Annotated in this window: 59 protein-coding genes and 1 tRNA gene (1 of these 60 only partly in view); 29 read left to right on the top strand and 31 right to left on the bottom strand. The window is 68.0% G+C overall.

Features of this window, described 5'->3' with window-relative positions; all coding sequences use genetic code 11:
• The first annotated feature begins 45 nt into the window (after positions 1 to 45).
• Positions 46 to 408 (top strand): hypothetical protein, encoded by a 363-nt coding sequence (locus G6N64_RS14995; RefSeq protein ID WP_163797772.1) that lies wholly within the window; start codon positions 46 to 48, stop codon positions 406 to 408.
• Between the two features lie 37 nt (positions 409 to 445).
• On the opposite strand, the gene G6N64_RS14990 is transcribed toward G6N64_RS14995, so the two are convergent.
• Positions 446 to 664 carry a hypothetical protein gene (locus G6N64_RS14990; protein WP_197748269.1) on the bottom strand — a complete coding sequence of 73 codons (219 nt, stop codon included), beginning with the start codon at positions 662 to 664 and terminating at the stop codon, positions 446 to 448.
• Between the two features lie 278 nt (positions 665 to 942).
• Between G6N64_RS14990 and G6N64_RS14985 the strand changes: the two genes are divergently transcribed.
• From G6N64_RS14985 to G6N64_RS14965, 5 genes are all read left to right on the top strand, one after another.
• Complete coding sequence (locus tag G6N64_RS14985) at positions 943 to 1,383, top strand: hypothetical protein (RefSeq protein WP_246230657.1); 441 nt, start codon at positions 943 to 945, stop codon at positions 1,381 to 1,383.
• An 89-nt stretch (positions 1,384 to 1,472) separates the two neighbouring features.
• Positions 1,473 to 2,228, top strand: a complete 756-nt coding sequence (locus G6N64_RS14980) for an SDR family oxidoreductase (protein WP_163797769.1) — start codon at positions 1,473 to 1,475, stop codon at positions 2,226 to 2,228.
• A gap of 407 nt (positions 2,229 to 2,635) precedes the next feature.
• Positions 2,636 to 2,800 carry a hypothetical protein gene (locus tag G6N64_RS14975; protein WP_163797768.1) on the top strand — a complete coding sequence of 55 codons (165 nt, stop codon included), beginning with the start codon at positions 2,636 to 2,638 and terminating at the stop codon, positions 2,798 to 2,800.
• Positions 2,801 to 3,111: 311 nt separating this feature from the next.
• Positions 3,112 to 4,314, top strand: a complete 1,203-nt coding sequence (locus G6N64_RS14970) for an NAD(P)/FAD-dependent oxidoreductase (protein ID WP_163797767.1) — start codon at positions 3,112 to 3,114, stop codon at positions 4,312 to 4,314.
• Positions 4,315 to 4,532: 218 nt separating this feature from the next.
• Positions 4,533 to 5,135, top strand: coding sequence for a sigma-70 family RNA polymerase sigma factor (locus G6N64_RS14965; RefSeq protein ID WP_163797766.1), 603 nt, complete (start codon positions 4,533 to 4,535; stop codon positions 5,133 to 5,135).
• A gap of 45 nt (positions 5,136 to 5,180) precedes the next feature.
• On the opposite strand, the gene G6N64_RS14960 is transcribed toward G6N64_RS14965, so the two are convergent.
• The 3 genes from G6N64_RS14960 to pgm all read right to left on the bottom strand — a co-directional run bounded on the left by G6N64_RS14960 (position 5,181) and on the right by pgm (position 8,201).
• Positions 5,181 to 5,253, bottom strand: a tRNA-Ala gene (locus tag G6N64_RS14960).
• A 54-nt stretch (positions 5,254 to 5,307) separates the two neighbouring features.
• Positions 5,308 to 6,573: an MFS transporter gene (locus G6N64_RS14955; protein WP_163797765.1), complete on the bottom strand. Its 1,266-nt coding sequence runs from the start codon at positions 6,571 to 6,573 to the stop codon at positions 5,308 to 5,310.
• A complete protein-coding gene (gene pgm, locus G6N64_RS14950; RefSeq protein ID WP_163797764.1) occupies positions 6,570 to 8,201 on the bottom strand; it encodes a phosphoglucomutase (alpha-D-glucose-1,6-bisphosphate-dependent) in 1,632 nt (543 codons plus the stop codon). Before pgm ends, G6N64_RS14955 begins: the two co-directional genes overlap by 4 nt.
• A 186-nt stretch (positions 8,202 to 8,387) precedes the next feature.
• Between pgm and G6N64_RS14945 the strand changes: the two genes are divergently transcribed.
• On the top strand, positions 8,388 to 9,635 hold the full coding sequence (locus G6N64_RS14945; RefSeq protein ID WP_163797763.1) for a flavin monoamine oxidase family protein: 1,248 nt from the start codon (positions 8,388 to 8,390) through the stop codon (positions 9,633 to 9,635).
• 3 nt (positions 9,636 to 9,638) lie between these two features.
• On the opposite strand, the gene crcB (G6N64_RS14940) is transcribed toward G6N64_RS14945, so the two are convergent.
• The gene (crcB, locus tag G6N64_RS14940; RefSeq protein WP_163797762.1) at positions 9,639 to 10,007 is read right to left on the bottom strand and encodes a fluoride efflux transporter CrcB; all 369 of its coding nucleotides are present in this window, start codon (positions 10,005 to 10,007) and stop codon (positions 9,639 to 9,641) included.
• Positions 10,004 to 10,501, bottom strand: coding sequence for a fluoride efflux transporter CrcB (gene crcB, locus G6N64_RS14935; protein ID WP_409370812.1), 498 nt, complete (start codon positions 10,499 to 10,501; stop codon positions 10,004 to 10,006). The genes crcB (G6N64_RS14940) and crcB (G6N64_RS14935) overlap by 4 nt, the downstream gene beginning before the upstream one ends.
• 134 nt (positions 10,502 to 10,635) lie before the next feature.
• Here crcB (G6N64_RS14935) and G6N64_RS14930 point away from each other — a divergent pair, with 134 nt between their 5' ends.
• From G6N64_RS14930 to mbtN, 3 genes are read left to right on the top strand one after another with little or no spacing between them, the layout of a single operon-like run.
• A complete protein-coding gene (locus tag G6N64_RS14930; protein WP_163797761.1) occupies positions 10,636 to 10,905 on the top strand; it encodes an acyl carrier protein in 270 nt (89 codons plus the stop codon).
• Complete coding sequence (gene mbtM / locus G6N64_RS14925) at positions 10,902 to 12,485, top strand: long-chain-fatty acid--ACP ligase MbtM (RefSeq protein ID WP_163797760.1); 1,584 nt, start codon at positions 10,902 to 10,904, stop codon at positions 12,483 to 12,485. Before G6N64_RS14930 ends, mbtM begins: the two co-directional genes overlap by 4 nt.
• A complete protein-coding gene (mbtN, locus tag G6N64_RS14920; RefSeq protein ID WP_163797759.1) occupies positions 12,482 to 13,630 on the top strand; it encodes a mycobactin biosynthesis acyl-ACP dehydrogenase MbtN in 1,149 nt (382 codons plus the stop codon). The genes mbtM and mbtN overlap by 4 nt, the downstream gene beginning before the upstream one ends.
• 99 nt (positions 13,631 to 13,729) lie before the next feature.
• Here mbtN and G6N64_RS14915 read toward each other — a convergent pair whose 3' ends face one another.
• The 4 genes from G6N64_RS14915 to G6N64_RS14900 form a co-directional block, all read right to left on the bottom strand.
• On the bottom strand, positions 13,730 to 14,362 hold the full coding sequence (locus tag G6N64_RS14915) for a GNAT family N-acetyltransferase (protein ID WP_163797758.1): 633 nt from the start codon (positions 14,360 to 14,362) through the stop codon (positions 13,730 to 13,732).
• 48 nt (positions 14,363 to 14,410) lie between these two features.
• Positions 14,411 to 16,099: an alpha-glucosidase gene (locus G6N64_RS14910; protein WP_163797757.1), complete on the bottom strand. Its 1,689-nt coding sequence runs from the start codon at positions 16,097 to 16,099 to the stop codon at positions 14,411 to 14,413.
• Positions 16,096 to 17,016 (bottom strand): glycosyltransferase family 4 protein, encoded by a 921-nt coding sequence (locus G6N64_RS14905; protein ID WP_246231170.1) that lies wholly within the window; start codon positions 17,014 to 17,016, stop codon positions 16,096 to 16,098. The genes G6N64_RS14910 and G6N64_RS14905 overlap by 4 nt, the downstream gene beginning before the upstream one ends.
• 154 nt (positions 17,017 to 17,170) lie before the next feature.
• The gene (locus G6N64_RS14900) at positions 17,171 to 17,596 is read right to left on the bottom strand and encodes a hypothetical protein (RefSeq protein WP_409370809.1); all 426 of its coding nucleotides are present in this window, start codon (positions 17,594 to 17,596) and stop codon (positions 17,171 to 17,173) included.
• Between the two features lie 52 nt (positions 17,597 to 17,648).
• Between G6N64_RS14900 and G6N64_RS14895 the strand changes: the two genes are divergently transcribed.
• Positions 17,649 to 17,837, top strand: coding sequence for a hypothetical protein (locus tag G6N64_RS14895; protein ID WP_163797756.1), 189 nt, complete (start codon positions 17,649 to 17,651; stop codon positions 17,835 to 17,837).
• Positions 17,838 to 17,841: 4 nt separating this feature from the next.
• On the opposite strand, the gene G6N64_RS14890 is transcribed toward G6N64_RS14895, so the two are convergent.
• On the bottom strand, positions 17,842 to 19,104 hold the full coding sequence (locus G6N64_RS14890; RefSeq protein ID WP_163797755.1) for an NADH:flavin oxidoreductase/NADH oxidase family protein: 1,263 nt from the start codon (positions 19,102 to 19,104) through the stop codon (positions 17,842 to 17,844).
• Between the two features lie 101 nt (positions 19,105 to 19,205).
• Between G6N64_RS14890 and G6N64_RS14885 the strand changes: the two genes are divergently transcribed.
• From G6N64_RS14885 to G6N64_RS14875, 3 genes are read left to right on the top strand one after another with little or no spacing between them, the layout of a single operon-like run.
• Positions 19,206 to 19,766, top strand: coding sequence for a TetR/AcrR family transcriptional regulator (locus tag G6N64_RS14885; RefSeq protein ID WP_163797754.1), 561 nt, complete (start codon positions 19,206 to 19,208; stop codon positions 19,764 to 19,766).
• 55 nt (positions 19,767 to 19,821) lie between these two features.
• Positions 19,822 to 20,652, top strand: coding sequence for an SDR family oxidoreductase (locus tag G6N64_RS14880; protein ID WP_163797753.1), 831 nt, complete (start codon positions 19,822 to 19,824; stop codon positions 20,650 to 20,652).
• A gap of 26 nt (positions 20,653 to 20,678) precedes the next feature.
• Positions 20,679 to 20,978 (top strand): thiamine-binding protein, encoded by a 300-nt coding sequence (locus G6N64_RS14875; protein ID WP_163797752.1) that lies wholly within the window; start codon positions 20,679 to 20,681, stop codon positions 20,976 to 20,978.
• A 6-nt stretch (positions 20,979 to 20,984) separates the two neighbouring features.
• On the opposite strand, the gene G6N64_RS14870 is transcribed toward G6N64_RS14875, so the two are convergent.
• From G6N64_RS14870 to G6N64_RS14855, 4 genes are read right to left on the bottom strand one after another with little or no spacing between them, the layout of a single operon-like run.
• Positions 20,985 to 22,073, bottom strand: coding sequence for a P1 family peptidase (locus G6N64_RS14870; RefSeq protein ID WP_163797751.1), 1,089 nt, complete (start codon positions 22,071 to 22,073; stop codon positions 20,985 to 20,987).
• A gap of 33 nt (positions 22,074 to 22,106) precedes the next feature.
• On the bottom strand, positions 22,107 to 23,237 hold the full coding sequence (gene nagA, locus G6N64_RS14865) for an N-acetylglucosamine-6-phosphate deacetylase (protein WP_163797750.1): 1,131 nt from the start codon (positions 23,235 to 23,237) through the stop codon (positions 22,107 to 22,109).
• The gene (nagB, locus tag G6N64_RS14860; protein ID WP_163797749.1) at positions 23,238 to 24,023 is read right to left on the bottom strand and encodes a glucosamine-6-phosphate deaminase; all 786 of its coding nucleotides are present in this window, start codon (positions 24,021 to 24,023) and stop codon (positions 23,238 to 23,240) included.
• Positions 24,023 to 24,493 carry a PTS sugar transporter subunit IIA gene (locus G6N64_RS14855; protein ID WP_163797748.1) on the bottom strand — a complete coding sequence of 157 codons (471 nt, stop codon included), beginning with the start codon at positions 24,491 to 24,493 and terminating at the stop codon, positions 24,023 to 24,025. Before G6N64_RS14855 ends, nagB begins: the two co-directional genes overlap by 1 nt.
• 178 nt (positions 24,494 to 24,671) lie before the next feature.
• On the opposite strand from G6N64_RS14855, the gene G6N64_RS14850 reads away from it, so the two are divergent.
• Positions 24,672 to 26,204: a PTS transporter subunit EIIC gene (locus G6N64_RS14850; protein WP_163801811.1), complete on the top strand. Its 1,533-nt coding sequence runs from the start codon at positions 24,672 to 24,674 to the stop codon at positions 26,202 to 26,204.
• Between the two features lie 79 nt (positions 26,205 to 26,283).
• Positions 26,284 to 26,826: a TrbL/VirB6 family protein gene (locus G6N64_RS14845; RefSeq protein WP_163797747.1), complete on the top strand. Its 543-nt coding sequence runs from the start codon at positions 26,284 to 26,286 to the stop codon at positions 26,824 to 26,826.
• Positions 26,827 to 26,887: 61 nt separating this feature from the next.
• Here G6N64_RS14845 and G6N64_RS14840 read toward each other — a convergent pair whose 3' ends face one another.
• Complete coding sequence (locus G6N64_RS14840) at positions 26,888 to 27,769, bottom strand: extracellular catalytic domain type 1 short-chain-length polyhydroxyalkanoate depolymerase (RefSeq protein WP_163797746.1); 882 nt, start codon at positions 27,767 to 27,769, stop codon at positions 26,888 to 26,890.
• 164 nt (positions 27,770 to 27,933) lie between these two features.
• Between G6N64_RS14840 and G6N64_RS14835 the strand changes: the two genes are divergently transcribed.
• The 3 genes from G6N64_RS14835 to G6N64_RS14825 all read left to right on the top strand — a co-directional run bounded on the left by G6N64_RS14835 (position 27,934) and on the right by G6N64_RS14825 (position 29,478).
• The gene (locus G6N64_RS14835; protein WP_163797745.1) at positions 27,934 to 28,734 is read left to right on the top strand and encodes an SDR family NAD(P)-dependent oxidoreductase; all 801 of its coding nucleotides are present in this window, start codon (positions 27,934 to 27,936) and stop codon (positions 28,732 to 28,734) included.
• A gap of 197 nt (positions 28,735 to 28,931) precedes the next feature.
• The gene (locus tag G6N64_RS14830) at positions 28,932 to 29,123 is read left to right on the top strand and encodes a hypothetical protein (protein WP_163797744.1); all 192 of its coding nucleotides are present in this window, start codon (positions 28,932 to 28,934) and stop codon (positions 29,121 to 29,123) included.
• Between the two features lie 10 nt (positions 29,124 to 29,133).
• Positions 29,134 to 29,478, top strand: a complete 345-nt coding sequence (locus G6N64_RS14825) for a hypothetical protein (protein ID WP_163797743.1) — start codon at positions 29,134 to 29,136, stop codon at positions 29,476 to 29,478.
• A 5-nt stretch (positions 29,479 to 29,483) separates the two neighbouring features.
• Here the strand turns inward: G6N64_RS14825 and G6N64_RS14820 are convergent, their stop codons facing one another.
• From G6N64_RS14820 to G6N64_RS14805, 4 genes are all read right to left on the bottom strand, one after another.
• Positions 29,484 to 30,377: a DMT family transporter gene (locus G6N64_RS14820; RefSeq protein WP_163797742.1), complete on the bottom strand. Its 894-nt coding sequence runs from the start codon at positions 30,375 to 30,377 to the stop codon at positions 29,484 to 29,486.
• Positions 30,370 to 31,152: a bestrophin-like domain gene (locus G6N64_RS14815; RefSeq protein WP_163797741.1), complete on the bottom strand. Its 783-nt coding sequence runs from the start codon at positions 31,150 to 31,152 to the stop codon at positions 30,370 to 30,372. Before G6N64_RS14815 ends, G6N64_RS14820 begins: the two co-directional genes overlap by 8 nt.
• The gene (locus G6N64_RS14810) at positions 31,149 to 32,009 is read right to left on the bottom strand and encodes an SDR family oxidoreductase (RefSeq protein WP_409370813.1); all 861 of its coding nucleotides are present in this window, start codon (positions 32,007 to 32,009) and stop codon (positions 31,149 to 31,151) included. Before G6N64_RS14810 ends, G6N64_RS14815 begins: the two co-directional genes overlap by 4 nt.
• Before the next feature lie 107 nt (positions 32,010 to 32,116).
• A complete protein-coding gene (locus tag G6N64_RS14805) occupies positions 32,117 to 32,944 on the bottom strand; it encodes a YihY/virulence factor BrkB family protein (protein ID WP_163797739.1) in 828 nt (275 codons plus the stop codon).
• A gap of 27 nt (positions 32,945 to 32,971) precedes the next feature.
• On the opposite strand from G6N64_RS14805, the gene G6N64_RS14800 reads away from it, so the two are divergent.
• Positions 32,972 to 33,673, top strand: a complete 702-nt coding sequence (locus G6N64_RS14800) for a CDP-alcohol phosphatidyltransferase family protein (RefSeq protein WP_163797738.1) — start codon at positions 32,972 to 32,974, stop codon at positions 33,671 to 33,673.
• On the opposite strand, the gene G6N64_RS14795 is transcribed toward G6N64_RS14800, so the two are convergent.
• Together G6N64_RS14795 and G6N64_RS14790 are read right to left on the bottom strand one after the other, a co-directional pair.
• Entirely contained in the window at positions 33,567 to 35,126 is a 1,560-nt protein-coding gene (locus G6N64_RS14795; RefSeq protein WP_163797737.1) for a phytoene desaturase family protein, read from the bottom strand. The two genes, G6N64_RS14800 and G6N64_RS14795, sit on opposite strands and share 107 nt — an antisense overlap.
• Complete coding sequence (locus G6N64_RS14790) at positions 35,123 to 36,259, bottom strand: glycosyltransferase family 2 protein (protein ID WP_174266812.1); 1,137 nt, start codon at positions 36,257 to 36,259, stop codon at positions 35,123 to 35,125. The genes G6N64_RS14795 and G6N64_RS14790 overlap by 4 nt, the downstream gene beginning before the upstream one ends.
• Before the next feature lie 90 nt (positions 36,260 to 36,349).
• Between G6N64_RS14790 and G6N64_RS14785 the strand changes: the two genes are divergently transcribed.
• The 4 genes from G6N64_RS14785 (at position 36,350) to G6N64_RS14770 (ending at position 40,406) form a co-directional block, all read left to right on the top strand.
• Entirely contained in the window at positions 36,350 to 37,147 is a 798-nt protein-coding gene (locus G6N64_RS14785) for a carotenoid biosynthesis protein (protein ID WP_246231168.1), read from the top strand.
• Entirely contained in the window at positions 37,144 to 38,700 is a 1,557-nt protein-coding gene (locus G6N64_RS14780; RefSeq protein ID WP_197748358.1) for an FAD-dependent oxidoreductase, read from the top strand. The genes G6N64_RS14785 and G6N64_RS14780 overlap by 4 nt, the downstream gene beginning before the upstream one ends.
• A gap of 84 nt (positions 38,701 to 38,784) precedes the next feature.
• On the top strand, positions 38,785 to 39,663 hold the full coding sequence (locus G6N64_RS14775) for an LLM class F420-dependent oxidoreductase (RefSeq protein WP_163797736.1): 879 nt from the start codon (positions 38,785 to 38,787) through the stop codon (positions 39,661 to 39,663).
• Complete coding sequence (locus tag G6N64_RS14770; RefSeq protein WP_163797735.1) at positions 39,660 to 40,406, top strand: SDR family NAD(P)-dependent oxidoreductase; 747 nt, start codon at positions 39,660 to 39,662, stop codon at positions 40,404 to 40,406. The genes G6N64_RS14775 and G6N64_RS14770 overlap by 4 nt, the downstream gene beginning before the upstream one ends.
• 37 nt (positions 40,407 to 40,443) lie before the next feature.
• Here G6N64_RS14770 and G6N64_RS14765 read toward each other — a convergent pair whose 3' ends face one another.
• Complete coding sequence (locus tag G6N64_RS14765; protein ID WP_163797734.1) at positions 40,444 to 41,373, bottom strand: manganese catalase family protein; 930 nt, start codon at positions 41,371 to 41,373, stop codon at positions 40,444 to 40,446.
• Between the two features lie 292 nt (positions 41,374 to 41,665).
• On the opposite strand from G6N64_RS14765, the gene G6N64_RS14760 reads away from it, so the two are divergent.
• Positions 41,666 to 42,229 (top strand): hypothetical protein, encoded by a 564-nt coding sequence (locus G6N64_RS14760; protein ID WP_163797733.1) that lies wholly within the window; start codon positions 41,666 to 41,668, stop codon positions 42,227 to 42,229.
• A gap of 45 nt (positions 42,230 to 42,274) precedes the next feature.
• Positions 42,275 to 43,318 (top strand): zinc-binding dehydrogenase, encoded by a 1,044-nt coding sequence (locus G6N64_RS14755; protein ID WP_174266811.1) that lies wholly within the window; start codon positions 42,275 to 42,277, stop codon positions 43,316 to 43,318.
• Between the two features lie 9 nt (positions 43,319 to 43,327).
• On the opposite strand, the gene G6N64_RS14750 is transcribed toward G6N64_RS14755, so the two are convergent.
• Positions 43,328 to 44,011, bottom strand: a complete 684-nt coding sequence (locus G6N64_RS14750) for a sensor domain-containing protein (protein WP_163797732.1) — start codon at positions 44,009 to 44,011, stop codon at positions 43,328 to 43,330.
• Positions 44,012 to 44,153: 142 nt separating this feature from the next.
• Complete coding sequence (locus tag G6N64_RS14745) at positions 44,154 to 44,387, bottom strand: hypothetical protein (RefSeq protein WP_163797731.1); 234 nt, start codon at positions 44,385 to 44,387, stop codon at positions 44,154 to 44,156.
• A gap of 195 nt (positions 44,388 to 44,582) precedes the next feature.
• Between G6N64_RS14745 and G6N64_RS14740 the strand changes: the two genes are divergently transcribed.
• Positions 44,583 to 44,978 (top strand): hypothetical protein, encoded by a 396-nt coding sequence (locus G6N64_RS14740; RefSeq protein WP_197748357.1) that lies wholly within the window; start codon positions 44,583 to 44,585, stop codon positions 44,976 to 44,978.
• A 210-nt stretch (positions 44,979 to 45,188) separates the two neighbouring features.
• Here the strand turns inward: G6N64_RS14740 and G6N64_RS14735 are convergent, their stop codons facing one another.
• Positions 45,189 to 46,013, bottom strand: coding sequence for a GIY-YIG nuclease family protein (locus G6N64_RS14735; protein WP_163797730.1), 825 nt, complete (start codon positions 46,011 to 46,013; stop codon positions 45,189 to 45,191).
• 131 nt (positions 46,014 to 46,144) lie between these two features.
• On the opposite strand from G6N64_RS14735, the gene G6N64_RS30705 reads away from it, so the two are divergent.
• Positions 46,145 to 46,522, top strand: coding sequence for an 8-oxoguanine DNA glycosylase OGG fold protein (locus G6N64_RS30705; protein ID WP_409370810.1), 378 nt, complete (start codon positions 46,145 to 46,147; stop codon positions 46,520 to 46,522).
• 306 nt (positions 46,523 to 46,828) lie between these two features.
• On the opposite strand, the gene G6N64_RS14730 is transcribed toward G6N64_RS30705, so the two are convergent.
• From G6N64_RS14730 to G6N64_RS14715, 4 genes are all read right to left on the bottom strand, one after another.
• Positions 46,829 to 49,933, bottom strand: coding sequence for a type I restriction endonuclease subunit R (locus tag G6N64_RS14730; RefSeq protein ID WP_163797729.1), 3,105 nt, complete (start codon positions 49,931 to 49,933; stop codon positions 46,829 to 46,831).
• Entirely contained in the window at positions 49,930 to 50,676 is a 747-nt protein-coding gene (locus G6N64_RS14725) for a GIY-YIG nuclease family protein (RefSeq protein ID WP_246231167.1), read from the bottom strand. The genes G6N64_RS14730 and G6N64_RS14725 overlap by 4 nt, the downstream gene beginning before the upstream one ends.
• Positions 50,677 to 50,828: 152 nt before the next feature.
• The gene (locus G6N64_RS14720) at positions 50,829 to 51,959 is read right to left on the bottom strand and encodes a restriction endonuclease subunit S (protein ID WP_163797727.1); all 1,131 of its coding nucleotides are present in this window, start codon (positions 51,957 to 51,959) and stop codon (positions 50,829 to 50,831) included.
• Between the two features lie 182 nt (positions 51,960 to 52,141).
• Entirely contained in the window at positions 52,142 to 54,118 is a 1,977-nt protein-coding gene (locus G6N64_RS14715; protein ID WP_163797726.1) for a type I restriction-modification system subunit M, read from the bottom strand.
• A gap of 181 nt (positions 54,119 to 54,299) precedes the next feature.
• Between G6N64_RS14715 and G6N64_RS14710 the strand changes: the two genes are divergently transcribed.
• Positions 54,300 to 54,950 carry a DUF7255 family protein gene (locus tag G6N64_RS14710; RefSeq protein WP_246231165.1) on the top strand — a complete coding sequence of 217 codons (651 nt, stop codon included), beginning with the start codon at positions 54,300 to 54,302 and terminating at the stop codon, positions 54,948 to 54,950.
• Here the strand turns inward: G6N64_RS14710 and G6N64_RS14705 are convergent, their stop codons facing one another.
• Positions 54,951 to 55,053, bottom strand: partial view of a recombinase family protein gene (locus tag G6N64_RS14705; protein ID WP_163797725.1) — the end only. It continues 476 nt past the right edge of the window; only the last 103 of its 579 coding nucleotides appear in the window; its start codon lies beyond the right edge, outside the window — the gene reads right to left on this strand; it ends in the stop codon at positions 54,951 to 54,953.

Below are 55,053 nucleotides of genomic sequence, written 5' to 3'. Positions count from 1 at the left end.
GGCATTGCTACCGTCGCTCTCGGACTGCTCACTGCGCCGTCGGCCATGGCCGGCCCCGCTCCGGGAGACGTCGAAGGCGCGTACCTGGACACCCTGTACCGAGCGGGCGTCATCAGCAACGGGCAGGAACAGGAGGCGCTGACACTTGGCTACCTCACGTGCGCGCTTCGGAAGAGCGGCAGCGAGCCCGTGGCCGGGACCGAGGTGTTCCTCGGCGCGGCCAGGCTCGAGGGTCTCTGCAAGTACACGCCGTCCCCCTCGTCGATAGCGTCGCAGGAGTCGATGTGTTCACAGGCCGGCGCCTGGTCGGTGGAATGTTCACTCGCGCAGGGAACGCTGCAGAACACGTCAGGCGTGGGCCTTCAGCCGTCGATGGGCGATGGCGTCGTCACCCCGCCATTTCCCTGATCCTCTCGTGACGAGACGTCGCCGAGAATCGTGATGGTCACAGCTTGCCCCGCCACGCCAGGCTCTGCGTATTGAGGCGCCGCAGCAGCGGGTCACCTTCCCGCACGATGCGCTCGGCGAGCGCAACCGCAGCGGCAAGCCGTTCGTCGTCGAGTTGGTCGAATGCCGGCGAGCGACGCCGATCGAGCACCTCGTACCAGCAGCTCCCGACGGCGTGGTCGAGCAGAATCCGACCGAAGCAGTGATCCTTGGTCACCACCCATCGGCCGGCCTGGCCAAGCCGTGGCAAGTCGTGTCGAACCAGTTGCCTGTAGCGCGCACACAACTCCTGACGCTCCATGAGTCAGGGACTTACCCGGCCGAACGGCACCTCAAGCAGCCTGCGCGGGCATGAGTCCGGACGCAATCTGAGACGGCTGGCGGCAACATACGGCGGTTTCTGACGACATGGGTCGACCGGCCACCCGGGGCGTTGCCGAGATCCGACCTCACGTTCGTAGCGCCTACGACGTCATACGAGGTATGAAACCCTCCGTGCAACGCATCCTGCTGGTTGTCCTGTCGCTCTTCGGTCTCGTGACCGGTGTCTGGGCCTACTTCTTTCCCCGTCATTGGTACGACACCTTCCCCGGCATGGGATTGAGCTGGCTACCGCAGTTGGGACCGTTCAACGAGCACTTCGCCACTGACACCGGCGCCATGTTCATGGGATTGGTCACGCTGTCGATCGCGGCGTTCATCTGGGTCGCGAACACAACACTGGTGCGCGTTGTCGGGGCCGCCTGGACGGTGTTCAATCTGCTGCACTGGATCTTTCACATGCGGATGCTGCACATGTACGAGCCGCGGGATCAGATCCTCAACGCCATTACCTTGAGCGCCATCCTCGTGGTGTCGGCACTCTTGCTCCTTCCGACGCGTCGCGCCACACAGGCAGACACCAACGCGGTGTCCCAGGCCGGCACCGCCACGTAGTTTTCGACGCGAAGGAACCACAGGGCATTCGGTGTCGACCCGCTGTCCGCGGACACCCGCCCGCATGCTCGAGGGAGACAGGAGTTTCGATGCGACTGGTCATTGCCGGGGCAACCGGGACCGTGGGTCGTCATGTCGTCAGCGCGGCCAGGTACCGCGGCCACGAGGTCGTGGCGCTGTCGCGATCGTCGGGCCAGGACATCGTGAACGGCGCCGGGCTCGTACACGCCATGGCCGGGGCAGACGCCGTCGTGGATGTCACCAGCACGGAGACCACGAGCGCCGCCACGTCAACCACCTTCTTCACTGCCGTGACCGCGAACCTGAGCCACGCTGAGCGCGAGGCAGGCGTCACCCATCACGTCGCCTTGTCGATCGTCGGGATCGACACCCTGAACGTCGGTTACTACGCCGGCAAACTGGCCCAGGAGCGCGCCGTCGGTGCAGGGCTCGTCCCGTGGTCGTTGTTGCGAGCCACGCAATTCCACGAGTTCGCCGAACAGGTCATCCGCCGCGGCTCTCTCGGGCCCCTCGTGGCCGTACCCAAGATTCTCGTGCGACCAGTTGCAGCCCGCGAAGTCGGCAGGCGACTCGTCGAGATCGCTGAAGGCGCGCCGCTCGGACGCACCACCGACCTCGCGGGTCCCGATGACGAGAGCCTCGCCCAGCTCGTCCGGCGGATGCTGGCGTTCGACGGATCCAGACGGCGGGTTGTTGAGCTGTCCCTTCCTGGGAAGTATTGGCGGGGATCAGCTTCGGGAATACTTCGCGGCGACGAGGGCGCCTTACGCGGCCGCATCGGTTTCGACGAATGGCTTGTCAGCGACGACCACGATCGACTATGACGGCTGGTCGCTCCCGCCCCTCAGGACGCGCCGGTCACCGCTGAACCCACCTCACAATTGCTCCCTCTGATTCGTCACGAAGGTTGTCGGCCTGGATGGGTGCGACCGACGACGAAACGACGGAGGGAGTCGGATGACGATGCGCTGCACCAGGAATCTACTGGTCCTCGGCCTGACCAGCCTGATGGCCACTGCCTGTGGTCCGTCTCATCAGCACGACCCGCCTGCCCCCACGACTTCGACGTCGTCCAGCACGCAGGCCGCGCCGGGTTCGGTCGTCGAGCGATGAGATCGCCCTCGCGCTCACCGCCGAGGCCTATTCGCAATCCGGTCTCACACGAGCCTTCGCCGTAGCTACCGATGACCTTCCGGTGCGATCAAGTCGGTGAATCACCTTCTTGCCGGACATGACGTCCGCCGATCGGCGCCTGCGTGTAGTCGTGGATGCGGCGAGGTCGGATAAACCGGCCCAGGCGCTCGATCTCGCACTCGCCGACATCCAGGACCGCTACGGCGCCGACGCCGCCCTGGCCGTCGCACGCGTCATGAAGTACCCCAACAAACTCGACTGAGGCATCCGGAACCACGCCAGGCCGCGAAGACGACCGCATTCCAGCGGATGTGGCAGCGGTCACTGCGCCTCACGAAAAGACGAGCTATGTCGTCACATTGGGATGAACCGATCACTGCTTCGCGCCCTCTTGACCGTGCCGACGGCCCCCGAGGTGCTCTCGTAGTGGCCGCTGGCGGGTGTCGGGGTCTTTCCACCCGGCCCGTGCTCAGCGTGGTGACATCACCTCGATTCTGGCGATGCTCTTGGGTCTTCGCAGTTCCCCGGAGGCGTCGTCGTCGTTCCAAACAACAAAGGAGACAGAGGATCATCATGAACATTCTGGTCATTGGCGGAGGATTCGCAGGAGTGTGGAGCGCCGCGGCAGCCGCGCGCGTGGCACGTGACAGCGGGACTGACGGACACCGCCCACAGGTCACCCTCGTGAGCGACAGCGACGATCTCGTGATTCGACCGCGCCTGTACGAGCGCGATCCAGGCCAGATGTCGGTATCACTCGATCGCGTGCTCAAGCCGATCGGTGTGGAGAGGATTCGTGCAAGAGTCACCGGAATCGACACCGAGACAAACGAAGTCATAGCCGAAGTTGACGGGGAACCCACAGTCCTGCGATACGACCGACTGGTGCTTGCCGCCGGCAGCCAGGTGATGACTCCGGATCTGCCCGGACGGGAATACCTCTTCGACGTCGACACCATCGAGGCCGCCGACGCACTCGAACAGCACGTTCGGGCGCTGCCTGAGCAGCCCACTGATGAAGGAACCTTCAACGCTGTCGTCATCGGCGCGGGTTTCACCGGCCTCGAGGTGGCCACCGAGCTGATGGGACGACTGCGGGAGTTGGCGGACACGAAGAACGCGCGTGCACGGGTTGTCCTCGTTGATCGGGCTGATGAGGTCGGTCCGCAGCTCGGGGCCGGACCTCGTCCGTACATCACTTCGGCCTTGGACGAGTTGGGCATCGAGGTTCGGCTCGGGGCTACGGTCAGCGAGGTCACGGGCGCACAGGTTCGTCTCGCCGACGGCGAGGTCATCCCGGCGTCCACGACGGTGTGGACCGTGGGAATGCTCGCCAGCCCCCTCACTCAGATGATTCCGGGTGAGCGAGATGCGATCGGGCGACTGTTCGTCGACGAGAACCTGCGTGTCCCGACGGCTCCCAACGTCTACGCGGCAGGCGACACGGCGGCAGCGCTCGTCGAGGATGGGCACTTCGCCATGCAGAGCTGCCAGTACGCGACCCCGTCGGGTAAGTTCGCAGGCCACAACGTCGCAGCCGACCTGTTGGGCCTCGAACCGGTTGCCTTCGCGCCGAATTCGTATGTGACGTGCCTGGATCTCGGTCCGGCAGGGGCCGTACTCACCACCGGCTGGGATCGGAAGATCCAGGCGACCGGCAGCGATGCGAAGGCTCTGAAGCACCGGATCAACACCGAGTGGATCTACCCGCCGGTCGATGACGGGGAGACCATCTTCGAGCAAGCCCACTACCACTTCACCTGGTCCATGGACTGACCCGCGATCGGGAACGCACCCGAACCGGAACCATTCGGACGACTCGACGGAAGCCGCCGTACGCAGGAAACCCACCTGCTGCGGCGGCTTTCGTCGTGATGACGGGCGCGACGTGACGCCTACCACCATTGCCATCCAGCACATCACGCGAGCGCTCTCGGAATCGTCGAACATGCAGTTGCAAAACGCAATTGGACGCTAGTCAAAGGAGACACGCCATGACCCTCACCCTTGGAGTCGACAGCTCCGACGATCAACGGGACAGGTTCGTGGAAGAGGCCTTACCGATGCTGGAGCAGCTGCATCGGGTCGCGTGGCGGTGCACCCGCAATCATGCTGACGCAGAGGATCTCGTCCAGGAGACGATGATGAAGGCCTATCGCAGCTTTGGGCAGTACTCCCCTGGCACGAACATCAGAGCTTGGCTGCTGCGCATCATGACCACGACGTGGATCAACCGGTACCGCAGTATGCAGCGGCGGCCCGTGGAGGTGCTCACCGAGCCGCTCACCGGCCTGGAGTCGAACCCGGCGGGGCGGCAATCGTCCGTCACGACGGCATCTGCCGAAGTGGTGGCCCTCGAGGCGCTCGGCGACGATGACGTCAGGGCCGCACTCGGTGCGCTGCCCGAAGGGCAACGCCTGGCGATCTTCTACGTCGACGTCGAAGGGTTTCGGTACGCGGAAGTCGCGGCGCTCCTCGATGTCCCGGTCGGAACCGTGATGTCGCGACTGTATCGGGGGCGACGCACCCTGCGGCGCCTGCTCGTCGATCGAGGACGGGAACGTGCCTCTTCGCGAGTGACACACCCCGCCGCGTGATCCGAGAGCGGATCCGCCGACGGCGGGTCGCCAATCATTCAAGAGTGGAGCTAAGGGGATTCGAACCCCTGACCCCCACACTGCCAGTGTGGTGCGCTACCAACTGCGCCATAGCCCCTCGTCGTGCCTGTCGAAGTTACACCACCGGCCGCCTGAGGCTCAAAAGCACTGGTCAGGGCACCTCTCCGCCGGCGTCCGGGCCCAGCGGGCGGGCCTCGGTGTGCTCCGCACCGGGCCGTGGGCGCGTTTCGGGTGCGAACACCCAGAACACGGCGGCCACGAGCAGGATGGCGCCACTGAACGCGAAGGCCGCCCCGTAGGAGAGGTGCTGGGCGATCTGGCCGACGGCGAGCGAGCCAAGGATGGCGCCGAAGTCCGACGTCATCTGGAACGTCGCCACGGCCGTGCCACCGCGTGCCTTGCTGCCGACGATGTCCGCGACGGCCGCCTGCTGCGGCGCGATGAAGATCCCGGTCGCCGCACCCGTCACGAACGCGGCAGCCAGGAACAGCGGCAGCGACGCGGTGTACCCGACCAGGACGGTCGTCGCCGCGGCCACGGGCAGCCCGATCAGCAGCGGTATCCGCCGACCCACCCGGTCGGACAGCCACCCGCTGATGATCACCACGGACACGTTGCCCACCGCGAACGTCGCCAGCGCCAGCCCGGCGACGCCGGCACCGCGATGCAGCACCTCCACGACGAACAGGGGCACGAGGGCGACCCGCAGCCCGAACGCCGACCAGCCGGTGGCGAAGTTCGAGGCCAACGCCGCCCGGTAGGCGCGGTTGCGCAGCGCTGCCCCCACGCTCAGCGCCGTCTCGGTCAGCTCGCCCGGGGTCGCCAGGGACGAGGTGCGCAGCATGATCAGCACGACGCCCGCCGCGATCAGCAGCGCGACGCCATAGATCACGAACGGCATCGACAGGCCCAGTCCGGCGGTGAGGCTGCCCAGCACCGGCCCCAGTACCGACCCGACGAGGAACGCTGAGGTGAACATGCCGGACACCCGACCGCGGGCGCCGGGCGGGGAGATCCTGATCATCAGCCCGAGGGACGAGACGGTGAACATCGCCGAGCCCAGTCCACCGAGCGAACGGAACAGCAGCAGCTGCCAGTAGGTCTGCGCGAACGCGCACGCACCGGTCGACAGCGCCACGATCAGCAGCCCGCTGACATACACCCGGCGCTCGCCGAACCGCTGCACCAGGATGCCCGCGGGCGGCGCGCCCACCAGCCGCATCAGCGCGAATGCGGTGATCACGAACGTGGCGGCGCTGATGCTGACGCCGAAGTTGCGCGCGTACTGCGGCAGCACGGGCGCCACCACGCCGTAGCCGAGGGCGACGACCACGTTGCAGAAGATCAACACCCAGATTTCGCTGGGCAGCTTCTCCTTTAGGGGCGCGGGACAGTCGGCCTCCGCGTCAGAACTCACGCTATGACTGTATTCACCACCTCGCGAGCGGCCTCCTGCACCTCCGCCAGATGCTCGGGACCCTTGAACGACTCGGCGTAGATCTTGTAGACGTCCTCGGTGCCCGACGGCCGCGCCGCGAACCACGCGTTCTCCGTCGTCACCTTCAACCCGCCCAGCGGCGCACCGTTGCCGGGCGCGGTGGTCAGCTTGGCCGTGATCTGCTCGCCGGCCAGCTCGGTGGCACTCACCTGCTCGGCCGACAGCTTGGCCAGCCGTGCCTTCTGCTCGCGGTTCGCGGGCGCGTCGACGCGGGCGTAGGTCGGCGCACCGTACTTCTCGGCCAGCTCGGCGTACCGCTGCGACGGCGTCGACCCGGTCTTCGCGAGGATCTCCGAGGCCAGCAGCGCCAGGATGATGCCGTCCTTGTCGGTGGTCCACACCGATCCGTCGGTACGCAGGAACGATGCCCCGGCGCTCTCCTCACCGCCGAAACCGATGGTGCCGCCGATCAACCCGTCGACGAACCACTTGAACCCGACCGGCACCTCGACCAGCTTGCGGCCGAGGCCGGCCACCACCCGGTCGATGATCGAGCTGCTCACGGCGGTCTTGCCGACGGCCGTCGACCCGGGCCAGCCGGGACGGTTCGAGTACAGGTAGTCGATCGCGACGGCGAGGTAGTGGTTGGGGTTCATCAGCCCGCTGTCGGGGGTGACGATGCCGTGCCGGTCGGAGTCGGCGTCGTTGCCGGTGGCGATCTGGTAGTCGCCGATCTTGTGGATGAGCGACGCCATCGCATTGGGCGAACTGCAGTCCATCCGGATCTTGCCGTCGGTGTCGAGGGTCATGAACCGCCACGTCGCGTCGACGAGCGGGTTCACCACGGTCAGGTCGAGCTGGTGGGTCTCGGCGATGGCCTGCCAGTAGTCGACGCTGGCGCCGCCGAGCGGGTCGGCGCCGATGCGGACGCCTTCGGCGCGGATCGCGTGGATGTCGACGACGTTCGGGAGGTCGGCGACGTAGGCGTTCATGTAGTCGTGACGCTCGGCGGAGTTCAGCGCACGCGTCAGCGGGATGCGCTTCACGTCCGCGAGTCCGCCGCGCAGGATCTCGTTGGCGCGCTTGGCGATCACCCCGGTGGCGTCGGTGTCGGCCGGGCCGCCGTTGGGCGGGTTGTACTTGAACCCGCCGTCGCGCGGCGGGTTGTGCGACGGCGTGACGACGATCCCGTCGGCCAGGTCGCTGTCCCGCCCCCTGTTGAAGGTCAGGATCGCGTGACTGACGGCCGGGGTGGGCGTGTAGCGGTCGGCGGCGTCGATCATCGCGACGACGTCGTTGGCGGCCAGCACCTCGAGCGCCGACGCCCACGCCGGCTCCGACAGTGCATGGGTGTCCCGGCCGATGAACAGCGGTCCCGTGGTGCCCTGCGACGCGCGGTACTCGACGATCGCCTGCGTGGTCGCCAGGATGTGCGACTCGTTGAACGCCGTGTCGAGGCTCGACCCGCGGTGTCCGGACGTCCCGAAGGCCACCTGCTGATCCACGTCCTCGGGGTCGGGCACCAGCGTGTAGTAGGCGGTCACCACCTGAGCCACGTCGATGAGGTCGTCTGGTTGAGCCGGTTGCCCGGCGCGTGGGTTGGCCATGACGTCGATTCTGCTCTGCTTCGGCCACCCGCACTGCCCGGTCGCCGAGAATTCGCCGAGCGATCACCGCTGGGCGCCGCGCAATCATCCGACGGGCGGCGACGCCGCCGTTGGTAGCGTGTCGGGTAGCCGTCCCGATCGACGGGGACGCGAACGGATGAGGGCGGTCAGAAGCCATGGGCTGCAATGAGTGTTGACGACGTCGACGTCCTGGTGATCGGCGCCGGCCTGGCCGGCCTGCGATGCGCGGCCGTGCTGGCGGCGGCCGGCAGCGACGTCCGGGTGTGGGAAGCGGCGGACGACGTCGGTGGCAGGGTCCGCACGGACCTCGTCGACGGGTTCCGCTGCGACCATGGGTTCCAGGTACTCAATCCCGCCTACCCGGAACTGCCCCGCGCCGTCGACGTCGACGCGCTGCGACTGCAGGGCTTCGGGCCCGGGGTGGCCGTCCGCCGCGACCGCGGGTCGACGGTGTGGGTGCACCCGTTGCGCTCCCCCGCACGGGTGCCGGCGATGCTGGCTCGCGGCGGTCTCGGGCCCCGCAACCTCGTGTCGGTCGCGCGGTGGGCGACGCCCGCTCTCCGGCCCAGAGCGCTCAAGGCCGCGTCGAACGACACCTCGATGCGCGATGCGCTGGACGCGGCGGGCGTGCGGGGCGAGTTGCGCCGGGTGATCGACCGCTTCCTGGCGGGCGTGCTCCTCGAGGACTCCGGCGAGACCTCGAATGCGTTCGTGCTGTTGCTGCTGCGCATGTTCGTCTTCGGCGTCCCCGCGCTCCCGGCCGGCGGCATGCACGCCCTGCCCCGGCTGCTGGCCGAGCCGATCGAGGCGCGAATCGACATGCAGCACAACGTCGTCGGGATGTCGCGCGACGGCGGCGAGTGGCGGGTCGAGAGCCCGGGCGGGTCCATCCGGGCCCGGCACGTCGTCATCGCCGCCGATCCGGTGACCGCCGCTGGTCTGGCCGGGCTGCCCGAGCCGCGCATGCGCTCGGTGGTGACCGACTGGTGGGCCGCCGACGAGGCGCCGACCGACCCGCCGATGCTGTGGGTCGACGGCCGCACCCATCCGACTGGGCCGGTGCTGAACACCTCGGTCATCAGTGCGGCGGCGCCGACCTATGCGCCGGCGGGGCGGCACCTGATCGCCGCCTCAGCGCTCGTCGGCGCGGACGGCGTCGAACCCGACGAGGCGGTGGTCCGCCGTCATGCGGGCGACATCCTCGGCACCGACGCCAAGCGGTGGGAGCGGCTGACCCGTCACGTGATTCCGGGCGCTCTACCCGCCCAGCCTCCGCCCCTGGCGGCGCGCCGGCCGGTGCGCCTTCCGGACGGCCGCTGGGTCTGCGGCGACCACCGCGACACCGCGTCCATCCAGGGTGCGCTCGTCAGTGGCCGACGCACCGCCGAGGCCCTGCTGCGCGCCGGCAAGTGACGCTCAGAGCGCCCACGCCAGTGCGAGGCCTGCCGCGCACGCCGCGACTGCCAGCAGCAACGACACCGTCGCGTTGACCAACGCCATCAGCCGTCGACCCTGCTGCACCAGCCGGACCGTCTCGAAGCTCGCGGTGCTGAAAGTGGTGTAGCCACCGCAGAATCCGGTGCCGATCACCGTCTGCCACACCGGGGACCCGCCGTCGAACAGCACGATGCCTGCGAGGACACCGAGCAGTAGCGACCCGGAGACGTTGATGGCCACCGTGGCCCACGGGAACGGTGACTGCCACCGTCGCTTGACCGCGGAGTCGAGGCCGAAGCGGGTCACGGCACCGACGGCTCCGGCGAGGAAGGTCAGCAGGGCGATCACGCCGTCCGCTCCCGAACGCTCGCGGCGAGGACGATTCCGCACCACGCGGCGAGGACGCCGCCCACGACGCTGCCGACGCCGTAGCCGATCGCGATGCCGGCGTGCCCGTTGCGGCCGAGCAGCACCACCTCGAGGGCGAAGGTGCTGTAGGTGGTGAACGCGCCGCAGAACCCGGTACCCGCGATCAGTCGCGTGCGCTGCCGCCGGCCCGAGTCGTCGCCGAGCCGTGCCAGTCCCTCGAGGAGTGCGCCAAGGACGAACGCGCCGCAGAGGTTGATCAGGAACGTCGCCCACGGCCATCCCGCCGCATCGTGCGGCAGCAGCCCCTCGACGAGGTACCGCAGCGCGGTGCCGACCACGCCACCGGAGAACACCAGTGCCCACGCCGACGGCCGGAGATGCAGCGGCGGCCTGACGGCGACGTCGGGGTCGGACGGGAGTTCGGCGTGCGTGTCGACGGGATCCGGCTGGTCCCCCGGCTCACCGCTCACGATCACCTCGTCTCGGGCGGGTTCCGTCACCACGTCGCGAGGACTTTACCGCCGTGTCCGAGGCCGGTTCCGAACGGCCCGGGACAGCCATTTGTAAGCCTAGCCTCACTTAACTCGGCGGTGTACTGTCCCCGGCCATGGAGAGGTCACACTCGGCGTCGGTCAGCGCCGCCCTCAGCGAGATCCTGCGCGAGGACATGAACGTGGACGTCAGCCGCGTCACCCGGGAATCCCGCCTCATCGACGACGTCGGTCTCGATTCCGTGGCGTTCGCCGTGGGCATGGTCGCCATCGAGGACAAGATCGGCGTCGCCCTCACCGAGGAGGATCTGCTCAGCTGCGACACCGTGGGTGAACTCGAGGACGCGATCCTCGCCAAGGTGCCCGCGGCGCCCAGCAACCCGTGAACGTCCTCGCATCCGCTCTGTCGGAGGCGATGACGGCGTCACCGAACGCCTTGGCGGTACTGGACACCGATACCCACGCGTGGCAGCGCCATCCATGGGCCGAGGTGCACTCGCGCGCCGAGAACGTCGCCGACCGCATCGCCGACGACGGAGCAGGTGCCGTCGGTCTCGTCGGCGAACCGAACGTCGAGTTCCTCGCCGCGATCCCCGGGACGTTCTTCGCGGGCAGCGCCCTGTCGATCCTGCCGAGCCCCGTTCGCGGCGCCGACGCCGATGCGTGGGCGCGCAACACCATCGCCCGGTTCCGAGCGCTCGGGGTGACCACGGTGTTCAGCCACGGTCCGCAACTCGACCTCCTGCGTGACCGCGACGAGGCGATCGTGGTCCACGACGTCGCACGCGTCGCCCACGACCGGCGCTCCACGACCTTCCGCGGCGCCGACAGCGGAGACGTCGCCATCCTGCAGGGCACGGCCGGCTCGACCGGCACGCCGAAGGCCGCCCGCATCTCTCCCGCCGCCGCGCTGGCGAACTACGGCGGCCTGATGCGGCACGTCGACGTCGACCATCGCAGCCGCGCGCACAGCTGGCTGCCGATCTACCACGACATGGGGCTGGCCTTCGTGCTGACGAGCGCCCTTGCCGGAGCGGAACTCTGGCAGGCGCCTACCGCGGCATTCGCGGGCAACCCGTTCGGGTGGCTGACCTGGCTCACCGAGAGCCGCGCCACCATGACCGCGGCGCCCAACATGGCCTACAACGTGATCGGCAAGTACGCCAAGATCGTCGGCGACGACGTCGACCTGAGCCACGTCGGGTTCGCCCTCAACGGTGGCGAACCCGTCGACTGCGACGGCACCCGGCGCTTCGCCACCGAGATGGCGCGCTTCGGCTTCGATCCGAAGGCACTGGCGGCCTCCTACGGTCTCGCCGAATCTACCTGTGCCGTTACGGTTCCCAGGCCGTTCTCGGGTCTCGACGTCGACGAGCCGGCCGTCCGGGCCGACGGCGGCGAGGCGACGCGCCGGTTCGCCGTCCTGGGCGACGCGATCCCCGGCATGGAGGTGCGCATCGACCTCGACTCCGCACGCGATACCGAGGTGCTGGGCCGCGAGGTCGGCGACGTCGAGGTGCGCGGCACGTCGTTGATGACCGGCTACGTCGGCGAGGCCCCCGTCGATCCGACCGCGTGGCTGCCCACCGGCGACGTCGGCTATCTCGTCGACGGCCGCCTCGTCGTGTGCGGCCGCGCCAAGGAACTCATCACCGTCGCGGGCCGCAACGTCTTCCCCACCGAGATCGAACGCATCGCCGCCCGGGTCGACGGCGTCCGCGAGGGTGCGGTCGTCGCGATCGGAACCGGCGAGTCGACGGCGCGTCCCGGCCTGCTGATCGCCGCGGAGTTCAAGGGCACCGACCAGCCCTCGGCCCGCAGCGAGGTGGTGGCGCTGATCGCATCCGAGTGCGGCGTGGTCCCGGCCGACGTCGTGTTCCTCGAGCCCGGCACGCTTCCGCGCACGTCCTCGGGCAAGCTTCGCCGCCTCGAGGTCAAGCGAAACTTGGAGGAAATTCGACGATGACGACCACCGAGGGCTACACCGAGCTGCTCGACCGCGTCTTCGACGACCGCGTCGTCAAGTGGACCGCGCACGCCGAGGAGACCGAACACTTCCCCCGCGAACTGATCGAATACCTTGGCAGCAGTGGGGTATTCGCGGCCAAGTGGCCAGAGGGCCGGCAGAACTCCGACGTGGCCAAGGTGATCGCCCTGGCCCGCAAGCTCGGCCACCTCGGATCGGCGGGCATCGGAGTCGGCGTGGGCCTGCACGACTCGGCGATCGCGATCCTGCGCCGCTTCGGCAAGTCCGACTACCTCAGGGACATCGCCGAACGGGCCATCCGCGGCGAGGCCGTGCTGTGCATCGGGGCCTCCGAACAGTCCGGCGGGTCCGATCTGCAGATCGTCGGCACGGAGGTCCGCACCGAGGGCGACGGCTTCCATGTGACCGGCATCAAGAAGTACGTGTCGCTGTCCCCCGTCGCCGACTACGTCATGGCCGTGGCCCGCAGCGTCGACCACGACCCGAACAGCAAGCACGGCAGCGTCGTCGTCATCGCCGTCCCGTTGGCGCAGTGCGAGGTCCAGACGCCCTACCGCAAGGTCGGTGCCGGACCGCTCGACACCGCTGCCGTGCACATCGACACCTGGGTACCCGCCGACGCACTGGTCGCTCGCGCCGGGATCGGCCTGGCGGCGATCTCCTGGGGCCTGGCGCAGGAACGGATGTCGGTTGCCGGCCTGGTCTCGTCGTCGGCTCAGCGCGTCCTCGGGATCACCCTGGCGCGCATGATGACCCGTCGCCAATTCGGTCACACGCTCTACGAGCACCAGGCGCTCCGATTGCGCATGGCAGACCTGCAGGCCCGGGTGGACATGCTGCGCTACGCCCTGGACGGCGTCGCCGCGACCGGGAAGCTCGACCTGCGCACCGCCGCCGCGATGAAGGTCAGCGCCGCACGCCTCGGCGAGGAGGTGGTCAACGAGTGCATGCACATCTTCGGCGGGTCGGGCTACCTGGTGGACGAGACGCCACTCGGACGGTGGTGGCGCGACATGAAGTTGGCCCGCGTCGGCGGCGGCACCGACGAGGTGCTGTGGGAGTTGGTGGCCGCGGCGATGAAGCCCGACTACGACGGCTACGCGGAGTTCGAGCAGCTCCCGTAATCCCCCACGTTCCTCGCCGAGCAGTCCACTTCGTGGCTCCAGTGAAATCCCCTCACTTGCCGCAGATCAGGGGAGTTGACGTCTGCTCGCGGAAAGAACTCAGCCGAGGGGCTTCGGCGCGTCCTCCGGAGTGCGGGGCAGCGCGTAGAGCGCCATCCGGCGGTTGGCCATGTCGTGCTCGCCGAGGAACGTGCACCCGGCCCACTCGCAGACCGCGCGGGCGCCGGCGTTGCGGTGGTCGGGGTCGAACATGATGCGGCGACAACGGGGTTCGAGGTCGAACAGGCTCGCCATGACCCGCGGCAGCAGGATCGGCGCGAAGCCCTTGTTGACGAACGCCACGTCGGCGATAGCGGCGTGCACGCCAAGGTCGTGCGGATCGCTGTCGTAGCGCGGCGCGATGGAGTCCTTGGCGGCGCGATACACCTCGAGGTAGGCGATCTGCCGGCCCTTGAAGCTTCCGACGAACGGACGCGAGTACTCGCCGGCGAGTTGCGCGCGCAGGAAGTTGCGCCACCACCCCGGCGGGTTGTCGTACTCCCACGCCTCGGCCAGGTGCGGGCGGTTCATCCACTCCGAGATGAGTTCGGCGTCGGCAACCGGATCGGCGGGCCGGAACGAGTACGGCTCGGCCAGCACCGGCGTCCTCGGCGCGGGGACCGCACGCACCTCGTCGCTCACCGACGTCAGCTCACGCGGGAGGACGGGGACGGCGTCATCGATATCGGTCATCTCGACGTCGGAGCCTACCGGACCAGGTAAGGGTAGCTTGCCCTACCTTCAGGTCGCCCGAAGGAACATCAGGGCGTCCCACGCCCCGAGTTCCAGCGTCGCCGACTCCAGCGCGTCGGTCGCGCCGGCTCCGTTGCCCAGCACCAGGCGGGCGCCCACCCACTCCGCGCCGACGTCCACCGTCCGGGGCTCGCGTCCGCAGTTCGCGATCACCAGCAGCGCATCGTCGGCGGTGGCGCGGACGTACGCCCAGACGTGCGGATCGTCCTCCAGCATCGGCGTGAAGTCGCCGTCGACGAGCGCCGGCAGCTCGTGCCGCAGCGCGATCAGCGACCGGTAGTGGGCGAACACCGAATCCGGACTCCCGACCTGCGCGGCGGCGTTCAGCCAGTCGTGGTTGGGGTTCACCGGTAGCCAGGGGGTGCCGGCGGTGAAGCCGGCGTTCGGTCCGGCATCCCACTGCATGGGCGTGCGTGCGTTGTCGCGGCCGAACCTCGCCAGACCCGTCAGCGCCGCCGCCCCGTCGCCACCGTCGTCGGTGACGGTCCGGTAGTAGTTCCGTGCCTCGAGGTCGACGAAGTCTCGGTCGGAGGCGAACGGGTAGTTCGTCATCCCCAGTTCCTCGCCCTGGTAGACGAACGGGGTGCCGCGCATGCCGTGCAGCACCGTGCCGAGCGCCTTGGCCGACGCCGCCCAGTACTCCGGGTCGTCGTCGCCGAATCGGGACACCACGCGCGGCTGGTCGTGGTTGTTCCAGTACAGGCTGTTCCACCCGACGTCGGCCAGCGCCGCCTGCCACCGGTGCAGCGACCGCTTCAACACCACCAGGTTCAGCCCCGCGTCGACGTACTTGTCTGCGGGATCCTGGTCGACGGACATGTGCTCGAACTGGAAGACCATATTCAGTTCGGCCCGTGCGGGATCGGTGTAGAGCCGGGCCTGATCGGTGGTGACGCCGGGCATCTCGCCCACCGTGACGTACTCACCGTCGCGTCCGCCGAACACCGTCGCGGTCATCTCGGCGAGGTACTCGTGTACGTGCGGCCCGTCGGCGAACTGATCCAGGGCGCCCACGAACCGCTTCCCGGGCACCGGCGTCGTATCGGGCAGTCCGTCGCGCTTGGAGATGAAGTTGACGACGTCCATGCGGAAGCCGTCGACGCCACGGCCGAGCCACCAGGACATCATGTCGTGCACGGCTTCTCGGACCTCGGGGTTCTCCCAGTTCAGATCCGGCTGCTTGGGGTCGAAGAGATGCAGGTAGTACTGACCGGTGGCCTCGTCCCAGGCCCAGGCCGAGCCGGAGAACAGCGAGGCCCAGTTGTTCGGTTCTGCACCGTCCCTGGCGTCGCGCCAGAAGTACCAGTCGCGCGTGGCGGACTCCCGGGACGACCGCGATTCGACGAACCACGGGTGCTCGTCGGACGTGTGGTTGACCACCAGGTCCATGATCAGCTTCATCCCCAGCCGGTGTACCTCGGCGAGGAGGTCGTCGAACTGGGCGAGGGTGCCGAACATGGGGTCGACCTCGCGGTAATCGCTGATGTCGTAACCGTTGTCGACCTGCGGTGAGCGGTAGATCGGCGACAGCCAGATCACGTCGACGCCCAGCTCCCGCAGATGGTCCAAGCGTGCGGTGATGCCGCCCAGGTCGCCGATGCCGTCACCGTCGGAGTCCGCGAAGCTGCGCGGGTAGATCTGGTAGACGACGGCGGTCTTCCACCACTGGTCGGTCACATTCGACTCCTGATCACGTTGCGATACACGGTGACATAGCGATCGACCATGGTGCCCACGGCGAATCGCTCGGCCGCATGGTCGGCAATGGCGCGGCGGTCGAGTCGGCCCACGTCACCGACCGCCGACACCGCCCCGTCGACGTCGTTCACGAGGAACCCGGTGACCCGGTCGGTGACGAGTTCGGGCATCGACCCGCGCGCGTAGGCGATCACCGGCGTCCCGCAGGCCATCGCCTCGACGACGCTGTAGCCGAACGGCTCGTCGAAGTCGATCAGGTGGAGCAGCGCCCAGGCCCCGCCCAGCACCTCGGCGCGGCCCGCGGCGTCGACCGAGCCGAGGTAGCGCACCCGATCGCCGTCGACATGCGGTTCGACCTCGGCGCGAAAGTAGTCCTCGTCCTGGATGATTCCCGCGATGTCGAGACGGCGGCCGCATCGTCGGGCCACCTCGATCGCGTGCGCGGTGCCCTTGTCGGGGTGGATCCGCCCGAAGTACAGCAGGTGTTCGCCCGGGTTGGGATGCGCGGCGAACCCGTCGAGGTCGATGCCGTGGTGGATCGTTGCGGCGTAGTGCAGCTTCGGGTGACGGTCCGCGTCGCTGATGGACACGTACGCCGAGGTCGCGTCATAGCGCTGGTAGACGGGCACGATGCACTCCGAGGAGAAGCCGTGAATGGTGGTCACCATGGGCGTCGCGACGAGGTCGCCGTAGGTCAGGGGCAGGAAGTCGAACCCGTTGTGGATGACGTCGAAGTCCGCTGCCCGCTCGAACAGCGAGGCGATGTGCAGACACTCGGCGACCTTCGCGTCGATCGTCGGGTCCTCGGACCAGCCGCACGGTGAGGTCGCCCGGAGTTCGGCCGTCGTGACCGAGTCGGCGGTGGCGAACAGGGTGACGTGATGTCCCGCCGCCACGAGTCCCTCCGTGAGCAGCGAGGCGAACTGCTCCCACGGCCCGTAGTGCCGGGGCGGCGTCCGCCAGGCGATCGGAGACAGGACTGCGACGCGGAGCGGGTGGTCGGTGGAGGGGATGGGGGTCAGCCTACGCGGGCGACACCATCGGCTCGGCCTAACCGCCGAGCAGCACGATCCCGGCACTGATCAGCGCCGCCACCTTGACGATCTCAAACCCGACATAGGCGAGGTGTGCGATCGAGCGGGCCCGCTCCTCACCCGCCAACACCGACGCCGTCCGCTTGGCGAGCATCGGCCGGATCAGCACCGTCTGGATCAGCAGCGCCGCCACGGCCGTGGTGATCGACACGCTGACACCCGTGGAGGTGTCGTGGGTGAACAGCGTTGCGGCGATGACGATCGCGAACACCAGTTCGCAGAAGTTCAGCGCGCGGAACACCAGCCGCCCGATGCCGAGGCCGAGCTGCGTGGTCACTCCCGGCGCGCGGAACTTCAACGGCGCCTCCAGGAACGAGATCGCCAGCACCATCCCCAGCCAGACGAACACTGCGCCGACCGCGACGCGCGAACTCAGGTCCACGGCCGCAGCCTACGACAGCGGTCGGCCCGCGCGGGTGTGCAATCGTGGAACCATGGCCGACGTCGACGACCGCGATCGCCTGGCGGAACTCGTCCGGTGGGAGGACGCGGGCGCCACCTGGGAGGTCGTGGCACGCACGCCTCGCGGCGTCACGATCGCCCTGCTCCGCTGCGATGGCGGCGAGGAGGTCGACCGATTCACCTCGGACGATCCCCGCCTGCTCGCCTACGTCGACCGGTAGCGGGTCACAGTCCGCGCTTGCGCCCGAACGACGTGGTGCCGTTGCGCCGCACCATCGCCACGGTGGTGGCGATCTTGCCGCGCCCCAGGTCGGGTTCGAGACCGGCGCCCACGCGGTGCAGTTGGTCGGTGTGCCAGCTGAGTTCGAGGATCCCGTCGAGCGACTTGAGGTCGACCACCTTGCCGAGGACGCCGCGCAGGCCCGCGCGAACCCGATGCACCTCGAGCTGGTCCGAGCGTCCCGTCAGGATGGCGTCGGCGGCGTCGGTGGTGGTCACCGTGGGCCGGCCCAGCCCGATGACGTCGCACTCTCCGCCGGCCACCGCCTCGGTCATCGCGGCGCGGGATCGGAAGCCACCGGTCACCGCGATCGGGACGTCGCCGACGACCGCGCGCACGGTGCGCGCGTACTCCAGGAAGTACGCCTCACGCGCCTTCGTGCTGTCCGCGGCCGCACCCATCATCGCGGGTGTCTCGTAACCGCCGCCGCTGACCTCGATGAGGTCGAGCCCCTCCCCGGCGAGTGCGGCGAGCACGCCGCGCGACTCGTCCTCGGTGAAGCCGCCGCGCTGGAAGTCCGCCGAGTTCAGCTTCAGACCCACGGCGAAGCCCGGCGAGACGCGCGCCCGCACGCGGCGCACCACCTCGATCAGGAAGCGCATGCGGCGCTCGGGGTCGCCGCCCCATTCGTCGTCGCGCTGGTTGGACAGCGGCGACAGGAACTGAGCCACCAGGTAGCCGTGGGCCCCGTGGATCTGGACGCCGTCGAAGCCCGCGGTCTCGCACACGGCGGCGGCCGTCGCGAAGCGCTCGATCACGTCTTCGATCTCCGCCGACGTCAGCTCGCGGGGCGTCGGCGAGCCCGGCAGGGTGAGCGGGATGGCGCTGGGTGCCACCGGCCGGTGCCCCAGTGCCAACGGATTCGACTGCCGTCCAGGGTGGTTGAGTTGCACCCAGATCGGGACGCCGCCGTCCTTGGTGGCCTTCGCCCAGCGGGACAGCGCATCGAGGTCGCGCTCGTCCTCGATGACGACGTTGCCGGGCTCGCCCAACTGGGTGCGATCGACCATGACGTTGCCCGTGACGACCAGGCCGTAACCGCCGGCGCTCCACGTCGAGTAGAGGCGTTCCAGGCGGTGGTCCGGCGCGTGAGCCGCGTTCCCCAGCGCCTCGCTGAGCGCGGCCTTCATGATCCGGTTGGGCAGCACCTGCCCGCAGGGCAGTGTCAGCGGCTCGTGCAGGGTCGTGTGCTGGGGTGGGGTGGTCATGTCGCCTTTCGGACGTGCGGACGCCGGTGGCGGGCGTCGAGGTATACCGACTGGTATAGCGGTCCTCGCCACCGTAGTAAACCGATTGGTATATTGCAACCATGCGCGTACGGGAACGACTGACCACGGCCACCGCCGCCCTCATGCAGCGCCACGGGGTGGCCGGGACCGGCATCGCCCAGATCCTCGACGCGAGCGGCGTGACCCGGCGGTCGATCTATCTGAACTTCCCCGGCGGCAAGGCCGAGTTGGTCGCCGCCGCAACGCGATCCGCGGGTGACGAGATGACCCGGACGGTGCGCGAGTACATCGACGAGCCCAACCCCGTCGCCGCCTTCGCGCACATGTGGAGCGACGTCCTGGTCGACAGCGACTTCGAGGGCGGCTGCCCCATCACGGCCGCCGCGTGCAGCGGCGACGAGTCCCCGGACGCCAGGGTGGCCGCCGCCGACGTCTTCCGTGGATGGTCCCGACTGATCGCGGAACGACTGGTGCGCGACGGGATCGCCGAGGACGTGGCGGACTCGCTGTCGACGACGGTCGTCGCCGCACTCGAGGGATCGGTGATCCTCTGCCGCGCCGCCCACTCGACGACTCCCCTGACGCAGGTGGCCCACCACCTCGAGGAACTGATCGCGGCGAATCGGCCGCCCGCGGTGTAGCGTCCTCGTACACCAATCGGTTTACCACGGGAAAGCTCGGCGAAAGAAGGAACACATGCCCTCCGTACTGGTCACCGGCGCAGGCCGGGGCATCGGCCTCGCGATCACCGAGCACCTCAGCCGCCGTGGCTGGGAGGTGTACGCCGCCGCGCGCTCCGAGGACTCCCTGCGGGAACTCGACGCCATGCCGCACGTGCACGCCGTGCCCCTCGACGTCACCGACCGCGCAGCCATCGCCGCACTTCCCGACCACCTCCCCGCGACGCTCGACGGCGTGGTCAACAACGCCGGCATCCTCGTCGGCGGACCGGTGGAGGGGTTGAACCTCGACGACCTGTCCCGCCAGTTCGACGTCAACGTCACCGCTCAGATCGCGGTGACGCAGGCCGTGCTGCCGAAGATCCGCGCCGCCCGCGGACGGGTGCTGTTCATCTCGTCGGTCAGCGGATTGATCACCACACCCGGCACGGGCGCCTACTGCGCGTCGAAGTACGCCGTCGAGTCGCTCGCCGACGCACTGCGAATGGAACTGCGACCGTGGAAGATCCACGTATCGCTCATCGAGCCCGGGCCCATCCGCACCGACATGTGGGGCGACATGCTCACCGAGCACGACCGCATGGTGGACGGGCTCGACCCCCGGCACCGCGAGCTGTACGGCCCCCACCTCGCGGGCTCACGCAAGATGCTCGGCAGGATGCAGAAGCTGGCCGCCGATCCCAAGAAGGTGGTCACCGCCGTCGACCACGCGCTGACGTCGAAGCGCCCGAAGCGTCGCTATCTGCTCGACACCGTCAGCCGCGTACAGAAGCTCGTCGTCGGCCTGACGCCGACCGCCGTCAACGACGCCGTCCTCGCCGCCGCGACCACGTCACGCTCCACGTAGTCACCCGGTGTGCCACGCTGGACGGCGTGATCGTCGCCTTCAGCCTCACCCCGTCCGCCGCCGCCGACGACGGCGGGGTCCATCGAGCGGTCGCCGAGGCGGTGCGCATCGTGCGCGCGTCGGGTCTCCCCAACGAGACCAACGCGATGTTCACGAACATCGAGGGTGAGTGGGACGAGGTGATGGCCGTCGTCAAGCAGGCCGTCGACGCCGTCGCAGCGGTGTCGCCACGGGTGGGCCTGGTACTAAAGGCCGACATCCGGGCCGGCTACACCGGCCAGCTCACCGCGAAGGTCCAACGCGTCGAGGACGCGCTCGACTCCTGACGTCGGTCAGTTCGCGAACGCCTGCCCGAGCAGGTCGTGCGGAATGGCGTGCACGGTCATCCCATTGCGCCCCGTGATCGTCGAGGCGGCGACCATCGCGTTCACGATCGCCTCCTCGGTCGCCTCGATGGTCAGGTCGAACAACCGCGTCATCAGCTGCGGCGCAACCATCCGCAGCGGAACCTCCGGCGCTCCGGCGTCCACGTCCTCGAGCCACGCGTAGGCCGGGATGCCCCGATTGCCCGTCGCGAACGCCAGCATCAGGTCACCGCTGTACTGCTCACCCCTGCCGCCGACGTTCGCGACTCCGAGTGCAGCGCGCTGAGCGAGACGGGCGCACTGGTGCGGCAGCAGCGGGGCGTCGGTCGCCACGACGACGATGATGGAACCCGAGCCGCGCTCGTAGCCGGCCGGCACGCCCGGCAGCGGCACGCGGTCGGGCCCGATCAGTTCCCCGATCGGACGGCCGTTGACGCGAAGGTGTTCGCGGCGGCCATGATTGGCCTGCACCAGCACTCCGACGGTGTACGTGCCCGCAGAGGTGTCGGTGACGCGTGACGCCGTACCGATGCCGCCCTTGAACTCGTGGCAGATCATCCCGGTGCCGCCGCCGACGCCGCCCTCCTCCACCGGACCCCCGGCAGCGGCTGCCAGCGCCTCGTGCACGTGGCCCGCGGTGACGTGGTGGCCGTTGATGTCGTTGAGCAGGCCGTCGTACGTCTCGCCGACGACGGGCAGCGACCAGTAGATCCCCTCACCGCGGGCCTCGATCTGCGCGGCGACCAGGGCGTCGCGCACCACGCCGACGCTGTGGGTGTTGGTCAACCCGATGGCGGTCGTGAGTTCACCCGACTCGCGGATCCACTCGAGGCCGGTCAGCTCACCGCTGCCGTTGAGGCGGTGGGCTCCGGCGAAGACCGGTTCGCCCCAGATGCCGTCGTGTGGCACGACCACGGTGACGCCGGTGTGCACGGCGGGCGGACCGTCCGCGTGCAGCGTGACGTGCCCGACGCGCACGCCGTCGACGTCGGTGATGGCGTTGTGCGGACCCGTCGGGAACCGTCCGACGACGATGCCGAGGTCTCGAGCGCGCATGTCATCCTCCAGTGGTCGTTGGTGTGCGCAGCGTCATGGCGCGACGACCCACTCGCCGCGTCGCATCACGCCCGCCACGGTGAGGTCGTCGTCGAGCACCACGAGGTCAGCACCGTCGCCGGGGGCCAGCGCGGCCACCGGAAGGCCCAGTGCACGAGCCGGATTGAGCGAGGCCTGGCGTACGCCCAGCAGCAGCGCGTCGTCGCGGGGCAACCCGCAGTGCTCGACGGCGAACCGGAACACCCGGTCCATCGTCGCGGTGCTCCCGGCGATGGTGTCGGTGCCCGCCACGCGTGCGACGCCGTCGACGACGTCGACGGCCAGCGGTCCCAGGTGGTACACGCCGTCCGACATGCCGGTCGCGGCCATCGCGTCGGTGATCAGCGAGACGCGGTCGGGCCCGGAACTGCGGGTCACGTGCCGATAGATCGCCGGGTCGACGTGCACGCCGTCGGCGATCACCTCGACGGTGACCCGTGGGTCCTCCAGCAGGGCGACCACCGGTCCCGGTTCGCGACGGTCGATGGGACGCATCGCGTTGAACAGGTGCGTCCCCACCGTGGCGCCGGCCTCGATCGCAGCCCGGGTGCGGGAGTACGTGGCCTCGGTGTGCCCTACCGCCGCAACGACTCCCGCGTCGACGAGCTGCGCGATCGCCGCCAGTGCGCCGTCCCGCTCGGGCGCGATGGTCACCATGCGGACCGCCCCAGCACCCGCGTCGAGGATCCCGTCGATCTCGCCCGGATCGGGGTCGCGCATGAGCGCGGGCTGATGGGCGCCGCACCGCAGCGTGGACAACCACGGGCCCTCGAGGTGGATGCCGTCGAGGTCGACGTCACGGGCCAATTGCCCGACCTGGCGCAGCAATTCGTCGGGTCCGGCGGTCACGAGTGAGGCGATGATCGCCGTGGTGCCATGCGCCCGGTGCAGTGCGACGGCCGTCGACGTCTCGTCGCGCGACGCGATCGAGAAGTTGCCGCCACCGCCCCCGTGCACGTGGGTGTCCACGAATCCGGGGACGACGGTCGCGGCACCGAGCTCGTGGTCCGCCGCGCGCGGTGGCGGACCCCCACCGACCGCCTCGACGGTGCCGTCCCGCACCTCGATCCACCCGGGGCGCAACACCTCCAGGCCCGCGACGACGGTGCCGGCAGCGAGCAGCACTCAGATTCCTTGCCACGCGGGCTTGGAACGGTACGTCTCCCGGTAGTAGTCGACGAGCTGCAGCCGGCGGGCCGCCGCGTCGTCCAGGAGCACCGTCACGTGCGGGTGATGCTGCAGGATGGTCGCCGGCCACATCGCGCTCACGGGACCCTCCACGAGCTGGTGGACGGCCTCGGCCTTGCTGCGACCGTTGGCGACGAGCACGACGTGTCGCGCCGCCATGATCGTGGCGAGCCCCTGCGTGAGGCAGTGCGTCGGTACGGCATCGACGTCGTCGCCGAAGAACCGCGCGTTGTCCAGGCGGGTCTGGCGCGTCAGCGTCTTGATCCGGGTCCGCGACGCGAGCGAGGATCCCGGCTCGTTAAACGCGATGTGCCCGTCGGTGCCGATCCCCAGGATCTGCAGGTCGACGCCGCCCGCCTCGGCGATGGCGTCCTCGTAGGCGGCGCACGCGGCGGGGATGTCGTCGGCCAGCCCGTCGGGGCTCCGAACGGCACCCGGCGCGAAGTCGACCTTGGCGACCACGACGGCGTCGATGACGTTGCGGTAGCGCTCCGGATGATCGGCCGGGAGTCCCACGTACTCGTCGAGGGTGAAGCCGCGTGCAAGGGCGAACGACATCTCGCCCGCCCGGTGGCGGGCCGCCAGCTCGTCGTAGATCGCCAGCGGCGACGACCCGGTGGCCAGGCCCAGCACGGCGTCGGGCTTGCGGTCGAGCAGCACTCCGATCGCGTCGGCCGCCACCTCACCGATCCGCCCGGCGTCGGGCAGGACGATGACCTCCACTACGCGTTCGCCGTGAAGAGCGTTGCGCCCGAGTCGACGTCGGCCCCCTCGAGAACCGCCTCCGACGCGACGACGTTGTCCGCCTTCCGTTCGTCCATGACTACCACCGGGACGATGGGGTTGAGTCCCTTGGCCACGATCGCCGGGACGTCGTAGGTGATCATCGGCTGCCCGGCCTCTACGGCGTCGCCCTGGGCCACGTGCGCCGTGAAGCCCTCACCCTCGAGGGCCACGGTGTCGAGGCCGAGGTGTACCAGCACCCCCACCTTGTCCGCGGTGAGGATCACGAAGGCGTGCGGCATGAGCTTGAGCAGGGTGCCCGACACGGGGGCCACCGCCTCGACCACCTGGTGTGGCGGGTCGACGGCGGCGCCGTACCCCACCATGCCCTGGCTGAAGACGGGATCGGGCACGTCCTGCAGGGCGACCGCACGCCCGGCGATCGGCGAGAGGACTGACGTGATGCTCACTGCTGGCTCCTTCGTCCGTGTGTCTCAACCATACGAGCGCGTCGTCAAGTCAGTCCGAGTTCGCGGGTTCTCGTCTAAGCTTCCGCAGAGTTCGGCGGCTGACGGTCGCTGCGGCAGAGGAGGGTCGGACGACGTGAGCGGTACCGCGAAAACCTCGGAGACACAGAAGAAGTCGGGTATGCGGATCCCCGGGTTCGCGCAGTTGCAGCGCCTGGGCAAGAGCCTCATGCTGCCGATCGCCGTGCTGCCCGCAGCCGGCATCCTGCTCCGGCTCGGTCAGCCCGACCTGCTCGGTCGCATCGAGGCACCCGTCATCGGGCCGTTCTTCAAGGCGATGAGCGCGGCCGGTGACGCGCTGTTCGCAAACCTTCCGCTGCTGTTCGCCGTCGGCGTCGCCATCGGTTTCGCCCGCAAGGCGGACGGGTCGACGGCCCTGTCGGCCGTCGTCGGCTACCTGGTGGTCGAGGCGGTGTTCAAGACGATGTCGCCGATCGTCCTCGCCGGTGAGGTGGACAAGGCGGGTGACCAGGCGCAGATCAACTACAGCGTGTTCGCCGGCATCGTCGTCGGCCTGCTCACCGCGTGGCTCTACGACCGCTACCACACCATCGAATTGCCCTCGTATCTCGGCTTCTTCGGTGGTAGACGCTTCGTCCCGATCGTGGTGTCGCTGTCGTGTCTGTTCCTCGCGTTCGCGATGAGCTACTTCTATCCCATCTTCGATGCGGGCCTGACCGGCCTCGGCCAGTTCATCGGTGGCGCCGGTGCGCTCGGGGCGTTCGTCTACGGATTCGCCAACCGGATGCTGATCCCGCTCGGCCTGCACCACATCCCGAACTCCTACGTCTGGTTCATCTACGGCGACTACCAGACCCCCGACGGCAACGTCGTCACCGGTGAGCTGACCAGGTTCGCCGCGGGCGACACCTCGGCCGGACTGCTCACCTCGGGCTTCTATCCGATCCTGATGTTCGGTCTGCCCGCCGCCGCGCTGGCGATGATCCACGTCGCGAACAAGAAACAGCGCAAGGTCGCCGTCGGCATCCTGTCCGCGGCCGCGCTCACGGCGTTCCTGACGGGCATCACCGAGCCGCTCGAGTTCGCCTTCATGTTCGTCGCGTTCCCGCTGTACGTGGTGCACGCCGTGCTCACCGGGCTGTCGATGGCGATCGCCTATCTCCTCGACATCCACCTGGGGTTCTCGTTCTCGGCCGGCCTCATCGACCTGCTGCTCTACGGCACGGCGCCCGCCGCGAAGAACATCCCGCTGCTGATCGGCATGGGCGTCGTGTTCTTCGTCGTCTACTACCTGCTGTTCCGCTTCGCGATCACGAAGTGGAACATGCGCACCCCCGGACGCGAGCCCGAGGCGGAGTTCGACGCCGAGGAGCAGGCGAATCTCGGCGAGGCCGGTGAGCCGACGACCACCGTCTCGGCGGACCACGATCCCGCCGCCGCCGGGTCGGAGGCCGTTGCCGCGGACAGCAGGGCCGAACAGGTGATCGCCGCGTTCGGTGGGCGGGAGAACCTCGTCAACGTCGACGCCTGCATCACCCGTCTGCGCATGGAGGTGGCGGACAAGGACAAGGTGGATCAGGCGCAGTTGAAGCGACTCGGGGCCGCAGGCGTGGTGGAAGTGGGCAACAGCGTCCAGGCCGTGTTCGGCACGCAGGCCGAGGCGTTGAAGAACGACATCGTCGACATCCTGTAGTTCGGGTCACACCCGGCAGATCCCCAGGGACGGCGTCGCACGAGGTTTTGAGTGCGTGACGGGGTGGTAGTCACCCTTCATGATCTTCAACGCCGATGTCTCCAAGCGATTCGTTCTCGCAGGTGTGGCCGCTGCCGCCCTCGCCATCTCCCCTCTCGGTGTGCCCGTGGCGATGGCTGAGCCCGCGCCCGCGTGCGTCGAGGGCAGCGGTCCCGCATGTGCGACCGCAGGCCCAGACGGCGCAGGCGCCAACGTGCCCGGTGCCGGTGCAGTGGCCGGTCCCGACGGTGCAGGCGCCGTCGTGCCGGGTGCCGGTGCGACCGCCGATTCGGGCGGCGCGCAGGCCAACGTCCCCGGCGCCAACGCCGAAGCCGACGGCGGCGGCGCGTCCGCCGTGGTTCCCGGTGCGGGCGTCGTAACGAGCCCCGACGGGGCGTCGGCGAGCGTCCCCGGCGCCAACGCCGAAGCCGACCGCGGCGGCGCGTCCGCCGTGGTTCCCGGTGCGGGCGTCGTAACGAGCCCCGACGGGGCGTCGGCGAGCGTCCCGGGCGCCAACGCCGAGGCCGACCGGGGCGGCGCAAGCTTCTGCATCGCCAACGTCGGGTGCGCCAACGCGGGCTAGTCTCACCCATCCACACGGCAGGCCGGAGTTCTCTCCGGCCTGCCGTCGTGTGTGACGGGCGTCAGCGGCCGTGGTCGGCGAAGAACTGACCGCTCGCCGCCGAGGCGTCGAACGCCGACGACGTCATCCCGACCTGCTCGATCGGCAGCGACGACCTGCTGCCCGGCCACGTGTGGCCGCCTCCATCGATCTGGACGAGCGACACCGACGTGCCCCCGGCGCAGCCGGTCGCCGTGACCCGCTGCACCCCGGGCCCGTTGACGCCGGAGCCGTCCGGAACGGGTGCGCCCGGGCACCCGTCGATGACCTCCCACCGCCGGGCGAGTTCCGGCGCGGACACGACGTCGCTGGCTCCGCCGCGGCCGAGCATGGGTCCGCCGTTGAACGGCACCACCGGGTCCGCGGTGCCGTGCACCTCGAGGACGGACACGGGTCGGGAGGGCGCGCAGGGCACGCCGCTTCCCAGCGTCCCCGCGACGGGTGCGATGGCGGCGACGACGTCGGCACGGTCGCACGCGAGCCTGCTCGCCATGAACCCGCCTGCCGACATCCCCGTCGCGTACACCCGGCCGGGATCGATTCCGTAGTCGCGGCTGATCTGCTCCGCGAGCGCGACCAGGAAGCCGACGTCGTCGACCCCCGTCCGGTCCGGTACCGACGCGCCCCGCCCGTCGGCCCAGCTGAAGTCGATGCCGTCCGGGTAGACCACGGCGAAGCCGTGCCGGTCGCCGACGGCGTCGTAGTTCGTGACCGCGGCCTGTTCACCGCCCGTCATCCCGGCGCCGTGGAGGTTGATGACCAGGCCGGCCGGGCTAGCCGAGGGCGCGTGTAGCAGGTACGTGCGCTGCAGTCCGCCGAACTCCATTGCCCCAGGCACGTTTCCGATCGGACCGGCGGACGCCGTCGCAGCGCCGACCGCGCCGAATCCGAGCACGAGGGTCATCGCCGTGGCGGCACGAGCGCACGCTCGTCTGACGTCAGGGGGCACCAGGGGCTCCGGTTCGTTGTCGCTGCGGGCGGGGCAGTGTCGAGCGTAGGGGGCCGATCGGGAACACACACCACGTTTGCACCGGTAGCGTCGCGCCCATCTCGGGGAGAGGACGTCGTGTGAACGGATTGGCCGGCAAGGGAGTTCTCGTCACGGGCGTCGCCTCGGGCATCGGGAGGGCCACGGCCGAGCGGTTGCTCGCCGAGGGCGCCACCGTCGTGGGCGTCGACCGCGAACCGGACGGGGCCGCGGGACTCGGTGACGACCGGTTCACCCTGCACCGGGCCGACGTGCTCGACGGCGACGCGATCGCCGACGCGGTCGCTTCGGTGGTCGCAGCGGTCGGCCGACTCGACGGCGTGGTGCACTCCGCGGGCGTGGCGGGCGGCGGTCCCATCCACCTGCTGTCCGACGACGAGTGGGACCGCGTGGTCGACGTCAACCTGAAGGGCACGTTCATCGTCGTACGTGCTGCCCTTCGACAGATGACCACGCAGGACCGGGTCGCGGGCGAGCGCGGATCCATCGTCACCCTCTCGAGTGTGGAGGGCCTCGAGGGGACGGCGGGCGGCAGCTCGTACAACGCGTCCAAGGGCGGCGTCGTCCTCCTCACCAAGAACGCGGCGATCGACTACGGTCCGAGCGGGATACGGGCCAACGCCATCTGCCCTGGCTTCATCGAGACGCCGCTCTTCGACTCGGTGGTGGGGATGCCCGGCATGGAGGGCGCACGCGACGGCCTTCGGCACGAGCACAAACTGCGCAGATTCGGTCGCCCCGACGAGATCGCCGCCGTGGCCGCGTTCCTGGTGTCGTCCGACGCCAGCTTCGTCAGCGGGCAGGCCATCGCCGTCGATGGTGGCTACACCGCGGGCCGTGATCACGGTGTCACCGACCTGATGGGACTCGGCGAGCAGTAGTCGCGCTACCTCGTCTTCCACACCAGCGTCCACATTTGGCAAAGGATTGCCCATCCCGGACCGAGCACGTCACGTGCGCTGACCAGCGCCTCCACGACTAGTTTTGGGAAACGTCTGGCGAATGTCGAACCCCGAGGATACGATTCAGCAACGATTGCCGAGAGAGTTTCCGGGGTCGACGTCAACGGGGGCACGAAATGAGTGACAGCTTGCACGCCGAGCACGAGGTCAGCGCCAGGGAGCAGGCGCTCGCGGCCGCCGTCCGCATGGCGGTGGGCGCCTTCAGCCCGCCGCCGCACCTCGAGGTCCCGGCTCCGAGCGCATCGGGCGAACCCCTCGACCGTCCGGTCGCCTCCGTCGTCACCCGACCTTCGCGCCCGTGGACCTAGAATCGACCCCATGGTGCTCACGTCGATCTCAGCCAAGCGCGTCCTCGCCACCGCCGGCTTCGCCGTTGCGGCACTCGTCGCGGGCGCCGTTCCCGCGGTGACGGGTTCGGGAACGCCGCTCGCGGCATGCACGGGCGGCGAGGAGATGGACGTCTACACCACGACCTGCACGCCCTTCCTCGTGCCGTCGTCGTCGCAGGGGTTCACCTCGACCGCCGCGAACCCCGACATCCCCGAGATCGACGGCATCCCGTGCACCGGGGGCGACAGCGGTGCGTGCATCGGCCTCTCGGAGAACGAGGCAGCGGCTGGGCCGCAGCCCGTGCCGCGCTCGACCATCAGCTCCAGCCCGTAGCGGCGTCAGGCGACGGGTCGCCGAGCCCGCACCGCCACCAGTCCGCCACCGATCACCAGCGCCATCCCGACGTAGGTGCTAGCGGTGGGTGTGTGCTCCCAGACGAGCCAGTCGATCAACGCGGTGAAGACGATGACCGAGTAGATGAACGGTCCGACCTTCTCCGCCGAGGCGTAGCGATACGCCACGACGATCAACGCCTGTGAGAGCATCTGTGCCACACCGAGTCCCATCAACCACGCGTAGCCGGGGCCCGCGATCGGTTCCCAGTCGAGGACGGCGATGGGGATGGACATCAGCGTCGACAGCAGGAAGTAGTAGAAGAGGATCCGCAGGGTGGGCTCCGTCGCCCCCAGCCACCGCACCGACATCATGGCGACGGCGAGGAACAGCGCGCCCGACAGCGCGATCAGTTCGCCGACGTCGAAGGTCCGGGTCTGCGGCTGCAGCACGAACAGGACGCCGAGGAAGCCGATGCCCGCACCGAGCCACGTCGGGATCGGCACCCGCCGGCGGGTGACCACCCACGCGATCAACGGCATCCAGAGCGGCGCGCTGTAGGTCAGCAGGGTGGCGTTGGCGAGCGGGATCCGGGCGATGGCGAGGAATAGGGCGTACCAGCACGCGGTCCCCATCGCGGCGCGCAGGACGTGCAATCCGATCCGATTGGTGCGCAGGGACGTGCGGCGGCCGCGCAGCGCGATCGGAGCGATCACCAGCAGGCAGATCGAATTCTGGAACAGCAGCAGGACGCCGGTCGAGGTGTACTGGCCCGACACCTTCGCCAGCGTGCCCACCAGTGCGACGCAGAAGAAGGCCGTCGTGGTGAGAAGCGCTGCGAGCGGCAGATTCTCGGGGCGATGGCCGGTGGGGGCGACCGCCGACCCCGGCTCAGCCACGCGAGAGCACCGAGACCACTTCGCTCAGCGGGTCCGACGAGGTCGCCACCGCGCCGACGAACGGGTGGGACAGCGAGAGGATGAGGAAGAAGTTGGCCGCGACGATGACGCCGACGATCGCCACCATCGGGTAGTGCTGCGCCGCCCTCTCGACGCCGTAGATCACCACCGTGCCGAGGACCATCGCGCTCGACAGGAAGATGACGGCCCAGATCGGCCAGGGCGGCCCGGTGTCCTCGCGTGCCGTCAGCACCCGGATCGTGCGTGCCTGACTGATCTGGTCGAGGTTTGACGTGGACGTCGCGAGCACGGCCTTCTGCACGTCGGTCGACGCCAAGACCTGCCGGTAGGTGCCGTACAACGCGGCGAGGGCGGCGTCGGCGCTCGGCGACGGTACCTGGGCGGTGGGCCATTCGGCGATGGCCGCCGACTCGTAGGCGAGCAGGCTCGCGCGGATCCGCCCTCGATCGGCCGCGTCGAAGACGTCCGCCGCCCTCGCCATCTGCACGCCGACGGCGCCCTCTGCACGTGCATTCGCGTCGGCGGAGTTCGTCTGACCCCACATGGAGGACACGACGAACCCGATGAAGAACGCGTAGATGAACCCGATGAACCCGTAGGTGAACTTGGTGACGTCGTTGTGGTCGCCCGCGGCGAGTCCGGGGAGGCGACGCCGGATCACCGTCTGCGCCAGAACCGCCCCGCCCGCGACGACGATGACGAGCCCGACCAGCAGCAGCCACGCCGGAATGGCGGTGACCAGCCAGCGACTCATCGCCGAACCGTCGTCGACCGGGCGTTCATCCGGTTGGTCTCTCGTTCCAGCACGGCGTTCAGCGCGCGAGGCGCGACGACGTCGAGTGCGCGCAACGCGAGCGCCTTGCGTGGCGCGATGCGGATCGGTCGGGTGCGGACCGCGGTGACCATCCAGTCGGCGGCCTCGTCGACGCCGAGCGCGGGCACGCCGTCGTAGGCCCGGGTCGGTGCGATCATCGGCGTCGCGACCAAGGGGTAGTACAGGGTCGTCGAGTGCACGCCCGCGTCGCCCCACTCGGTGTCGATGACGCGGCTGACGGCGCTCAGCGCGGCCTTGGATGCGTTGTAGGCGGCGAACATCGGGGAGGACTCCGGCAGCACCCGCCAGGTGGCGACGTTGACGATGTGCCCGTCGCCACGCTCGATCATCCCGGGCGCCACGCCGCGGATGAGGCGCAGCGGGGCGAAGTAGTTGAGCGCCATGACGCGCTCGACGTCGTGCCACCGGTCCAGCGACTCCAGCAGCGGCCTGCGGATCGACCTCGCAGCGTTGTTGATCAGGACGTCGACGGGTCCCACCGTCTCGACGAGGTCGTCGATCCGGTCCAGGTCGGTCAGGTCGGCCTGAACCGCCCGCGCGGTCCCACCCGCCGCGGTGATGGTCGCGACCACCTCGTCGAGCAACTCCCGGCGGCGGGCGACGACGATCACCGAGGCACCCTCGGCCGCCAGCTTCCGTGCGGCGACCACGCCGATCCCCGACGAGCCGCCGGTCAGCAGGATGCGCTTGCCGCGTAGCTCCACGGGGTTGCGCACCGGCCACCGCGGAAGGGGTCGCATGCCCGCCAGGCGCATGGCCCTCGTCACGTTCGCGATCACAGCCGCACCCTCGAGTCGTTCGGCACGTAGGTGGCCGTCTGCGCCAATCTAGGGCCCGGCCACCGACCGTGCAGCCGCAACCGGCGATTCGCCGTATTCGGCGCTCAGCCGTCGGCGCGGTCCCGGTGGTCGAGCACCACCGTGACGCGATAGCCGCACAGCACCAGGATGTGGATGAGGAAGAGCCACAGCGCGAGTGCCGACACCGCACCCACGATCGGCAGCCCGCCGAACGGCGCGGACCACTCGATCGGGATCGCCAGGAAGACCAGGAAGCCCTGCAGGAAGCCGGCGAGTATCGCACCGGTCCCGAACGAGCCCCACAGCAACGCCTTTCGTCCGATGCGGCCCGGTGCGATCAGCCCGAACACGCCGAGTAGGGCCAGTGACACCGCGACCCACACGACGTGGAAACCGACGAAGACGCCCCACACCAGCGACCAGCCCTGGCCGGCGTACAGCGGGCCCACGTACGGCGCGGAGTACAGCACCGCGAGGACGAGGAACGGTGCGACCGCGGCGACGCCCAGCAGGCCTGCCCGGCCACGCCACCCGGTGAGCGTGTCCCGGCCCGCCGACATCTGTACGAAGGCCCGACGCAGCCCCTCGCCGTAGAGGCTGGCGGGGAAGAGCACGACGAGCGCCTGCAGCCACGACATGGACAGCGCCACCCTCGTCAGGGTCCGCAGCGCCTCCGGGGTGCCGTGCCCGGCGGGCAGGCCCTGGATCGCCGACTCGAGTGCGGACTGCACGGCGTCGTGTCCGACCAGCGCGCCCGCCGCCCACAGCGACACCAGCGCCAGCGGCACCAGGCCGATGACGCCGAAGTAGGTGGCTCCGGCGGCCCATAGGGCGAGGTCGCTACCCGGGAAGGTCTTCTGCAGCTCGGAGGCGAGCCTGCGGGCGCGACTCGCGGACGCGCGCTCCCTCATCGTCGACCGTCCTGGCAGGCTGGCGTGATGACGACGGACGGCCCTGGCGGCGGTGCCGAGGACGAGGCGTGGTCGTCGCTGCACGGTGGCATTCGGCCGTCCCGCGTCGTGCGGGGTTGGCTGCGGATGGTCCGGTTCCTGTCGTCCGGCCCGATCGCGCGGATCCCGCCCGACGTCCTGTCCGCCTGCGGGGTGCTGGTGCTGGTGGGCGCCTGGGCCGCCGTGGCGGTACCGGGATGGCCCGCGCTGGCAGTCCCGCTCGTGCTGGCGGCCGGCGTGCTGGACGGTCTGGACGGCGCGGTCGCCCTGCGGACGGGCCGGGCGCGGCCGTTGGGAGCGGTCGTCGACGCCGTCGCCGACCGCCTCGGCGACCTGATGCTCGGGGCGATCCTGTTCGAAGTGGGAGCCCCGGTGCCGTGGGTGCTCGCCGCGCTCACGCTGATGTGGCTCCTCGAGTACGTCCGTGCGCGCGCACAGGGTGTCGGCATGCCCGGGGTGGGCGCGGTGACGGTGGCCGAACGCCCGACGCGGCTGATCGTGGTCATCATGGCAGCCGGTGGCGCCGCGGCGCTCCCCGCGGGGCTGCCGGTGGTCGGGTGGAGTTGGGGTATGACGTTCGCGGTCACCTGGACCGCCATCGGGATCGTCGGGCTGGCGCAGCTGACGGTCGGCGTGCGTCGCTCGATGCCGGCCCACTTCCCTCGGAGCGAGTCCCCGCCGGACCGATGAGTCTCGCGACGATCTCCGCGGACATCAGCACCAGCGGGATGCCACCGCCGGGATGGGCGGATCCGCCGACCAGGTAGAGGCCCGGCACCGGGCTGCGATTGCCCGGGCGCAGCAGCGCGGCCCGCGGTCCGTGCGAGGCGGTCCCGTAGATCGCGCCCCCCGGTGCACCCGCACGGCGTTCCAGGTCTGCGGGCGTGACGGTCTCGACGAACCGGATCCGGTCACGGACGTCGAGGCCGCGGCCGGCCAACACGTCGAGGACCCGCTCGGTGTAGCGCTCCCGCAGTCCCGGCTCGTCCCAGTCGACGCCGCTCCCGGGGTCGTGGGCAGGCGCGTTGACCATCACGAACCAGCCCTCCGAGTCGTCGTCGGGACGCAGCGACGGGTCGTCGGGGGCGTTCACGTACACGGTGGGGTCGGGCACCGGCCGCGGCGTGCGGCCGAAGATCGCATCGAACTCCGCGTCGTAGTCGGCGGGGAAGTACACCCGGTGGGCCACCCCGGGTTCGCGTCCCTCGAGGCCGAGGAGCAGCACGAAACCGGCCATCGACCGCGGCGTCCGCTTGGCCCTGCGCTGCACCGCGCCGGCAGTACCCGGCGGCAGCAGCCGGTCGTAGAGGACCGCCGCGTCGGCGTTGCTCACCACGACGTCGGCGTCGACCTCTCGGCCGTCGACCCGCACGCCACGAGCCCGGCCGCCGGACGTCAGCACCGCGTCGACCGGTGCGCCCGTCCGGATGTCGACGCCGAGTTCGCGGCATCGCGCGGCGACGGCCTCGACGATGCGGCGCATCCCTCCCGGTACGTACCAGGCGCCGAACTCCAATTCGACGAAGGACGTCACGGCGAGCACCGCGGGCGTGCGGCGGGGATCGGACCCCGAATACGTCGCGTACCGGTTCAGCCAGGTCCGCAACCGCGGGTCGGACAGCATCCGTCTGCCGAGCCGATCGAGGGTGCGCCACGGTGCCACCGCACGCAGGTCGGCGGGCCGGGTACTCATGCGGGCCATGCCGCCGAGCGATACCGGGTTGCGCAGGATCGGCTCCCCGACGAGGTCCCACAGCCGTCGCGACCGATCGTGCAGACGCTGCCACGCCGCACCGGCGCCGCCGCCGAGCGCGTCGTCGAGAACTGCCGGGACCCGCGAGGGATCGTGTGGCAGAACCATTCTCGTCCCATCGGCGAAGACGTACTCGCATGCGGGGTCGACCGCGGTCACCGACAGGTCGACGGGATCGCCAGTGTCGGCGAACAACTGCTCGAGGACGGCGGGCAGAGTCAGCAGGGACGGACCGGTGTCGAAACTGAAGCCGTCGCGCTCGAGGACGCCGAGCTTCCCGCCGACGGTGGGGGCGCCCTCGAAGACGGTGACACGGTGGCCCGCCGCGGCGAGACGAGCGGCCACGGCCAATCCGCCCAGCCCGGCGCCGATCACGACGACCCGGCTCATACGGCACGGCCCTTCCACTGCAGCGAGCCGCGGACCCGACCCAGCCACGACGACGTCAGCAACCCGAGGAGGACCAGCACCGAGAGCGGGTGGGCGACCGCGTCGCCGACGGCATCGCGGCCGTCCGGCGTCCCGGACCACTGCGCGACCGACATCCGCCCGAGCACCGCCGCCGCGTAGCCGAGGACGCCTATCCGCGAACCCGTCACCGCCGCCACCGCGGGAACGACGTAGACGACGGCCAGCGCGGACCCGACGGCGACGGCGCCGACGGGCGACCCGAACGCCGCCCACAGCGACTTCCGGTAGCCGTCACGCAGCTCCGCGCCCGTGCTGTACATCCGGCAGGTGGCGATGGCCGAGCCGTCGGCGACGCCGGTGCGGCCACCGGACGCGCGGACCGCGCGGGCCAGCGAGATGTCGTCGAGCACGGCCCCCGAGACGGACCCCCACCCGCCGGCGCGGGTTAGCGCGTCGGCGTCCATCACCAGGAACTGCCCGTTGGCGATCGCCATCGACGGCCGGCTCGATCGCTCGGCGAGTCGCACCGGCAGCGTGGTCAGCCACGACCAGGCCAGCAGTGGCTGGATCAGCCGCCCCCACGCCCCGGAGGCGACCTGCCGCGGCCACGGACTGAGCAGATCGAGGGGACGCGGGCCGCGAAGAACGGCGACCGCGGCGGCCACCGCGTCCGGTGCCAGGACGACGTCGGCGTCGACGAAGACCAGCACCTCGCCGCGGGCGGCCGCGGCCAGCTGCGCGCACGCGTGCGGCTTGCCCAGCGAACCTCGGGGAGGCTCGCTGCCGGTGAGCACGCGCAGTCGGGGGTCGGGGCCCGCGACGGCGCGCACGACGTCGGCGGTGCCGTCGGTGGAGCCGTCGTCGAGCACCAGGATCTCGGCGTCGACCAGCCCGCGCTGCGCGAGCAGCGATCGCACCGTCGGTTCGATGCGGTGAGCTTCGTCACGGGCGGGCACCAGCAGCGAGACCGGGCCGGCTACTCCCGGAGGGTCGCTGGGCGGGCGCCGCAGTAACCTCGAGTTGACCAGTTGGTGCGCCGTGCCCAGGCACGCGAGCGCAGAACCGGTGACGACGAACGCGCGCCAGGTTTCGGCTAAGCGCGGTGCGGGCACCTGCAAACTCTACGGAGCCCCCACCCCGGATGCCACGAGACACCGCGCGGACCGACGGTCACCTGGCTCTCGGACAGTGGAGGTGAGTGCGTGGCGGTGGCGATCTCAGCGGTGTCGATGCGCACCGTGCAACCGGCGTGGGTACTCGTCGCCGCTGCCATCGGGGTCCAGATCGCGTATCCGCTGATGCCCGATGGCGCACGCACCGGCATCACCGTCACCAGCGTCGTCGTGTTCTTCCTCGCCGCGGTGGCCGACGTCCTCCGGGTCCATGGCGTGCTGGGCGCGGCGCTCCTCGTGGGCGTCGCAGGCGGTGGCGGCCTGGCCGCCGAGTCGATCGGCGTGGCGACGGGGTGGCCGTTCGGGCAGTACGCCTACACCGGCTCGCTGGGCCCCGAACTGCTCGGCGTTCCCGTCGTGGTGCCGCTCGCCTGGGTCATGATGGCGTGGCCCGCGCTGGTGGTCGCTCGCACACTGGCCTCGCGGTGGCCCGCGGTGGTCGCGCTGGGCGCGGCCGCACTGACGGCGTGGGACGTGTTCCTCGACCCGCAGATGGTGGCGGCGGGCCACTGGACGTGGTTCCACCCGTCCCCCGGCCTCCCCCTCATCCCCGGCATCCCACTGACCAACTACGCCGGGTGGCTGCTGGTGTCGCTCGTCATGATGGCGATCCTGCACGCCGCGCTCCCCCGCGACGACCGGCCGTCGGCGCCGGCGGCGACGCTGTACCTCTGGGTCTACTTCTCCTCGGTCATGGCGCACCTGGTGTTCTTCGGGCTGCCGGGGTCGGCAGTGACCGGCGGAATCCTGATGGGAGCGGTCGCGATACCGTTTGCCATCACTCTTCTACGCCGACGCCACCGCGATCCCTCCATGGAACGCCCGTGAGCGACTCACTCCTGAGCCGGGCCGCACCGTTCCGGATGCGGCCCCGCCACCTCGTCACTCCCGACCCCCTGCTGCCCCGCGACGTCGCGCCGGGCGCGGCGGCCGTCGTCGTCGGCGGCGGCATCGCCGGGGTCAGCGCCGCGGTGATCCTCGCCGAACGCGGTGTGCACGTGACGCTGCTCGAGGCCAACGACTACCTCGGCGGCCGCCTGGGCGCGTGGCCGGAACGGCTGCCCGACGGGTCCGAGCAGCTGATCGAGCACGGCTTCCACGCGTTCTTCCGGCACTACTACACGTGGCGGTCCATCCTGCGCCGCGCCGACCCGGAGCTGTCGTTCCTCGAACCGGTGGCGAGCTACCCCGTCATCTCGACGACGTGGCCGCCCGAGGACCTGTCCGGTCTGCCCGCCGCGCCGCCGCTGAACCTGCTGGCGCTGGCGCTGCGGTCGAAGAGCCTGGGCCGTGCCGACTTCGTCGGCGCGAATCCCGAAGCGGGACAAGCCCTTCTGGCCTACGACCGGGAGACGACGGTCGCCCAACTCGACCACGTCGATGCCGCGACGTTCCTCGACGACCTCGGGATGTCGCAGCGCACCCGGACCATGCTGTTCGAGGCGTTCGCCCGGTCGTTCTTCTGCAACCAGGGTGAACTGTCCGCCGCCGAACTGGTGGCGATGTTCCACTACTACTTCCTCGGCAACCCCGAGGGAATCGGCTTCGACGTGCCGTCCACCGACCACGCGACGGCGGTGTGGCACCCGTTGCAGCGGCACCTGGAGAGCCTCGGCGCCGACGTCCGGATGGGCGCGCGCGTGCAGGACGTGTCCCCGGACGGTCACGGCTGGCGAATCACCACCGACGGTGGTGAGTTCACCGCCCGCGACGTCGTCGTCGCCCTCGATCCCGGAGCGCTACGCAGCCTCGTCGCAGCCTCACCGGCGCTGGCCGCGTCCGCACCGAAGTTGGCCGCCAGCTGCGAGAGTCTGCGCGTAGCACCGCCGTTCGCCGTCAGCAGGTACTGGTTCGACCGCGACGTGGCGCCCGAGCGGGCACCGTTCAGCGCGGTGAGCGGACAGCCGAACCTCGACTCGATCGCGGTGTACTCGCGCCTGGAGCAGCCCAGCGCGGAGTGGGCGCGGACCACCGGCGGGTCGGTCGTCGAATTGCACTCGTATTCCTGCCGTCTCGGCGACAAGGACCAGGCCACCGAGGCCATGCGACGCGAACTCGCCGAACTGTGGCCGGAGACCCGGGACGCGACCGTGTTGCACGTCGCCGACCGGCTCGAGGCGACCGCGCCCGCGTTCCCACCCGGGTCGTCGGGCACCCGGCCCGGTGTCCGCACCGACGCCCGCGGCCTACGGGTCGCCGGTGACTACGTCGAATTGCCCTACCTCGCCGGTCTGATGGAGCGATCGTCGATGTCCGGTGTGCTCGCCGCGAACGACGTGCTCGCCGAACTCGGCGCAACAGCGGAGCCGATCATGGGGGTACCGCAGCGCGGCCTGCTCGCCGGCGTCCCGCCCATCCCGCGACGGGGTCGCAAGCCGTAGGTGTCACGGATCGGACTGCCGTCCGGTCCATCCGGTATGGCCCCCGCTTCAGAACGAACCAAGACCCCCGCGCCGCCGCCAACCATGCAGGTTGGCGTGGTGTTCCCCCAGACCGAGATCGGCGATGACGTCGGCGCGATCCGCGCCTACGCCGAGGCCGTGGCAGAGTTCGGTTTTCGCCACGTGATGACCTATGACCACGTCGTCGGCGCCGACCCGGCCGCCCACCCGGACTGGCCCGCGCCCTACGACGTCCACACGACCTTCCACGAACCGTTCGTGCTGTTCGGCTTCCTTGCAGCGCTCACCGATCTGGAACTCGTGACCGGCATCATCATCCTGCCGCAGCGCCAGACGGTGCTGGTGGCCAAGCAGGCCGCCGAGGTGGACCTGTTGAGCAACGGACGGCTCCGCCTGGGCGTCGGAATCGGATGGAACTGGGTCGAGTACGAGGCGCTGGGGAAGGACTTCGCCGGCCGCGGCGTCCGCAGCGAAGAACAGGTCGGGCTCCTACGACGGCTGTGGACCGAAGGGTCGGTCACCCACGACGGCCCCAGCGAGCACGTCACCGGCGCCGGGCTCTCTCCGCTGCCCGTTCAGCGCCCCATTTCGATCTGGTTCGGCGGCTCCTCCGCCCGCGCGTACCGGCGCGCGGGTCGAATCGGAGACGGCTGGTTTCCGCAGATGGGACCCGGTCGCGAACTCGACGCCGCGAAGGACGTCGTGGACGCCGCAGCCATCGCCGCCGGGCGAGATCCCAGTGCTGTCGGGATGGACGGCCGATCGGGTTGGGCCAGTGCCGGATTGACCGGGGTCCTGACCGAGGCGGAACTGTGGCGATCGGCCGGAGCGACCCACCTGTCCATCAACACGATGGACGCGGGCCTCGGCTCGGTCGACGGGCACATCGCGGCGCTCGGTGCCGTTGCAGGTGGTCTCGGACTGACGCGTCGCCCGGCATGAGCGGCCGGGTCGTCCTGGTGACCGGCGCGAGCAGGGGCATAGGCGCAGCGACGGCAACACTGCTGGCATCACGCGGCGCGAGGGTGGCCGTCAACTACGCGAGCAGCGTCTCCGACGCCGAGTCCGTGGTCGCCGCCATCGCTGCGGCGGGCGGCGAGGCGCTCGCCGTTCGCGCCGACGTGCGTGATGAGAAGTCAGTCGATCACATGATGGCGGTGGTCGGTGCCGAGTGGGGCACCGTCGACGTCCTCATCCACAACGCGCTGATCCCCTACGCCATCAAGACCTTCGGCGAGATGACGTGGGAGGAACTCGGCGGCAAACTCGACCAGGAGATGAAGGCGGCGTTCCTGCTGACGAAGGCCGTGCTGCCCGGCATGATCGCGCGCCGGTTCGGCCGAATCGTCTACCTCGGAACGGGTTTGAGCCAGCGGCCTCGCGAGAAGATGATCGCTCTCGGAACGGCGAAGGCGGCTCTTGGGCAGTTCGCGCGATTCGTGGCTCAGGAGGTGGGACCGCATGGGATCACCGTGAACGTGGTCTCGCCCGGTCCGGTGGGCGAGACCCGTCACTCCGACGTATTCGGGCCGGATCACCAGGCGCGGCAGGCCGCCCTCGTGCCACTCGGACGGATCGCGACACCCGACGACGTCGCCCGGGTCGTCGCGTTCTACGCCGGGGACGACAGTGGTTTCGTCACCGGGGCCACCGCCTCGGTCAACGGTGGGGCGGCGATGGACTAGGGGTGGACGGTGACGTTCCACCGTCCACCCCTCGACGTCATTCGTTCGCGGCGATCTCCACTTCGGCGGTCGCCTGGATGAGTGCGAGCAGGTCTTTGTCCAGACCGGGTGCGAACTCCTCGCGACGCTCGGGAGCGATCGTCATCGGGAAGCCCTCGGGCATGACTGCCGTACTCAGTTCGGTGCCGTCGTTCGACGGCGAGGCACCTCGGTAGAGCTTCGCGGCCTGACTCTGATCGTCAGCGCTGAACGTGTACTGGATGCTCTGCAGTCCCTTGTCGATCAACTTCTTGACCTCGGGGAACTGCTCGGCATTCGTCTTCGGGATGGGAAGGGTCGCACCCCAGTTGACGCCCAGGCTTTCCAGCGCCTTCGCGAAGGCGTTCTCGTGCGCCTGATCGCGGACGATCAGATAGGCGATCGTCGAGCGGGCCGTCTTGTTGTCCGTCATCTCGTAGATCCGGCACTTCTGCAGACGGCCGGTCGACTCGAGCATCAGGTTGTACAGCAGGTCGAGCACCAGATTGCCGCTGTTGTACACGTACGAACCCGACCACGGATTGCCCGCGGAGTCGACGGGCAGCGCACCCTGAGCGCCGACCAGGTAATGGTGAATGTTGCTGGTATCCAGGGCGATCTTGAGCGGCGTCGCACCCTTGGCGCCCGGCTGATCGACGGGATCGGTCTTCTTGCCGTTGTAGTCGGGCGAGCCGTCCAACAGCCGCGAGATGGTGGTGCCGATCAACTCGACGTGGCTGATCTCCTCGGTGCCCACACCCTGGATCAGGTCCTTGTAGGGCTTGGAGGTCGTGTCACCGCGGAAGTTCATGCTCTGGAACAGGTACTGCATCATGGTGCGCATCTCGCCGAACTGACCGCCGAGGCCCTCCTGTAGCGCGTTCGCCGCGGCGGGATCGGGCTCGTCCACGGCTATTTCGTTGATGAATTGCTGTGTGTGCAGGTACATGGATCTCCTCGAGTGCGGTGTGTGATCTGAGGTCCCGGCCGACGTCGAACGCAGGCGGGCACGGTCGCGCGGTCGCACGACCCGGCTCGTCGGATGGCTCGCGAGGTCTGGAAGCCGCCGACTTAACCGACATACCCCGAGTCGACGCGCACAAACTGACGCAACCGTCGGCACCTTCAAGATCGTTGTGACGCAAGGGATGACGATGCCGTTTGGGCGGACGCAAAGCGTGTATCCCGGTGCGGGCTCGATTGAGCCCACCCCCGATCGTCAACCGACCACGAGGAGTCTCATGCCGTCACGCAATACCGTCGCCCGTTCACTGCACGATCTCGGTGCCGCAGCCTGGTTCGGCGGCAGCCTGATGGGCGCCGTCGGTGTCAACGGTGCAGCCGCCGCCGTGCGTGACCCACGGGATCGTGCCGGCGTCGCCGCCGCTGGGTGGGGCAAGTGGAACCCGGTCAACGCGGTGGCCATCGGCGCGCACCTCGTCGGCGACGGAATGATCTTGTCCGCCAACCGCGATCGCGCGAGGTATCAGGCCGGTGTCCGGTCCAACACCGTCATCAAGCTGGCCGTCACGGGCGCCGCACTCGGCGCCACGGTTCTCAGCGGCGTCCTCGGCCGCAAGTCCGCCGAAGGCCACGGTCACCCGATCGAGGGGGCGACCGACCCGGCGCCGTCCACCCCCGACGACGTCGCGGCTGCGCAGCAGAACCTGCGCTACCTGCAGTGGGCGCTGCCCGTGCTGACGGGCACGATCATCGTGCTCGGCGCACAGCAGGGTGAGCAGCAGCGGCCGAGCCAGATCATCACCGGCTTCGGCGAGACGCTCGCCCGCCAGATCGGCAAGTAGTCAAGTAGTACCTGTCCATCGGCCCGTCGCGGGTAAGAAGGTCTGATGCGCGCGATGATCTTCGACGAGTTCGGCGGGTCGGTGGACGTGCGGCCGGTCGCGGATCCGGCACCCCCACCCGGCGGCGTCGTGGTGGAGGTGCACGCCACCGGCCTCTGCCACAGCGATTGGCACGCGTGGGCCGGCCACGACGACGGCGTCGCACTGCCGCACGTCCCCGGCCACGAACTGGTGGGCGTGATCGCCGCCGTGGGCGATGCCGTACGCCGCTGGTCGGTCGGCGATCGCGTCACCACGCCGTTCGTCTGCGGGTGCGGCACCTGCGAGTGGTGCGTCGCGGGGCAGGCCCAGGTCTGCCCGAACCAAACCCAGCCGGGATTCACCCACTGGGGTTCGTTCGCCGAACACGTCGTGCTGCATGCGGCGGACGCCAACCTGGTCGCGGTTCCGGCGGGCATAGGCGATGCCGCGGCCGCGAGCCTCGGGTGCCGATTCGCGACCGCCTACCGCGCACTCACCGCACGGGCCCGCGTCGAGGCCGGTGAGTGGGTCACCGTGATCGGTACCGGCGGCGTCGGGTTGAGCGCCGTCCAGATCGCGGTTGCCGCAGGCGCGAGGGTCGTCGCGGTGGACCGCACGCCCGCGGCCCTGGACGTGGCGAAACGTCTTGGCGCAGAACACGTCGTGCTCGCCGACGGAACCGACGTCGTCAGGATCGTGCACGACCTCACCGGCGGCGGCAGCCACGTCGCGGTGGACGCGGTCGGGTCGGAGGCCACCTGCGCCGACGCGATCCACAGCCTGCGCCGTCGGGGGCGGCACGTGCAGATCGGGTTGCTGCCAGGCGTCGACGGACACCCGAGGGTGCCCATGGATCGCGTGATCGCTTGGGAAATCGACGTTCTCGGCAGCCACGGCATGGCTCGCGTCGACTACCCGGCGATGCTCGACCTCGTCGAATCGGGAGCGTTGCGCCCGGACGCACTGGTCGAACGCGTCGTCGGCCTCGGCGAGGGCGCTCGCCTCCTGCCGTCGTTCGGCACCGCGTCCCCCGTCGGGGTCACCCTCATCGACCCGCGGCTGCCGTGACGGTCGGGCTCACCACCGCGATCTGACGTCGTCGGCGATCAGCCGGGCGATTGTCGGCGCCGAGTCCGCGGGGTCGGCGCTACACGTGTTGACGTCGACGACGACGTTGTTCTCCACCGTGAGTGCGCGACCGCATGCCCACCCGGGCGCACTCGCGTCCTTCATGGTCGAGATCGCGCTCAGCGTGGGTTTGGCGTTCGAGACCTGCCCGACCGTCCACTGCGACCCGCTCTGCGTGTGCGTGTACTCCTGACACAGCGTCCACCGCTCCGCGGAGGCGTCGAAGAATGCGCCGGCGCTCTCCGGCGTCCCGAACAGCACCACCGCCTGTTTCAGGTAGTGGGTGAATCCGTCGCCGTTGTTCAGGCTCTGATCGCGCGTCGCCCAGAACCCGCTGTCCGCGTAGACGGCCGCCTCGGCCGCGCCGTCGATCGGGAGGCACTCCGGCGGCGCCATGATCGCCGAGCTGTCCGTCATCGTGTCCCGGCTCTCGGTGGCCGTCATCCCCACCGTGCCCATGGCGGCATCGATCTTCTCGGGGGTGAGCAGCAAGCTGGACAGCTCGCGCTCGACGAGGGGTCGGGGGATCAGAGTTCGGCCGGGAGACGTCGTCTCGGCGTTGCCGGTACTCACGCATCCGGCAGTCAGCAGGCAGGTGGCTACCGCTGCCAGTGCTGCGGTCGATCGACGCATGTGAACCTCCTCGAACCGGGCTCGTCTCAGCCACTGAGGAAATGGTGCGTCACCGCAGGCGCCGAGCTACGAATCGGCGCGGTGTTTCCTGGTCACGATGCGTAGTGCAATGGATAACGATTCGTCGTGGGCGTTCCGGACGCTATGGCATCAGCGGCAGCGGCAGGACGTCGGCGTCCAGGGCGTCGCGATCGGTGGACCACAGGCGGGCCATCTCCTCGATCTGCGCGTTGGCGCCGTCCGAGGTCCGGTGCGCGGTCATGATCTGGTTGCCACCCGTGGGGTTGACGACCGTGGCGATGTAGATGGTCTCGGGTCCGTCCATCACCGCGGTGACGTCGTCGGCGCCGATCTCTTCTGGTTGAACGGTTGTCATCGAGCGTTCCTCCGTCTGGGCGTTCGGCTGCACCTGTTCGTCCGACGGTACTGCTTGCGCGGTCGGGCGGTCGGTCGAGCCGGTCCAGATTCGCCGTCGGTCCTGACCACGAACACGAGATCGGTAGCGACGTCGACCAAGTTGAGTTCTGGGCGGACAACCCGGACACGGGCCGCGACGGACGAAGGACACGGCATGAACACCACCAGGATCAAGCAGACCGTCGTCGGGGCGATGATCGCGGGCGCCGTCGCGGCAGCCGGATTGGGACTGGGCGCCGGTTCCGCCGCTGCGCAGCCTCCCACCGGAACGTGGTGCCCCGGACAGGCGCTACCGATGGGCGGAGCGGTGTTCGGCTGGGACATGAACGCCTGCCACGACTACTGGTTCGTCAGCCCTCCAGTCGGCAACGTCCCCATAACCATGAACGGCATTCAGATGGACAGCTGGATGTGGATCGGTTCGCCGCCCCCGGGGTTGGCGCCGCAGGGGCCGCCGCCTCCGCCGCCCCCACCCCCCGCGCCGGGGTCCTACTGCGCCACCAACCCGATCGGCTGCCACTTCTTCGGGCCCTACGGGCCGGGGTACTAGACAGACCGAAACGAAAAGCTGGTCAGGACGATGTCGTCCTGACCAGCTTGTCTCCGGTGGAGCTGCCGGGAATCGAAACCGGTACGAATTTCGCGCTGAACTGCAGAAATGCAAGCTGTCACGGCGGGAAACCACACGAAAGCACGCCGCGTGACCTGCGGATTCGCCAAGGGTGTTGATGGCATCAACGGTGTGGACGGTGCGAGTCGTCTAGTTCTTGTTCAAGCCGAACTGCCGGGTGAGCAGAACGTCCTTCCAATACGACTCGCGGTCCAGGACCTCTTGATCCGGGGTACGCATAGACCAGAACTCCAGCAGCGCGAATCGAAGATTGGACCGGGCGTACTCAGCGCCCTTCTGCCCGACCAGCTCCTTGAGCGCGACGTTGTTTCCGTGCAGCCCATCGACGTACTGGCGCAGTCTGGCCCAGATCCCGGTATCCCCATACGCCGCGCCGACGTAGGCCTTACCGGTCTCGACGTCGTGGATGACGTAGACGCCCTTCATGTACTGCAAGGCCCCGCGCCAGTCGTTCCACTCTTGAGTTACCGCAGTCTCCAGAACACCGATGCTGTGGTTGATGCGGTCGTGACCGGGGAAGGGCTCACCGGTGTAGGGCAGCTTCGAGATGGACACCACTTCGATGTCGTCGATGTAGGTGTCCATGTTGAGCCGGATGGCCCGACCGGTCGGGCGGAACTTCACCCACAGCCGCTTGATGTACGGACCCATCAGATCGTCGCGCAAGACGATCTTGTAGGAATGCGCGTTCGGCTTGTCGCCACGGGACTTGACCTCGAAGACGCCGCCGAATAGCCAGAGCGCCGGGTCGTTTCGGTCCCGCGCCAGCGTGAAGATGAACTGCCGGTTGAACTCGTTGCGGGCGGGCCGCCAGCGGCTCCACTTAACCCACTCGTCCCATGAGCGCGTTAAGACGTCGATGGGATGGTCATTGCCGTTGAAAACGGCACAGTGCAGCTTGCACTCGGCTGGGTCGATGTCACCGATCATGGATGTCAACGGGATCGCTGTCATCATGCAAGGCTATTTGTTGACGACCATTAACCGTCGATAGACCTACACTTTCGAACCAGGATGTGGGTGGACTACCGAGAAGAGACGAATGGCATCGATAGCTTCAAACTCATTCGGGCCGCTGGCGGCACATGCCATTGACATCGCTGGAGCTGCCGATCGGCAGTCCGTTCGGTACATCGAATCCACCTGGCGTTCCTGGCTCAGCCGTGCCGAGATCAGGTCTACGGTTGTCGATAGGGGTCTTTGGAGCGATTGGTCCAGATACCGTTTCACGCCGCCAAATCCGCACGTTGGCCGAAGACATCGACTCCCCTAGCGGACGGCTGACGCTTCTCATCGCGACGCTGGTGTGGGGACGTGGCACCGCCAACGGTCGGATGCGAGACCCGGTTCTGCGTGCGATCACGCACTCCAACCGTGACGATGTTCTGCAGAAGACGACACTCCTGGCGCGGGGAGGAGCTGTTGCTGATCCGTACAACGCTTGGACACTGCCGGGACTTTAAGCCGCGTTTTTCACTAAGTGGCTATGGGCTGCGACGTCGCTTTGACCCAACACATGTTGCCTGGTGCTGGACAAGCGTGTGTGGAACAGCCTGGGTGCGCTCGGCTGGAACAGCCTCGAAGCGGCGGGAGGACAACGCGACTGGGGTGTGCGTTATGCCGCCTACGTAGGCGCGCCATGCATGAATGCGCAGACGAGGTTGGGCAGGGTGTCACCGCCGAGGACCTCGAATACACGCTCTTTAGGATTAACGGAAACCTTGACGCGCTATGACTCACGTCCTCATTTCGAGGTCCGCCGCGGGTACTTACGCGGAAGCCTTTAGGCCGTTGTAGATGATCGGCACCAGTTCGGCGAGCAGTTTCTGCGACAGGTCGGCGTTGTTGATGATCTGTGTCGAGAGGTCTTCTGAGGAGGCCATGGCCCCGATGACCGCAGTCATGAACTCGCTGTGCAAATCTGGGCTGGCCGAAAACTGGGCAAGCGTGTTGTGCTGCGCCTGCTGCTGCAGGGTCTCGCTCTCTTCGAGCCGCTCCTTCACGTGGGTGACGACGTTCTTCACACTCGAATCCGGGTGATCGCCGGAGAACAAGTCGTTGATCTTCTCGATGACCTCGGCAAGGGCGACCAGTTCCGCGTCTTTGACGCTACCGGTCCCGGCTTCCTTGGCCGGTTCGAGCGGCACACCGCCGGCGAGCTTGCCTGAGGTAGAGCCTTGCTCGTGTTGGGCGATGTAGTCGAAATCGACGGTGGACAGATCTATCTCATGCTGGAGTTGCTCGGCGGTGATGACGGGAGCCAGGTGGCGCAGGTAGATGGACAGCTTCTCCAGAGACAGGTCTTCGTAATTGAAGATCTGGGATAGGAAGTCGTACTGCCGCAGGAAGGTGCCGACGTCCTTTCGGAACATGATGAGTTCGTCCAGCGCCGTCTTGTCGTTGGCCTCGATGGCAGCGCGTTCGCCGTCCCGGAAGCGGTCACGGGCCGGAGTCACCCACTTCGTCAGCGCGTTGTTGCCCTTGTGCGCCAGGTAATCCGCGACGAGACCCTCCACTTCGGATTCCTGGTAGATCGCGGCGGCATCGAGCTTGGCCATGGTCTCGTGGACGATATTGCGATCGGTGACGTCTGCCAGTGTGGTCGCCTCGTAGTACGGCTCGAACGCCTCGACGATCTCCTCAGCACCGTTTGCGAAATCCAGGACGAAGGTCTGATCCTTGCCCGGTGCCACCCGGTTGAGCCGCGACAGTGTTTGCACCGCCGCAACACCTGACAGGCGCTTGTCGACGTACATCGCCACCAGGAGCGGTTGATCGAAGCCGGTCTGGAACTTGTTCGCCACCAACATCACCTGGTACTCGTCGGTGGCGAACGCATCGCGCAGATCGCGGCCCTTCAAGCCCGCATTCATCGAGGTCTCCGTGACCTTGTCCACACCGGAGTCGGCATCTGTCACCTCGCCGGAGAACGCCACCAGCGCCGCGACGTCGTCATAACCCTGTTCGCCGACGTACTTGTCGAACGCCAGCTTGTAGCGCACCGCCGCCTTGCGCGACGAGGTGACGACCATAGCCTTGGCCTTGCCGTCGAGCCGCCAGCCAACATTGGCGCGGAAGTGCTCGACGATGATCTGCACCTTCTGGGAGATATTCGTCGGATGCAGCTTCACCCAGTTCATCACCGACTTCACCGCCGCCGACTTGTCCACCAGGTCGACGCTGTCGGCGCTGCCGGTGATCGCGATGGTGCCTGTGCTGGTGGCTTCTGATTCGTAAGCCTGCCCGTTGTGGGTGAGCCGGAATGCCGTCTTGTATGGGGTGTAGTTCTTGAGCACGTCGAGGATGAAGCCTTCCTCGATGGCCTGCTGCATCGAATACAGGTGAAACGGGTGCGGCTTACCGCTGATGCCCTTGTGCCCAAATAGCTCCAGGGTCTTGGCCTTCGGGGTGGCGGTGAACGCGAAGAACGACAGGTTCTTCGACTCCGCCCGTGCAGCGATCTCCGCCGCCAAGACGTCCTCGGCATCGACCGTGCCGCCGTCCTCCAAATCCTCCAGTTCGGTGGCGGCCAGGGCCGCTTTCAGGCGCTTGGATGCCTCGCCGGCCTGCGACGAGTGGGCTTCGTCGGCGATGATCGCGAAGCTCTTGCCCTTCAACGACGCCTGTCCCTGAATGAGGTCCAGGGCGTAGGGGAAGGTCTGGATGGTGACGATGATGATCTTCGTCCCGTCGGTCAGCGCATCGGCCAACAGTTGGGATTTCGACCCTCCCAGGCCGTCGATGTGCGCGACGACACCCGGGGTCTTGTCGATCTGGCGGATCGCTCCCTGTAGTTGGGCATCGAGTACGTTGCGGTCGGTGATGACGATGACGGAATCGAATACCGGCTTGTTGGCGTCGTCGTGCAGCACCGACAGCCGATGTGCCAGCCAGGAGATGGAGTTCGTCTTGCCCGATCCGGCGGAGTGCTGGATCAGGTACCGGTGTCCTGCCCCCTGCGTGCGGGCTCGTTCGATGAGGCGGGTCACCGCGTCCCACTGGTGGTAGCGCGGAAAAAGCATCGTTTGGGTGCGGATCTTCTTGTCCGATGCGGGATCGATTTTGTCGGTGACCTGCAGGTGGAGGAAGCGTCCGAGGATGTCCAGCCAGGTGTCGCGCTGCAGGATCTCTTGCCACAGGTAGGCCGTCGGCGATCCGTGTGGGTTCGGCGGGTTCCCGGCGTGATGGTCGTCGCCTCGGTTGAAGGGCAGGAAGTACGTGTCCTTGCCCGCGAGCTTGGTGGTCATCTGCACCTCGCTGTTGGACACCGCGAAGTGCACGACCGCCCGAGATCCGAACGCCAGCAGCGGTTCGCCTTTGGGTAGCCGGTGATTCTTGTACTGCAGCACCGCGTCGGTGATGTTCTGGGTGAAGTCGGTCTTCAACTCCGCCGTCGCGACCGGGATGCCGTTGACGAAGAACACCAGATCGATGCTGTTGTTGTTCTGCGTCGAGTAGTGCACCTGTCGCATCACCCGCAGGCGCACCGCGTCGTACCGCTTGGCGGTTGACTCGTTCAGCGACGTATTGGGGCGGAACTGGCACATCGAGAATTGTGCGTTGAGGTCCTTGAAGCCCCGCCGCAGCACCGAGAGCGTGCCGCCGTTGGCTTTGGGATCAGCACCTAACTGCTTCACCAGCGTTGCCAGTACCCCGGCCCGCGCCTTGGTCAGAGCTTCCCCGGTTAGGTCTGGCCTGACCCGCTTGGCCAACTGCTCCGGCTGTGCGTCCGCCAGCCACCCGAACACATCCTCGGGAAACAGCGCCAGCTCACGGTCGTAGCCGACATCGGTCGACGAGTACAGCCAGCCGTGCTCGGCCAGGTACTGGCAGATCTCGGACTCGAACGCGGTCTCGTGATGCTGCTGGGTCATTGCGCCTGCGCCTCGGTGCTCGTCGGTGCAATGGCGAGCTGTTCCAGGTCGCTAATGGACTGCCCCTGCCCGTTGCGCCAGCTCGTCCGTCCGTTGTTCTCGCCACCCACCAGAGCACATCCTGCCGCTGACGGAGAGCCGAACAGGTGATCTTTGAGGAAGACCAGTTCATGCTCGCCGACCTTGATCACGCCCTCTGCCTCCAGAGCTGCGCGTTGCACCGCGATGCCGGGCCGGGCGGACTTGCGGGTGTCGGGACGCCCCTTGGACCCGGCAAGGATAAGCAGCCCTTCCGGGGTCTGGAACCCGGTGGCCTCACACCCTGCCTCACGGAAGAACAGACTCTCCGGCTCGCCGCTGTTCGTCTTCGTCGGCAGCGACATAGCGGGCTTGACCGTGTCGAGCACAGGCGCACCCAGAGTTGCTAACAACACGGCGATGGTGTCGATGAACTCCTGACAATCAGCCTCAAGAGGCTCGGGGGTGAACGGATTCGATGCCTGGTTGCCGTTGACCAAGTTGTACCGCCCTGCGGCCCTAGCCCGCCCCAGTGACAACCATTCGAGGTAGGCCGCATGGGTGGAGGTCCACTCGTTGGTTAGTGATACCGCCACCATGGCTCTCGTCCAAAAATCCTTGGCAGAAGTGTGCTGCTGCAGCCTCACACCAACACTCCCCGATTGGCCGATATAGCACTGAGGCGCTTCATCCTCGTTCGAGCCGAACAGGTAGTAGACGCCCACCTGCGCGGACTCTGCACGCTGGAGGAACTGCGGGAGCAGCGAGCGTGGGACCTCGAACACTCGGACGGTACGTGTCGTCAGGTTGGCCACCCGCATCCCGGCGGGGTCCCCGGATGGCAGGTAGATCTGGATTGTCTGCGCCCGTGTCACCACTAGGCCACCGCCCCCCGCACGTCGATCTTGCCGGTCACTGCTTCGGTGATCAGCGCAGAACGGTATTCGTGCAGCATCGTGATTGCGTCGTTTGCTTTGTCGATCAGGACGTCAATCTCCGTGCACCGCTCATTCAGGAATGCCACGATGCGCCGCTGCTCATCGATCGGTGGGTACGGCAACGGGGTCTTGGCAATGCGATCCATCTTGAGGTTTCCGACAGTTGAACCATTGAGTTGAACATCGAAGTACGCCCTGATTGACCGCGAGTAAATGGCCTGGACAATCAGATCAGACAGGTAGACCGTGTCGTTGGTCTTCAAGAGGACCATCCGCTGACCGAGGCATAAGTTACTAAGGTCGGGAATTACGCAAGCTTCTCCAGCGGGTGCTTCGCGCGTGAAGAATATGTCTCCAGGAGTAGGAACGGCACGCTCCACCCGTTCCAGGTATACGGTCCGATTAGTTTGGAAGCTGTATTCAGGCCGGTACTTTCCATCTCTGATCGAGCCGGAACGGACAACGGTGTACTCGCCTTCCTGATGGGCGATCGGAGTGCTGTGGGCACAGTCGACGATCCTGTCGACGACCCAGCCGAGACGGGTCGTTTCCCAATGACTCGGAATGTGGTCGAGCCATTCGACGCCGGAATCCTTCATCTCAACATCAGGGTCAAGGCCCTTGGTGACGGCGTGTGTGATGGTGGCGGTGCGGTCCTCTCGCAGGGTGGTGATGAGCTGTTCCTGCTTGGCAACAAGCGCATCTATTTTGGCGGTCTCGCGGTCCAGGAACCGCGATATTGCGACCTGTTCGTTCGTCGGAGGGAGCGGAAGAGGCACTTGCGAGAAATGGTCCAAACCCAAAGATTGGCCATCCCTCAGCTGATTGGAGGTGCTGCGCAGCTCCTGTATGAAGCCGTGGGATTTCAGCAGGTAGACGAAGTACCGCTCTACGACTTCACGTCGCGGGGAAAGGACCGTGTATGCGGGACTGATCTTGCCTGATCCTGCACTCCACTCGATCCCACCTTGAAAACTGCGAAGACTAATCACAAAATCGCCAGCAGAGACGTGTTTCAACCCTGCCTGGCCTTCGATTACCTGTACAACCTTGGCCCCTCGCGCCTCCATGAACTCGTCTTGGTATACAACCCCGTCAGCTTGTGAAGCGGTGAGTTGGCGGTCTCCTTCGTGTGCGGGTTCTCGATGACGTGCGAATAAAGTTTTCGGACTGCGGACTGCCCACTGTTGGGGGATGTGTTGGAGCCATTGCACACCCGTGTCTTGGTACGCGGGGTATGGGTCACCCCAGTTCATGCGCCGACCTCGGAAAGCATGGCCTGGATCTCGCTGACGAGGATGCGGAGATCTCTCTGGATTTCTTTTAGCGGCCTGGGCGGAACGTAGCGGTAGAAGTGACGGGTGAAGGGGATCTCATAGCCAACTTTGGTCTTGTCCTCGTCGATCCAAGCATTCGGCAGATGGGGTGTTACTTCGCGGGCGAAATAGTCCTCGATGTCCTCTGCCAATGGGACGTTCTCGGTGTCGCGAAGCGTCGGGTTGGGTTCGGGGTTGCCTTTGGCGTCCGTGACGATGACGGCATCGTCGTCGTGCTCGCCGATAGTCGACCAGATCGCTTTCACCAGCGGAGCACCCGGTTTGGCCAGTCCGGCCTTGCGCAGCGCGTCCTTGAGTTCCGTTAAAAACTCGTCGCGGTCCTTCCACTCCCAGCCGATCAGCGTGGTGAGGGCCTTGCGGAGCGCGGCCTTCTCTCCGTCCTTGAGCTTATCGACGCTCTTCTGCGCAAAGACGTCCTCGATCCTGTCCTCGGTGGGGGAGAACCGGAGCTGCAGGGGGCGTTCGACGGTGATGGTCGAGTAGCCAAATTCCTCGCCCTTGAAGACCTTGGAGTGGGCTTCGTGCTCATCGGTGGCTTCCTGGTTGCGAAAGCTGTCATAGAGACCACAGATCCGCTCGATGTCCTTCGGGCGTAACTCTCTTCGCTTCGAGCCGAGCGACTTGCGCATCTTGCCGTACATGTCGACGGCGTTGATGAGTTGTATCTTGCCCTTGCGTTTGGCGGGCTTGTTGTTGTCCAAGATCCAGATGTAGGTGCTGATGCCGGTGTTGTAGAACATGTCGGTCGGTAGCGCGATGATCGCGTCGAGTAGGTCGTTCTCGATGATCCACTGGCGGATGTTGGACTCGCCCGAGCCTGCGCCGCCAGCGAACAGCGGGGACCCGTTGAGCACGATCGCCAGACGGCTGCCTCCTTCGCCGTTCTTGACCGGCTGCATCTTGGAGATCAGGTGCAGCAGGAACAGCAGTGACCCGTCCGACACGCGGGGTAGGCCGGGTCCGAATCGTCCGGCGAAGCCGCGCTGCTCGTACTCGTCGGTGACTGATTTCTGTTGCGTGTTCCATGCCACGCCAAAAGGGGGGTTGGAGAGCAGGAAGTCGAAGGTCTTGGTGCGGAAGCCGTCGTCAGTCAGGGTGTCGCCACGGTAGATGTTGTCGACGTCCTGACCCTTGATGATCATGTCGGACTTGCACATGGCGTACGAGCGCGGGTTGATGTCCTGCCCGTAGAGCACGGGACGGGCCTTCGGGTTCATTTCGATGAGGTGGTCGTAGGCGGTGGAGAGCATGCCGCCGGTCCCGGCAGCGGGGTCGTAGATGGTCCGCACGGTGCCAGGCTTGGTCAGGACATCGTCCTGGGTGTGGAACAGAATGTCGACCATCAGCGCGATGACCTCGCGGGGAGTGAAGTGATCACCGGCCTGTGCGTTATTGGATTCAGCGAACTTGCGGATGAGTTCTTCGAAGATGTAACCCATGTCGTGGTTCGTAACCACGGTCGGGTGCAGGTCGACGGCGGCGAACTCCTTAACGATCAGATACAGCCGGTCCGACTTGGCCAGATCGGCGATTAGGTCGGCCATGCGAAAGCCGTCGAAGACGTCGCGCACGTTGGGTGAGAACCGCTCGATGTAGTCGATGACATTGTCGGCGACGCCCTCCGGATCCCCGACCAGTGCGGCGAAGGTCCAGCGGGAGGTGTTGTAGAACGGCAGTTTGAACTTGGCCTTGAGCATCACCGCAGGGTCGACCTTCGTCGCCGAGATCTTCGTGTACTCGGCGAGCACTTCATCCTTGGTCGGCTCCAGGATGCAGTCGAGGCGGCGAAGGATGGTGAACGGCAGGATGACGTCGCCGTACTGGTTGGGCTGGTACGGCCCCCGCAGCAGGTCGGCAATTTTCCAGATCAGGTTGGCATTGGTCTGCGCCATGTTCTCGATTCACTCCCCATGTCCGATTTCGAGACAGGTGGAAGTTACCCCGCCTTAGTGACGAGAGGCAGTCATTGAGGAGCGGCGCGGCGTCGCTGCTGGTTGTTGAGCTTCTGCCCAACAGTGCCTCACGGGCCTGGTTGTCCTACCTCAGAGGGGCGGATGGCGGCAGAATGGGCGGGTGGTCCGCACGGGTGCTCGCGCAGCGGCGTTGCAGAAGCTATTGAATCGAGCCGGGCTGCAATCGGCGGCGTCTGGTCCGCCCGCACCCAGGCTGGATGTCCTGCCTGGGAACGCACGGGCCGAGCTGATCGACCTGTATCAGGTCTTGGGTGGGAAGGAGCCCGTGCGTGCTCTTCGTCCTGGAGCGTGGGACTTGGCGTTCGTCGACGGGCTCGTCGTGGAACTCGATGAGGAGTTGCACTTCAACCGGTACCGGTTGAGGACCCTTCAAGCGCCGTGGAGCGCCCGATTGCCTTGGCATGACGCTTACTTCGACTTTTGCGTCCGCCAGGAGCAGGCGTGCCTTGATGCTGGCAAGTGGGGCAAACGCTGGACGAGCCCTTCGTGTGAGTCGATGTTCGGGCCGCCTGGAGAGGCCGGCGCATTAGAGGGGGCTGGTGCTCCGCGTTGGAAGCAACGCGCCCTCTACGACGCGATCAAAGACCTCGCCGCACTGACCTCCAACGCGCTACACCTGGCCAGAGTGTCAGTGTGGGACACCGTCGGCGACGTCAGGATCGGTGACGCACTCAGTGGCGGTGCGCCGATCGACGCTGGACGGCTGCGTGAATTAGTCGACCAGAGAACGGCGGCAGCCCCGCTCGCGTGATCAGGCTGGAGTCTCGTCTAAGTACCTGTACAGCGTCGCCCGACTTACTCCGAGGTACTCGGTGATGGCCCTGCCGGTGTAACCGTCGGCCTTCATGCGCCTC

The organism is Mycolicibacterium sediminis (genome assembly GCF_010731735.1).
GTDB lineage: Bacteria > Actinomycetota > Actinomycetes > Mycobacteriales > Mycobacteriaceae > Mycobacterium > Mycobacterium sediminis.
Note: the sequence above shows the minus strand (reverse complement) of the source record. Positions and strands in the feature narration are given on the sequence as shown.

Bases quoted from the DNA above. Each gene is read 5' to 3' on its own strand.
- G6N64_RS14995 (WP_163797772.1), top strand. From the start codon at position 46: ATGGCCGGCCCCGCTCCGGGAGACGTCGAAGGCGCGTACCTGGACACC.
- G6N64_RS14980 (WP_163797769.1), top strand. From the start codon at position 1,473: ATGCGACTGGTCATTGCCGGGGCAACCGGGACCGTGGGTCGTCATGTC.
- G6N64_RS14975 (WP_163797768.1), top strand. From the start codon at position 2,636: ATGACGTCCGCCGATCGGCGCCTGCGTGTAGTCGTGGATGCGGCGAGG.
- G6N64_RS14970 (WP_163797767.1), top strand. From the start codon at position 3,112: ATGAACATTCTGGTCATTGGCGGAGGATTCGCAGGAGTGTGGAGCGCC.
- G6N64_RS14965 (WP_163797766.1), top strand. From the start codon at position 4,533: ATGACCCTCACCCTTGGAGTCGACAGCTCCGACGATCAACGGGACAGG.
- pgm (WP_163797764.1), bottom strand. From the start codon at position 8,201: ATGGCCAACCCACGCGCCGGGCAACCGGCTCAACCAGACGACCTCATC.
- G6N64_RS14945 (WP_163797763.1), top strand. From the start codon at position 8,388: ATGAGTGTTGACGACGTCGACGTCCTGGTGATCGGCGCCGGCCTGGCC.
- G6N64_RS14930 (WP_163797761.1), top strand. From the start codon at position 10,636: ATGGAGAGGTCACACTCGGCGTCGGTCAGCGCCGCCCTCAGCGAGATC.
- mbtN (WP_163797759.1), top strand. From the start codon at position 12,482: ATGACGACCACCGAGGGCTACACCGAGCTGCTCGACCGCGTCTTCGAC.
- G6N64_RS14915 (WP_163797758.1), bottom strand. From the start codon at position 14,362: ATGACCGATATCGATGACGCCGTCCCCGTCCTCCCGCGTGAGCTGACG.
- G6N64_RS14895 (WP_163797756.1), top strand. From the start codon at position 17,649: ATGGCCGACGTCGACGACCGCGATCGCCTGGCGGAACTCGTCCGGTGG.
- G6N64_RS14890 (WP_163797755.1), bottom strand. From the start codon at position 19,104: ATGACCACCCCACCCCAGCACACGACCCTGCACGAGCCGCTGACACTG.
- G6N64_RS14885 (WP_163797754.1), top strand. From the start codon at position 19,206: ATGCGCGTACGGGAACGACTGACCACGGCCACCGCCGCCCTCATGCAG.
- G6N64_RS14880 (WP_163797753.1), top strand. From the start codon at position 19,822: ATGCCCTCCGTACTGGTCACCGGCGCAGGCCGGGGCATCGGCCTCGCG.
- G6N64_RS14870 (WP_163797751.1), bottom strand. From the start codon at position 22,073: ATGCGCGCTCGAGACCTCGGCATCGTCGTCGGACGGTTCCCGACGGGT.
- G6N64_RS14850 (WP_163801811.1), top strand. From the start codon at position 24,672: ATGCGGATCCCCGGGTTCGCGCAGTTGCAGCGCCTGGGCAAGAGCCTC.
- G6N64_RS14845 (WP_163797747.1), top strand. From the start codon at position 26,284: ATGATCTTCAACGCCGATGTCTCCAAGCGATTCGTTCTCGCAGGTGTG.
- G6N64_RS14840 (WP_163797746.1), bottom strand. From the start codon at position 27,769: ATGACCCTCGTGCTCGGATTCGGCGCGGTCGGCGCTGCGACGGCGTCC.
- G6N64_RS14830 (WP_163797744.1), top strand. From the start codon at position 28,932: ATGAGTGACAGCTTGCACGCCGAGCACGAGGTCAGCGCCAGGGAGCAG.
- G6N64_RS14825 (WP_163797743.1), top strand. From the start codon at position 29,134: ATGGTGCTCACGTCGATCTCAGCCAAGCGCGTCCTCGCCACCGCCGGC.
- G6N64_RS14815 (WP_163797741.1), bottom strand. From the start codon at position 31,152: ATGAGTCGCTGGCTGGTCACCGCCATTCCGGCGTGGCTGCTGCTGGTC.
- G6N64_RS14805 (WP_163797739.1), bottom strand. From the start codon at position 32,944: ATGAGGGAGCGCGCGTCCGCGAGTCGCGCCCGCAGGCTCGCCTCCGAG.
- G6N64_RS14800 (WP_163797738.1), top strand. From the start codon at position 32,972: ATGACGACGGACGGCCCTGGCGGCGGTGCCGAGGACGAGGCGTGGTCG.
- G6N64_RS14795 (WP_163797737.1), bottom strand. From the start codon at position 35,126: ATGAGCCGGGTCGTCGTGATCGGCGCCGGGCTGGGCGGATTGGCCGTG.
- G6N64_RS14775 (WP_163797736.1), top strand. From the start codon at position 38,785: ATGCAGGTTGGCGTGGTGTTCCCCCAGACCGAGATCGGCGATGACGTC.
- G6N64_RS14770 (WP_163797735.1), top strand. From the start codon at position 39,660: ATGAGCGGCCGGGTCGTCCTGGTGACCGGCGCGAGCAGGGGCATAGGC.
- G6N64_RS14765 (WP_163797734.1), bottom strand. From the start codon at position 41,373: ATGTACCTGCACACACAGCAATTCATCAACGAAATAGCCGTGGACGAG.
- G6N64_RS14760 (WP_163797733.1), top strand. From the start codon at position 41,666: ATGCCGTCACGCAATACCGTCGCCCGTTCACTGCACGATCTCGGTGCC.
- G6N64_RS14755 (WP_174266811.1), top strand. From the start codon at position 42,275: ATGCGCGCGATGATCTTCGACGAGTTCGGCGGGTCGGTGGACGTGCGG.
- G6N64_RS14750 (WP_163797732.1), bottom strand. From the start codon at position 44,011: ATGCGTCGATCGACCGCAGCACTGGCAGCGGTAGCCACCTGCCTGCTG.
- G6N64_RS14745 (WP_163797731.1), bottom strand. From the start codon at position 44,387: ATGACAACCGTTCAACCAGAAGAGATCGGCGCCGACGACGTCACCGCG.
- G6N64_RS14740 (WP_197748357.1), top strand. From the start codon at position 44,583: ATGAACACCACCAGGATCAAGCAGACCGTCGTCGGGGCGATGATCGCG.
- G6N64_RS14735 (WP_163797730.1), bottom strand. From the start codon at position 46,013: ATGACAGCGATCCCGTTGACATCCATGATCGGTGACATCGACCCAGCC.
- G6N64_RS30705 (WP_409370810.1), top strand. From the start codon at position 46,145: ATGCCATTGACATCGCTGGAGCTGCCGATCGGCAGTCCGTTCGGTACA.
- G6N64_RS14730 (WP_163797729.1), bottom strand. From the start codon at position 49,933: ATGACCCAGCAGCATCACGAGACCGCGTTCGAGTCCGAGATCTGCCAG.
- G6N64_RS14720 (WP_163797727.1), bottom strand. From the start codon at position 51,959: ATGGAGGCGCGAGGGGCCAAGGTTGTACAGGTAATCGAAGGCCAGGCA.
- G6N64_RS14715 (WP_163797726.1), bottom strand. From the start codon at position 54,118: ATGGCGCAGACCAATGCCAACCTGATCTGGAAAATTGCCGACCTGCTG.